Genomic DNA, 57,671 nt, shown 5'->3' with positions numbered 1-57,671 from the left:
ATCTGGAGTCGCTATGCGAGTGGTTATCCTCGGAAGTGGGGTAGTGGGCGTGGCCAGCGCCTGGTATTTGCGTCAGGCTGGACATGATGTGACCGTCATCGATCGGGAGCCGGGCCCGGCGCTGGAAACCAGTGCCGCCAACGCCGGACAAATTTCCCCCGGTTACGCCGCGCCGTGGGCCGCGCCAGGCGTGCCGCTGAAGGCGATTAAATGGATGTTCCAGCGCCACGCGCCGTTGGCTATCAGCCTCGACGGCACATCGACCCAGCTGAAATGGATGTGGCAGATGCTGCGCAACTGCGACACCCGCCACTACATGGAAAACAAAGGCCGCATGGTGCGGCTGGCGGAATACAGCCGCGACTGCCTGATGGCGCTGCGCGACAGCACGGGCATCGAATACGAAGGCCGTCAGGGCGGCACGCTGCAACTTTTCCGCACCGAACAGCAGTATGAAAACGCTACCCGCGACATCGCCGTGCTACAGGATGCTGGCGTGCCATATCAACTGCTGGAAGCCAACCGTCTGGCGGACGTGGAGCCTGCACTGGCAGAAGTGGCGCATAAACTTACCGGTGGCCTGCGCTTGCCGAATGACGAAACCGGCGACTGCCAGCTTTTCACCCAGCGTCTGGCGAAAATGGCGGAAGAGGCGGGCGTGGTGTTCCGCTACAACACGCCAGTTGACCGACTGCTGTCGGAAGGCGACCAGATTTACGGCGTGAAGTGCGGCGATGAAGTCATCAAGGCCGATGCATACGTGATGGCGTTTGGGTCGTATTCCACCTCCATGCTGAAAGGCATCGTCGATATTCCGGTTTATCCGCTGAAAGGCTACTCGCTGACTATTCCGGTCAAAGAGGATGATGGCGCCCCGGTATCGACTATTCTTGATGAAACATACAAAATTGCGATAACACGATTCGATAACCGGATCCGTGTCGGCGGCATGGCAGAGATTGTCGGCTTCAACACCGAACTGCTGCGTGCCCGGCGTGAGACGCTGGAAATGGTCGTCCGTGACCTGTTCCCGCGCGGGGGGCACGTTGAACAGGCCACCTTCTGGACCGGGCTGCGACCCATGACGCCGGACGGAACGCCGATTGTGGGACGCACACCGTATAAAAATTTATGGCTGAACACCGGACACGGCACGCTGGGCTGGACCATGGCCTGCGGCTCCGGTCAGCTACTGAGCGATCTGCTTTCTGGGCGCACGCCTGCAATTGGGTACGAGGATTTGGGCGTGGCCCGCTATCAGTCAGGTTATACGCCTTCGCGCCCTCAGCATTTGCACGGCGCGCATAATTAAGGAGCCGTTATGTCACGTCCCGTTGTAGCCAGCCTCGATTTAAAGGCGCTGCGGCAGAACCTTGTAGTGGTGCGATCTGCGGCACCGGAGTCCCGCGTCTGGTCGGTGGTGAAAGCTAACGGCTACGGTCATGGAGTTGAACGAATCTGGAGTGCGTTAAACGATACGGATGGTTTTGCGCTACTCAATCTGGAAGAGGCTGTCCTGCTGCGCGAACGCGGCTGGAAAGGGCCGATTCTGATGCTGGAAGGCTTTTTCCACGCTGACGATTTACCGCTGTATGACCAATACCGACTCACTACAACCGTGCACAGCAACTGGCAGCTGAAAGCGCTGCAAAACGCAAAGCTGAACGCACCGCTGGATGTCTACGTCAAAGTGAACAGCGGCATGAACCGCCTCGGGTTTACGCCTGATAAGGTGCACACCGTCTGGCAGCAGCTGCGTGCGATGAGCAATATCAGCGACATGACGCTGATGTCTCACTTTGCCGATGCGGAAAATCCCGACGGCATCATCGAGGCAATGGAAAAGATAGAACAGGCTGCAGAAGGGCTCGAGTGTCCACGTTCGCTTGCCAACTCTGCTGCCACGCTGTGGCACCCGGAGGCGCATTTCGACTGGGTTCGTCCGGGAATTGTGCTTTACGGCGCGTCACCTTCCGGGAAATGGCAGGACATTGCCAACAGTGGACTGAAACCGGTGATGACCCTGAGTAGCGAGATTATTGCGGTGCAGAATCTTAAAGCGGGCGACACCGTGGGCTATGGGCGTTTGTACAAAGCCCGACAAGAGCAGCGTATCGGCATTGTGGCCTGTGGCTATGCCGATGGGTATCCGCGTAATGCGCCAGACGGCACGCCGGTGCTGGTGGACGGTGTTCGCACCACAACGGTAGGTCGGGTATCGATGGATATGCTGGCGGTGGATTTAACGCCGTGCCCGCAGGCCGGGATTGGCACACCGGTCGAACTGTGGGGTAAAGAGATTAAAATCGACGACGTGGCGAGCTGTTGCGACACCGTGGGCTACGAGTTGATGTGTGCGCTGGCGCTTCGCGTACCGGTTGTGATTGAGTGAGATTTTTTTGCCCGGCGGCGTACGCTTGCCGGGTCTACAAAATCCTGGCACGTCGGCCCGGTCGCACCATTGTATAAACAACAAAATCCTGCCACGTAGGTCCGGAAAACGAAGTGCCACCGGGCACCAGACCGCACTTACTCCACTTCTTCTTCCGCCACTCGAACACCCACTTTCAGCACCGCGTTGTCTTCTTTCTCTGCCACGGTCCAGACCATCCCGGCAAACTCCACCTGGTCACCGACCACCGGTGCCGCGCCTAACAGGTGCTGCACAATCTCGCCCAACGACTGCTGGTTATTGCGGTATTCTTCCCCGCCGTCGAGTCCGTAAACCATCGCCACGTCGGCAAACTTCGCGCTGGCCTCAAGAATAAAGTCACCGAAGAAACGCTGATCCAACGCCACCGGCGGCGACTGGCTGAACAGTTTGCCCAGCAACGGTAAATCCCGCTCGCGGCCAATCACGCACAGCACATCGCCTTCATGCAAACGGGTACTGCCCGTCGGGTGCAGCAGCACATTGTCCCGGAACAGCGCGGCAATACGGGTATCGCGCGGCATATGCAAATCCCGAAGCGCAGCACCAACGCACCATTTATCGGCGCTGAGCTGATAAACAAACTGCTCCCATGGATTTTCCGGGTGAATATCTAACCCTACACGCGACACCGGCCAGCCGACCGGAGGCACCACCACTTTGGCTTTTCTGGCCGCCCAGGAGAGCGATGTCCCCTGCAACAACAGCGAAATCAGCACCACGAAGAAGGCTACGTTAAAGAACAATCGCGCGTTTTCCAGCCCGGCCATCATCGGGAAAACCGCGAGGATGATGGGTACCGCACCGCGCAGACCGACCCAGCTGATAAACACGCGCTCGCGCAAATTAAAACCGCGAAACGGCAGCAGGCCAATAAACACCGATAACGGACGTGCGAAGAAAATCATCCCGGCAGAGAGCAGCAGCGCCGGAATCGCGATAGGCAGCAGGTCGGACGGCGTCACCAGCAGGCCGAGCACCAGGAACATGCCAATTTGTGCCAGCCACGCCAGACCATCAAAGTTCTGCAAAATTGCGTAACGGTTGCGAATCGGACGGTTGCCGAGCAGAAAACCACACAGGTACACCGCCAGAATGCCGCTGCCGTCGAGCGTTGTCGTTACCGCGAAAATCATGATCCCGCCGCTCAACGCCAACAGCGGATAAAGCCCGGCAGGCAGGGAAATGCGGTTGATCATCTGCAGCACAAGGTAGCCGCCGCCGAGGCCAATCAGAATACCCAGCCCAAACTGCTGAATGATGTGCACCGCGAACATCCAGCTCAGCCCGGTTTCGTGCTGCTGGATCATTTCAATCAGGGTGATGGTGAGGAACACCGCCATCGGGTCATTGCTGCCGGATTCAATTTCCAGCGTCGAGCCGACACGTTCGTTCAGCCCTTTACCGCCAAGCAGAGAGAACACCGCTGCCGCATCCGTCGAGCCAACAATGGCGCCAATCAGCATGCCTTCAATCAAATCGAGGTGAAACAGCCACGCGGCCATCAGTCCGGTGAGTCCGGAGGTGATAAGCACGCCGACCGTCGCCAGTGACAGCGCCGGGCCGAGTGCTACGCGAAACGAACTCGCCTGAGTGCGCATCCCGCCATCAAGCAGGATAACCGCCAGTGCGAGGTTACTGATCATGTACGCGAAGGGGTAATTATCAAACGGAATGCCGCCAATGCCATCGATACCGGCAAGCATGCCGATAGCAAGGAAGATCACCAGAATCGGGATACCGAGTCGTGAAGAAAAGGAACTGAGTAAAATACTGAAGGTGACCAGCACCGACCCCAGAATAAACAGACTGATTATTGCCCCGGCATCCAACGTTCACGTACTCCCTATATCGCGTGACTTAATGGTAAAACGTTATCATACATGCACGTAAATCGATGGATTTATAAGAGCTATGAATGCTTTTTTTCTCCACTGATGACCGGATGACCCGTCATCGACAGCGTGGTTGACTTCGCGTTATGCACCAGACGTGCCTGCGATCCGAGCGGCAGCGTCACCGTGCGCTGCTCGTGACCAAAATCAAGCCCGCTGATAACCGGGATAGCTAACCGCGATTGCAGATAATCGATCATCACCGGCAAATCGTAACCCGCATCGTAGTCGTTTGGTTCCGCGCCGCTAAAGCTGCCGAGCACAATTGCCCGCTGACGGCCTAAAATACCCGCATGGAACAGTTGCAGGAGCATACGCTCCACGCGGAACGGGTGTTCGTTAATGTCTTCCAGCACCAGAATGCCGTCGTCAATTTGCGGCATCCACGGGGTGCCGATGAGCGACACCAGCATCGCCAGATTACCGCCCCACAGCGTGCCGTTCACGTCGCAGGCCCGGCCATTACCCTGCCATTCCACAGAGAATGCGCCGTTTCGCAGCGCGCGCCAGTAGTGCTCGAGGGTAAATTCATTGAGCGTTTCAGCGCCGAAATTACCCGCCAGCATGGGCCCGCTGAAGGTGATAACGCCTTCGCACAGCAGCGCCATCTGAATGGCGGTGAAATCGCTATGGCCACAAATCAGCAGCGGATCATTTTGCTGGCGTAATGCGATGGCTTTCCAGTCAATCATGTCCAGTAAACGGTTCGCGCCATAGCCGCCGCGCACCGCTAAAACGAGGTTATCGCGACCAGAAAGTGTCGCCAGCGCATTGATATCGCCCGCGCGTTCCGCTTCCGTACCGGCAAAACGCTGCTGGCGACGCGTGAGAATGCGCTGATTATTGACCTGGTATCCAGCCTCCTCCAGGCGCGCAATCCCGCGGGTGGCGGCCTGTTGGTTAATGCAATAGCCCGAGGGAGCAATCAGATGAAACAGAGTCATGGCAATTCCTTGCAGAGAATGAAACAGTTATCATGCCGCCTGAACATCGCGTTGTCATTAGCGCAGCACACTTCATTGAAAAGGATAGAAGCGTGAAATTGAGATGGTTTGTTGTTTTGTTTGTCTTGCTTGCCGGATGTAGTTCAAAACCGAAAAACGATTACCGCAATCCGCCGTACAACCCGACGGTACCCGTTCAGCGGGCGATGCAGTGGATGCCAATCAGCCAGAAGGCCGGTGCGGCGTGGGGACTCGACCCTAAATTCATCACTGCCATTATCGCGGTTGAATCAGGCGGTAATCCGAATGTGGTCAGTAAATCTGGCGCAGTGGGGCTGATGCAGCTCAAACCTTCCACCGCCGGGCGTGAAGTGTATCGCTATATGGGCTGGAAGGGTGATCCGTCGGTCAGCGAGCTGAAAAACCCAGAACGTAACATCTCGATGGGTACCGCGTACTTCAGCATCCTGGAGCACGGTGTGCTGGCGGGCATTGAGGATCCGCAAGTGATGCAGTATGCGCTGGTTACCTCCTACGTTAACGGCGCGGGCGCGCTGCTGCGAACCTTCTCCTCGGACCGTAAAACGGCGATCAGGAAAATTAACGGCATGGATAAGGATGAGTTCTTCGATTATATCGTCGAGAATCACCCTTCATCCCAAGCGCCGCGCTATATCTGGAAAGTGCAGAAAGCGATGGACGCGATAGACTAACGCACTTTATTCGCGCGTTCGCGAGCCTCACGCTCCAGAGAGAAGATAATTCGCTGGAGCGTGCGCTCAATCGCCGGACTGACGTTGAGAAAACGAAAGCTCAGGCGCGGTGTGCTGATCGTCTCATTCTTGCCGTCCACCACCTTGCGCTCGCTCAGTGAAAGCAGCTGCGCGTCGAAATGAAATTTCCCCCATTCCCCCATATCCAGCTCCATCTGCGGGAGCATCACCCCAGATTTCAGGGCTGCAGGCGGTGCGCCATCCAGCAATGCGCCCATTCCGCCGAGTGACAAATCACACAAACGAAAACGCACTTCGCTGTTATCCGGCAGTTTCGCCTTGCAGTAATACACCGGATGAAGCGGGGCGGTAATGCGGAAAAATTCGCGACGCTGCACAAACCACAGCGACGGCGGCACGGGCATCGTAAAGGCGGGTAAATCGAGGAACTGGCCGGGCGTTATCTTCGGCACCGTAAATTCGATTTTCGCCCCTTGAGTTTCGGCGGAGAGAGTAATGTTTTCCGCACGCTGAACGGCACGGTTTTCATATTCCTGACTGCCGTAATCGATAATCAGCGCCTGAGATGAGATATCGAGAATACGGGTAATAAATTGCGACGTACCCCACGAGACACGCAAGGGTACATGGTCGCGGTGTAAATCGCGAAGAACGTTTAACACTGCCAGTGGATTTTGTTTAAGGAATTGCTCATTGTAATGACTCACGCCTGGTAGCTCCTTATCGACAGAGATTCGATAAACTATCGGCAGCGCGAAACATAACTTAATACAAACGGGTGAAAATTTTTTAACAGATAAAATTTTTAGTTGAATCCCTTCTTTTTGGGAATGTTTACCTATACTTAATGGAACCAAAGCACACAATAGTCGTGTTTAAATTGTGGATATTTTGCTTATTTTGGAGGATGGTTAAAATGGGTATTCTGACCTGGATTATTTTTGGACTGATTGCGGGTGTTATTGCGAAACTGATTATGCCGGGTCGTGACGGCGGCGGTTTTATTCTCACCTGTATTCTGGGGATCGTCGGTGCCGTGGTTGGCGGCTGGCTGGCTACCATGTTTGGTATCGGCAGTGTTTCCGGCTTTAATATGCACAGTTTCCTGGTGGCGGTTGTGGGTGCCATCGTGGTGCTGGTGGTATTCAGATTACTGCGTCGCAACGCATAAATATGACTGCCCGGCGGCGCACGCTTGCCGGGCCTGTTTTTAAACGATAGGCCCGGTCAGCGAAGCGCCACCGGGCGTTTTTCTAACTACGTATCAGAAATCATACCCGACGGTCGCAATCACTGAACGCTCAGCGCCCCAGTAGCAGTTGTTGGTGCCGTAGCAGCCAGAAACATACTCTCTGTCGGTCAGGTTATTCGCATTAACCTGCAAATACGCGCCTTTCAGCGCTGATGTCCAGGCCCCCAGATCCGCACGGATCATCGCATCCAGCAGCGTCGTCGACGGCAGACGTTCGGTATTCGCGTCATCGGCCCACTGTTTGCCGATATAACGTACGCCCGCGCCCGCGCTAATCCCGTAATCAAACTTATAGTGTGCCCAGAACGATGCCATCTGATCCGGCGTCAACTGCGGCGTATTGTCGTCGGTGCCGTCTCTGGTATCAGCAAAGCGCAGGCGGTTCCATGTGTACCCGGCGATGGTGCTCAGGCGCGGCGTCAGCTGATTGCGTGCTTCCAGTTCAACCCCCTGCGAATGCACTTTCCCGGCGGGAAGGAAGGTGGCAGTGGCGATATTGGTATCACGCGTGGCCACGTCTTTTTGCGTCAGATCGTACATCGCGATGCTGTACATGTCCGCCGTGCCCGGTGGCTGGAATTTCAGCCCGGCTTCGTACTGCTCGGCGGTAGTCGGTTTCAGCAACTGACCGTCCGGGCCTGCCAGCATGGCAGGGGTAATCGCCTGGCTGTAGCTGATGTACGGCGACAGACCGTTTTCAAAGGCGTACAGCAAGGACGCGCGGCTGCTGATGTGGTCATCGGAACGACGCGAAGAGGTGCCAAATGTATCGCTCACCTGCTCGGAAACAATGCGGTCATAGCGCGCGGAGAGATCCGCATGCCAGCGGTTCCACACCATTTCATCCTGCAAATACAGGCCGGCCTGATAATAGCGGCGATTGTTATAGTCGCTGTAGGTCAGGGTATGTCCGTTTTGCGCGGTATAGCCACTCCATGGGTCGAGCGGAGACGCACCGCCTGCGAGGCTCCACAGGTCATTGCGGAAGCGGTGATATTCACCGCCCAACACCACGGTGTGCGACACGTCGCCGGTGTTGAAATCCGCCTTAATGCGGTTATCGGTCGACCAGCCATCGAGCGAACCGGTTGAACCGCTATAGCCGCGGGCCAGCATATCGCTGTCGCCAACCCAACCCACCTGATAAACCTGGTCGAGGTTTACGTCGGAATGGGTATAGCTGCCGCTTGAATATACGGACCAAATATCATTGAACTGGTGATTAAATTCGTAGCTGTAAATCTGCTCGCGGCGCTGGTAGCCGTCGCTCGGATCACCTTCATTGGTGTGGTTGCTGAGTTTGCGACCATTGTGCTCATAGCGGGTGCCATCCAGCGGCAGCGAGCCGTGATAGCCACCCGACGGATCTTTTTGCAGATACGCGCGCAGCAACAGGCTGGTGTCAGAATCTGGCTGCCAAAGCAGCGACGGGGAAATCGCGTAACGCTCTTCGCGGGTGTTATCGACCTGGGTATCGGTGTTACGGGTGATACCAATCACGCGATACGCCCACTGATCGTTAATTGCGTCGGTGTAATCGAACGCGGCGCCTTTAGTGCCCTGGGTGCCGCCGAACGCCTGAATGTGGCCTTCGGAGGCAAACTGTGGACGCTTGGAGGTCAGATTAACCAACCCGCCGGGTACGCTTTGGCCGTAGAGCGCGGAAGAGGGGCCTTTGATCACATCAATACGGTCGAGGAACCACGGGTCAATTTGAATGACGTTGTGACTGCCGCCGTCGCTCATCAGGCGCATGCCGTCGAGGAAGATGTTGTCCACGTCACCGCCGTGGTATCCACGCAGGGAAATGGCGTCGAAGCGCGTTGCCGAGCCACCAAAGGTGCTGTACACGCCCGGCGTATAACTCAGCGCCTGGCTGACGTTGGTCGCACCCTGATCTTCCATCTGCTGACGGGTTACAACGGACACCGACTGGGCGGTCGTGATCAACGGCTGATCGGTTTTGGTGGCACCGGTTGAGGATTTAACCGTATAGCCCTGGGTCGGTGCGGACGCGGATTCAGCTGGCTGAGCGGTAACTACCACCGTTTCTTCCGCGAAAGAGGTGCAGGGAAACGCCAGCGCCAGGGCGCAAAGTGCTGACGAGCGTTTGAGGCGCAGTGTGTTATTCATCGCATAATCCTAAAAAACCCGGCCTGGCACTCCTGTGCGCCACCGTGTCAAAACGTGCGAAAATGTCATTTTTCGTAAAAAGAATACGAATTATTATTGTTTGCGTTAATTGAGGCAAGCGAAGAAATGTCAAAGCCGCTGCCGGAAATCCACGGCTTTATTACGGTTACCAACTGGAAAGCAGAGCGGGAAGGGGGTTGCGGATGATGCGAGAAAAAAGCCTGCTACCAAAACGGGTAGCAGGTTGACGGGCGATTATTGCGTTTTTTCAGCCGGAGCGGCTGGGGGTGGGTTTGTCGCAGGTGCGGTAGACGCCGACGGCGTGGTCGATTTCACCGGTGCCACGACGGGCGCTGTCGCTGCGGGCCGTGTTGTTGGCACGTTGTCGCACGGTTTTTCTTTCGGGCAGATCAAATCGAGCATTTTCAACGTCACGCCGTTACTCCAGCCGAAACCATCCTGCAGTGGATATTCCCCCCCGCCGCCGCCCGTGCCGGTGGACGTGATGTCATATTTCTCCACCAGCTTTTGCTGACGGTCGTAGGTGTGCTGCACGTTGGTCAGGAATCGCCAGGAAACGTCCATCGCGATTTTGTCCTTGCCGTAGTTTTGTAGCCCTTCGGTGGCAACCCATTGCAGCGGTGCCCAGCCATTCGGGGAATCCCACTGCTGACCACTGTTGACGGTGGTGGTCGCAATGCCGCCTGCTTTCAGCAACCGCGATTCCGTTGCCGTCGCCATTTTTGCCGCTCTGTCGTTTGAGGCGGCGTTAACGTACAGCGGGAACAGCGCGGCGGCGGTCAGCTGATTACGCACTTTGTGTGTTTTCAGGTCGTAATCGGCGTACCAGCCCTCTTTGTCGTTCCACAGATAATGCTCCATCGCCTTCTGGCGGTCACTTGCCAGCGTATCGTAACGGGTGGCTTTGGCGTCATCCCCCGCAGCCTTACTGGCGCTCGCGATGATTTTCTCCATCTTGAACATCAATGCGTTAAGGTCGACCGGCACAATGCTGGTGGTACGAATGGTGCTGAGTTTTTGCGGGTCATCCATCCAGCGTGAGCTGAAATCCCACCCGGACGCGGCGGCAGAACGCAGGTCGCGGTAAATTTCCGTCGCCGGGCGATTCGGATTACTTTTGGCGGTATTCACATCGTCGAGCCACGATTCCGGGCGCGGCGTGTCTTTGTCATCCCAATAGCGGTTGAGCAGCGCGCCGTCACTGAGTTTGACCACGCGTTTATTGGCCTCGCCGTTTTGCAGCGCGTCCTGACCGTCCATCCAGTAGGCGTGCTCTTTCTCCATCTGCGGCAGGTATTTTTTCAGCGCGTCGCTGTCGTGTTTCGCCAGCAGTTCCACCATCAGCGAGAAGAACGGTGGCTGCGAACGGCTCAGATAATAGGTTCGGTTGCCGTTAGGAATATGGCCCCAGGTGTCAATTTCATAGGCGAAGTTGGCGACCATATCCTCGATTTTGTCCCAGTGACCGCTCTCCGCCAGGCCCAGCATCGTGAAATAGCTGTCCCAGTAATACACTTCGCGAAAGCGACCGCCGGGCACGACATACGGTTTCGGCAATGGCAGCAGGGAATCCCACTTCGCGGCGCTGTCAGTGGTACGCGTCAGCACCGGCCACAGGCCGTCGATATGCTCACGCAGGCTCTGGCCCGCAGGCGGCACGTATTTATCTTGTTCCTTCGGCAGAGAGAAATTCACTTCTACAAAATGGCGCAGGTCAAAGCTCGACTGATTGCGCTGCATCCGGTAGTCCGCAAGGATCATCAGCGGGTCACCCTTAGGTACCGCATCGGCAAACGTTTTTTGATCCGGGAACAGCTTCGCGCTTTGCACATCATTAAACAGCGGACCCAATAAAATATCTGGCGGCTGTGGTGTGGCGGCGAGGGCGTCATCCGCCTGGGCCGAGGTCAGACTCAGCGAGAGTAGGGCGCCACCGAGGGCGAGTTGCAGGGCGAGGTAAAGCGTATCAGGGCGGCGCAAAGCGGGTTTTCTCATCGTTGATTCTCCTTTTAGTTGCGCAAATTCCGCTGTTTACAACCATAGACGAATATAGGGCCCGGCGTGTGTCAGGGTTAACGTTTAGTGCATTTCCGGAAAAATTACCGTTGCGTCAGGGGATATTTTTTTTATGCAATGTGTGAGATGACATACCCCGAATCCCCTCTGGCTGACAGTCCGCTTGATGCTCTGGCACTCTCAAGAAGGTCATTGTTTGCTCATTTTTTATACTCCCCTGACGTGTCTACTCACGCTCGAACGTAAAGGGATGACAGAATATGACCGCATATGTACAACGGGGAGATGAAGCCACACCCGGGTTATCAAAAATTGTTTTTGGCATGCCCATTAAACTTTTTTGGGGGTATATCGCCATTGCCATATTTATGACTGGCGATGGCGTCGAGTTAGCGTTCTTATCGAAATACATTATTGATATCGGCTTTACAGTTTCACAAAGCGCAATGATATTCACGGTGTATGCCGTGACGGCGGCAATCGCAAGCTGGTTGTCGGGGGGGATCAGTGAAATATACGGGCCACGTAAAATCATGGCGCTCGGCGTGGTCTGGTGGGTGGTATTTCATATCCTGTTTATACATTTTGGCCTTGCCGCAAAAAACTATCCGCTTATTCTGCTGTTCTACGCACTGCGCGGCTTCGCCTATCCCTTATTCTTCTATGCGTTTTATGTGCTGGTGGTGCAAAGAACGCCCTCACATCGGCTGGCGTCGGCGACCGGCTGGATATGGTCAATGTTCACTATCGGCTACGGAATTATTGCTTCCTTTCTGCCGAGTGTGACTATTCCCCTGATTGGCTTTATCGCGACCTTATGGATGTCGCTGGGGTGGGTGATTATTGGCGGTGCGCTGGCGATTTTCACCTTAAAAGATCTTGGGGCTGAAAACAAAGCTGCGATTCCGATGGCGGATAAACTGCTCGAAATCAGCCGGGGCATCACCCTGATTTTTGAGGACAGAAGTATCTTCCTGGCGCTGGTGATTCGAATATTATGCAACCTGGCGCTGTTTGGTTTTCCGATATTTATGCCGCTGCATTATACCTCTCAGGCGGTGGGTTTTACGCCGGAACAATGGATGCGAATATGGGGGATTTTCTTCCTCGTTCAGCCAGTGACTAACGTGCTGTGGGGGATTATTGGCGACCGGATTGGCTGGTTATTCCAGATGCGCTGGGTCGGTTTCTTTGGCTGTACCGTCACCACGTTGTTGTTTTATTTCATGCCACTCTGGTTCCCGGGCAATATCGGTGTCGCGATATTCTTCGCCTTACTACTGGCCTTCACTATCACCTCCTTTGTGCCAATGGGGGCGATTTTCCCGATGCTGGCGCCTAACCACAAAGGGGCTGCCATCTCGGTACAAAATCTCGGCGGCGGCATTGGCAATTTCATCGGGCCCGCGATTGCCACGGTGCTGTTCAGCGCCTCATTCGATTTTAAAACCGTCGTTATCTGTTATTCCGCACTCTATTTCCTGGGCGGGGTGCTGACCTGGTTTATTCGCAACCCACAGCCGGAATCGGTTCCGGCAGGGACTAAGCAACACATCGTTTCACACTCTATGGAGGAGTAAAATGGACATCAATACATTCTTTGGCCTGAAAGGGAAAACCGCTCTGGTGACCGGAGCATCCGCAGGCATTGGCCTGGCAATTTGCGAATTACTGCATCAGCTCGGGGCTACGGTGGTGATGGTGGATAAAGACCCACAGGTGGGTTCCCAGGCGAGTCGGCTGCCCGGAAAGCATCTCGGCATTGTCGCCGATCTGTCAGATATCGCTGCGTTACCCGGGCTGGTACAGCAGGTGGTCGACCATTATGGGCGAATCGATATTCTGGTGAACAATGCCGGGATCGGGATCCTTGAAGCCGCCGCCGAGGTGAAAAAAGAGAGCTGGGATGCGACGTTACTCGTCAACCTGACGGCCCCGTATTTCCTCTCGCAGGCTGCAGGGGAATATATGGCCAGGCAAGGTTACGGGCGCATTGTGAATATCGCCTCGCAGGCCAGCGTGATTGCCCTGGAAAACCATGCCGCGTATTGCACCAGTAAAGCAGGCCTGGTGATTGCCTCGAAAGTGCTGGCCGCCGAATGGGGTAAATTCGGCATCACGGTAAACACGATTTCTCCGACGGTGGTGGAAACGGAGTTAGGTAAGCGCTACTGGCAAGGCGACCGCGCCACGGAGATGAAGGCCAAAATTCCCGCCGGGCGTTTCGCCATGCCAGACGAAATCGCGGCAGCCGTGGCCTGGCTGGTCAGTGAAAAAGCCGGAATGGTGACCGGGGAGAATCTGATCGTCGATGGCGGGTATACCATCGTTTAACCGCCAGGGAGCGGGCAAAAAAACGGAAGCCCATTTCAAGGGCTTCCGCACAGGTCACGTCAAATAGCGCAGATCACTCGAAAGTTCCCCGGACGCAGGCTTTGCCGTCCCGGACCATCTGTTTTCCTTTTGCCCATACCGCGCGGATCTGCAACTGGTCGTCGAGCAGCAACAGGTCAGCATCACAACCGGGCGCCAGACGGCCTTTATGCGCCAGGCCCAGGAATGTCGCCACGTTGTGGGTCAGCGGGCAGAGTGCTTGCTCAAGCGGCAGCTGATGGTCTTGCACCAGTGCCCGCAAGGTTTCCGCTAATGAGTCAAACCCTGCGACGCCAATCCCGGTCAGATTTCCCTGGTCATCAAATATTGGCTGGCTGCCGTTTCCGTCTGAGCTGAGGGTGAGGTGGGCCAGCGGCACGTTCGCTTGCAGCGCTCTCATGATCGCCTTCGCGGGATCGATGGGTGTCTCAATGCTGCTGGTAATGTCGATAAACCCGCCATCGCGGGCAAACTGTAATGCCGCGATAAACAGCGATTCGGCCCGGTTGATGTGGGTCGGAAGTAATTTGCTTATCGGCACATCGGCATGGCGCAGGATCTCCCGCAGCGGCTCAAGCTCGCGCGGGCTGTTACCCATATGGAACACGCTTATCCCGGCTTTGGCACCCAGTAAGCCTCCCACCCGCGCCTGCGCCGCCATTTGCGCCAGTTGTTCAATGGCAGGGGCCGATGAGCGATGATCGGAAACCGCGCATTTGACGCCAATCACTTTGTCAATCAGCGCCACGTCTCTGTCGACCGAACCAGTAATTGTCGGTGAGGGGAGCGAGTAGGCCCCGGTCAACATCCACGCGCTGATCCCTTCATTTTCCAGCGCCCGGGTTTTCGCCAGCAGCGACTCCGGGTGACGGGTAATGCCATCCGTCCCCAATAGCCCGACGACCGACGTGACCCCGGCTTCCACCAGCCGGGACAGCCGCACCTCCGGGGTGCGGGTATGCGGGCCTGCTTCGCCCCCACCGCCAATCAGATGTACGTGCTGGTCAATGAAGCCCGGACACAGGGAGCCGCCGTCGAGGTCGATGACCTCACAGCCCGGCAGAAGGGTTGCCGCGATGTGCGGGGCAATCGCCACGATTTTACCGCCCGCGACCAGCAGATCCTGACGGCCCAGGTTTTCCGGGGCATAAAGCTGCGCCTGTTTGAACAGCGTCAAACCGTAATCAGTGAAATCCATTTTTTACCTCAGACAATCAGTTGCATGACCCAGATAGAGAGCAGGGCACTCACAACACAGATAGTGATAATGTGCGGATAATATTTCGGTAATACGCCCGCGGTTCCCAGACAACGCCCGACGTTCTGCACCGGATTGCCCATCAGATAGATAGCGGGCAGCAGCACGGTGGCATCGTGACCATTTAAGGTGCCAGCCATGATCAGGCTGGCGCACACCCCAACGCCGCCGCCCATGCTCATGACGGAGGCCAGCAGCACGGTTGCCGCTTCGCCGGGTAAGCCCCAGAGAGCCATGATCGGTTCGCAGACCTTACCGACTACCTCCAGCAATCCGGTGACTTTCAGGGCCTGGATTATCACGAACGCCATCACCACATTGGGTAACAGACTGGTGGTGGCGATAGTGAAGCCTCTTCTGGCCCCGTCCGTAAACAGGTCCATGACATTTTTATGCGTTTGCGTTGTCATTATCTGATCCTTTTAATGCACGATTTTCAATATATGCAATCCACAGACGCAGCATATTTGCGCCGACAAATTTAAACACCAGCACCACCGCCAGCGGCATGATGACGGGGACCGAAAGAAATGCAAAAAGGGCGGCCCCGGATGAGAAATAATTCGTCAGCAATGCGCTACCGCTGGTCTGGAACATGGCAAACACCGCGCGTTCCTGCTCATTAATTACGCCCTCAGCGGCCAGCTCTTTAGTCATCCCGGCGGCAGCATCGGTGTTTTGTAAGTTGGCAATCAGTGCCAGAGAGCATATCCCGGGGATCCCGAGCAGCGGGCGAAGAATTGGCGTCATCAGTTGCTGTGCGGCGCGCAATCCCCCTAATCCTTCGGTAATAGAGATAATCCCTAAAGAAAGGATCACCGACGGGGCTAATTCCAGGGCAAACAGAAAGCCATCTTTTGCCCCGGTACCACCGGTCCCGCGAAATGACACTACCGTGTCGCCGGCGGTATTAACCTGACCAAATGATCCATTCAGTACGGTGAAATCAAAAACGCGCCACCATTCGGTACTTTTGCCAAACAAACCTGAAAAGAAAATAATCGTAATGAAAAAAGATAAATAACCAACCCATGTCACTTTGGGTTGTATAGGGGAAGTATGACCCATCATTGACCTCCTGTTGTCATTGTCGTGTGCAGAAATTATGGTTTCCCGGGCTCTCGAACATAAAACGAAATTTAAACAAAAGACAAGTGTTTATGGGGATATTTAAATTATAACTTTGGTTTATATTATTGATGCCGGATATTGCTCGGGGTGGATTATTTTCGATGATAGATCCTGATAAGTGTTCGGCTTTCCAGACACGATTAGTCTGCGAGCAGAAGGCTTCATACCCGGTTGCACTCTGCGAAGGCACTAAAACCGGACGGCTTATCCGGAGTAACCCCTTTCAGATCACATAAAGCAAAAAACATAAGAAACTAGCTAAAAAACATAATGGACCACCTTTCACTGGCTGTGCAAAAAATAGTGCCACATAAGAAACCGGTTACACAACGTAATACTGAAGGGGAGTTTTATCGTGGCAGGTGAAAAGTTATCCGTCAGAGAAAAAGTCGGCTATAGCCTCGGTGATGCCGCCAGTCATATCGTTTTCGATTCATCGGTCGCTATTCTTGCCTGGTATTATACCGATATTTATGGATTACCACCGGCAGTCATGGGCACCATGTTTTTATTAGTTAGAATATTAGATGCGATTACCGACCCGATAATGGGGGCCATTGCTGATGCGACCGCCACCCGCTGGGGACGCTTCAGGCCATGGCTGTTGGCTATCTGCATTCCCTTCGCCGTGAGCTGTGTACTGGTTTATTCTATTCCGAGTTTTTCAGACAGCGGAAAAGTCGTCTATGCGGTCGCGGCCTATATATTTATGACTTTGATGTACACCGCAATTAATATTCCCTACTGCTCATTAGGCGCAGCACTGACCACCGACCCGCAGGAAAGTCTGTCCCTGCAATCCTGGCGTTTTGCCATTACGCCAATAGGCGGCGCATTAGGCACCGCGTTAATTTTACCGCTGGCGGATTACCTTTATCCAGGCGACAGAGCGACCGGTGTTCAGGTGGCCATGGCGATATTTGGCGTCATTGGTTGCCTGATGTTCATCGTCTGTTTCATTACCACCAAAGAGCGTGTTCAGCCGATTAAAGAAGAGAATCTGAATATTGCCCGTGATGTGAAAATACTGTTCCGCAACGATCAGTGGCGGATACTGTCGGTATATAACTTCACGATGCTGGTGGCGGTGGTTATTCGCGGCGGGGCGGTGGTCTATTTCGTGAATAGTGTGCTGCGCGAAGGGGCGGATATCATCAGCTGGTTTATGCTCGGGGGCATGTTCGCCTCGATGTTTGGCTCGGTGTTAGCCAAACCGTTTGGCACCCGCTTCTGTAAAGTAAAACTCTCGTTCTGGATAAACCTTATCAATGCGGCATTGGGCGTGGTGTGCTTCATGCTGCCGATGAATTACTGGGTCATTCCGCTTTTCGCTCATATTCTCATTCAGCTGGTCCAGGGTGGGAATGCAGCCATTCAGTGGTCAATGATAACCGACGCCAACAACTACGGTGAATGGAAAACCCAACGCCGTATTACTGGCATGAACGTGGCAGCTAATATCTTTGTTATCAAGCTTGGCGTCGCGGTCGGCGGGGCGATTCTCGGTTGGGTGCTGGCGTATTATGGCTATGCTTCAAGCAGCCGGGTACAGTCGGCTGAAGCCCTGTACGGCATCGTTCTGCTGTTCTCAGTCATCCCATCGGTGTTCTATCTGTTGACCGCCATTGCCATCAGATACTACGGCCTCACTGAATCAAGGATGAACGCAATTGTGACTGACCTGAATCACGGCGTGTTTGCTGAGTCAGAGCGCGCAACAGAGACCTCTTCCGTCACGCCATAAGCCGTGATGTTCATCTGTTTAGCGTTTTTCTGTCATTAAAGCGTCATGCGCAGCGTTGTTAATAACCCACGGCGAAAACAAGCAACGTGGAACTCTTATGAACAACGCTCGCGCACTCTTTTCCCTGAACGATTATCCCGTTCAACCGCAGATTATTCACGCCCCACAGCGCAAAGTGCTGAGCGTGAAAAACGTATGCAAGTCGTACAACGCCCAGCAAAAGGTGCTGAACGACATCAATTTTGATCTTCATGCGGGTGAAATGGTGGGGATCGTCGGGCGTTCAGGCGCGGGGAAATCCACGCTACTGCACGTCCTCAACGGCACTCACTCGGCAACCTCGGGCGAACTGCTCAGCTATCCGGAAGTCGGTCTCCCGCGTGATGTTTCCGGCATCAGCGGACGCGCCCTCAATGAATGGCGCAGCGAATGCGGCATGATTTTCCAGGACTTCTGCCTGGTCCCGCGTCTCGATGTGCTGACCAACGTCTTGCTTGGTCGTCTGAGCCAGACCTCAACGTTCAAATCCCTGTTTAAAGTGTTCTCGGACGACGACCGCGCTCGTGCTATCGCGCTGCTCGAATGGATGAACATGCTGCCTCATGCGCTACAGCGCGCAGAAAATCTTTCCGGCGGCCAGATGCAGCGCGTGGCGATTTGCCGGGCGCTTATCCAGAATCCGTCGATTCTGCTGGCCGACGAGCCGGTGGCCTCGCTCGACCCGAAAAACACCCAGCGCATTATGACTGCCCTGCGTGAAGTCAGCGAGCAGGGCATCAGCGTGATGGTCAACCTGCACTCCATTGAACTGGTGAAAAATTACTGCACCCGCGTGATAGGCATCGCGCAGGGGCAAATCGTGTTTGACGGTCATCCGGACGACTTAAACCCGGATGTCCTGCAGCAACTTTATGGCGACGAAATCAGCCAGCTCCATTAATCCTCAACTCAAGACAACACGGGCAATGATAATGAATAAGCACATGACGAGCGCATTACGTTTTTCCGCGATGATGGCAGGGCTGCTGGTGGCATGGCAGGCCACGGCGGAGCAACCGAAAGAGCTGAATCTGGGTATTCTGGGCGGCCAAAACGCCACCCAGCAGATTGGCGATAACCAGTGCGTGAAGGATTTTCTCGACAAGGAACTGAGCGTCGATACCAAGCTGCGTAATTCCTCTGACTATTCTGGCGTTATCCAGGGCCTGTTGGGCGGTAAAGTGGACGTAGTGCTAAGCATGTCGCCATCGTCCTACGCCTCGATATACATCAACAACCCGAAAGCGGTCGATATCGTCGGTATCGCGGTGGACGATAAAGACCAGTCTCGCGGTTACCACTCGGTGGTTATCGTCAAGGCCGACAGCCCGTACAAAACCCTTGATGACCTGAAAGGCAAATCTTTCGGTATGGCTGACCCGGATTCAACCTCCGGTTTCCTGATCCCGAACCAGGCTTTCAAGAAGAAATTCGGCGGCACCACGGATGATAAATACAACAACTTCTTCTCGAGCGTCACCTTCTCAGGCGGCCACGAGCAGGACATTCTCGGCGTGCTGAACGGCCAGTTCGCAGGCGCAGTGACCTGGGCGTCGATGGTCGGTGACTACAACGACGGCTACACTGCCGGCGCGTTCAACCGCCTGATCCGCATGGATCACCCGGACCTGATGAAAGACATTCGCATCATCTGGCAGTCGCCGCTGATCCCCAATGGCCCAATCCTGGTAAGCAATAGTCTTCCGCCAGAATTCAAAACCAAAGTCGTCGAGGCGGTGAAGAAACTGGATAAAGAAGATCATGCATGCTTCATCAAAGCGATGGGCGGCACCCAGCACATCGGCCCGGCGACCGTGGCTGATTTCCAGCAGATTATCGACATGAAACGCGAACTGGTTAACGCCCGTTAACCAGACCTTTTCACTCCCCCGCGCAGCCTACGGGGGAGAGTCCATTGCGCGAGTGAACATGCAGAATACTGAATTTGAACGTTACTACCAGCAGGTGAAAATGCGTCAGACGCGCGACACGTTCACCTGGTCGGCGCTGCTGCTGGTGCTCTACATCGCGGCAGGACAAGCCGCCGAATTTAATCTCCTCACCATCTGGCACTCGCTGCCGAATTTCCTCGATTACATGCTCGAAACTGTACCGACGCTGCACGGCGGCGTGCTGTTTGGCGATGTGCACACCAAAGGGTCGCTGGCCTACTGGGGCTACCGCTTGCCGATTCAGCTGCCGCTAATCTGGGAAACACTACAGCTGGCGCTAGCTTCCACGCTGGTGGCGGTGGCGATAGCGACGATCCTCGCGTTTTTGGCGGCGCGAAATGCCTGGGCACCAGCAGGTTTACGCTTTGGCATCCGCGCGCTGGTGGCGTTTCTGCGCACGATGCCGGAGCTGGCGTGGGCGGTGATTTTCGTAATGGCCTTTGGGATTGGCGCGATTCCGGGCTTTCTGGCACTGACACTGCACACCATCGGCAGCCTGACCAAGCTGTTCTACGAAGCGATTGAAAGCGCGCAGGACAAACCGGTGCGCGGCCTGACCGCCTGTGGTGCCACGCCGATACAGCGGATGCGTTTCGCGCTGTGGCCGCAGGTTAAACCGATATTTCTTTCATACGGCTTCATGCGTCTTGAAATTAACTTCCGCTCGTCGACCATTCTTGGGCTGGTCGGCGCGGGCGGGATTGGTCAGGAGCTGATGACCAACATCAAACTCGACCGCTACGACCAGGTGAGCATGACCCTGCTACTGATTGTCATCGTGGTCTCGCTGCTGGATACATTGTCTGGCCGCCTGCGTCAGCGGGTGCTGGAGGGGGAAAAATGAACAATGGGCAAGCGGTGACCGACACCGAACATTACCGCGAAGCGCACCCGGCGCTATTTCGCGCCCAGGGTCGCTACCTGCTCCATCTGGCGATTGTGGCGCTGGCGGTAGGGCTGTATTACATCTGGTTCTTCATTCAGTTTGGTATCAGCTACGAACAGCTCACCACCGGGATGCAGCAGCTTGGGCGCTACTTCTTCCGCATGTTCGTCTGGCATGATTTTCTCAACTGGCCGTTTGGCTACTACTTCCGTCAGATTGGCATCACGCTGGCGATTGTCTTTTCCGGCACCATCACCGCCACGGTGATTGCGCTGCTGCTGTCGTTTCTTGCCGCGCGTAACGTCATGCGTGGCCCGGTAACAAGGTTTGTGGCGATGTTTATGCGTCGGCTGTTTGACCTGCTGCGCGGGATCGACATGGCTATCTGGGGCTTGATTTTCGTGCGCGCTGTCGGTCTTGGCCCGCTTGCCGGGGTACTGGCGATAATCATGCAGGACACCGGATTGCTTGGGCGTTTATATGCCGAAGGGCACGAGGCCGTGGAGCGTTCGCCGGGCCGCGGTCTGACGGCGGTTGGCGCCAACGGGCTGCAAAAACACCGCTTTGGCATCTTCACTCAATCGTTCCCAACGTTCCTCGCACTAAGCCTCTATCAGCTGGAATCCAACACCCGATCGGCGGCCGTACTAGGCTTCGTCGGCGCGGGCGGTATCGGACTGATTTACGCTGAAAACATGCGCCTGTGGAACTGGGACGTAGTGATGTTTATTACTCTGCTGTTGGTGGCAGTCGTGATGACCATGGATGCGCTGTCATCGTGGCTGCGCCGCCGTTATATTACTGGCGCGGTTATTCCGCTTTATAAAGCAGAGTGATCGTCGTTAAGCGCCGGGTGAACGCATAACGAATACATTTGCGCGGCCACATTTGAACACTTAATCCGCTGCCTGAAACGCCAGCCAGAATGGATCGCCTACGCGTTTTCCGACCTGGCTGGCGGCATCTCTTACGGCGATCCCTAGCCTGGCTATCAGGCTTTCGTTGAGTTCATCTCGTGGAATGGCGAGGCCGAAGCCATAACCCTGCCCGGTGGCAGGGTCGACGACCGCCGCCGAAATCCCCGCGGTATCCGAAATGTACTCCCCCCGCGATAGCGACCACCCGTACGATTTAATCTCTTCAATGCGAGCGGATAATTCGCTCAGCGAACGAGGGGCGTGGCCTCTGGCATCGTCAAAATGGTCCGGCAGAATAGCCAATAGTTCACTGCTTTTAAGTCCGGCCATGAGTGCACGGCCTGCGGCGCTGGACCATGCCGGGGCGCGGCTGCCAGGAGGCGTGTAAACCTGTAGCGACCGGGAGCCCGTACGCATATGGATAACCAGTGCGTCGGTATTATCCAGTACATTGATATAACCGGTATAACCCGACTGCCGCACCAGGCCCGCCAACGACTCCTCGAGCAGGGAAGAGGTTGAGTGTGCGGCCCGAAACTGCCATGACGCCTCCATTACCACATGCCCGGGTCGGTAGGCCCGGGTCATCACATCGCGTTCCAGAAAGCCATATTCCGCCATCATGCTCAAGGTTCTTGAAACAGAACTTTTGGGCAAATTCAGCTCGGTAGCGACATCCGTTACCGTCACATCGCGCTGCAAACGGGCAATTAGCAGTAAGACATCTCGCGCGTTGGCAAGTGTGCTCATTCTTTCATCCCTTAAAGGCGGGCAGTATCAACTGACATTCATGGTGCCCTGTGCTTGACAATTTAACAAGGGGGCAACATATTGGTGTTCTAAATATTACAACACAGTTCCATATTATGGAACAAATGTAAAAACAACAACAAAAACAAAGCCTGGCGATGTTCACCAGCAGGAGCCGCATCATGACCCATTCATCCTCCTCGATTGGGGGGCCCGTAGGCGTGGAAAATCCTCCCTACACGCATCCTAAAGCGCTTGCCCCTGCGAATTTTCTGCTGGTCAGTCTGTTAAGTCTCATTGGGGCGATTATTGGTATTCAGATGCTGGCAAGTCTGGGGATCACGCCCAGTACCTCGCTGATTGGTGCGCTTGCGGCCATGGCACTCTCTCGGATCCCACTCCCGGGGTTTCGCGGTTTCCGCTCGATACACGCGCAGAACCTGGCGCAGACCAGTATTTCGTCAGCGACCTTTGGTGCCGCAAACAGCCTGTTTCTGCCGATAGGCATCCCCTGGTTATTTGGGCTTCCGGAAATGGTGACGCCGATGTTAATCGGCGTCAGCCTGGCAATGCTGCTGGATGCCTGGCTGTTGTACCGCATGTTTGATACGCCGGTGTTCCCCGCAAGTCACCCCTGGCCGCCGGGGGTGGCAGCGGCTGAAGCAATCAAAGCAGGGGATAAAGGCGGGAAACAGGCCTGGACGTTACTGGGCGGATTATGCACCGGGGCAATCGGGGCGCTGCTGCATCTGCCAATGTCAGCATTTGGTGTGGCGCTGATTGGCGGTTTCGCTGCCATGGCGGCATTTGGCACGGGTCTGCTGGTCCGTGGCTACGCTCAGATCCTGACCGGAATTGATATCAACGCGCTGTACTTGCCGCATGGGATGATGATCGGTGCCGGGTTAATGGCGTTATTACAGGTTTCGCGGATTATTTACCGTCAGGGCGGACGCCAAACGGAGAAGCTGCCTGGCCGTCGTCTCGGGCAGGCATTCCGCGTCGGTGGACTGGGCTATCTGGCGATCATGCTGCTGCTGACGCTGGGTACCGGCCTGTATAGCCACATGTCGCCGCTAATGCTGGTGTGCTTCGTGCTGTATGGCGCTTTTGTTGCCTTCGTCCATGAAATTATCGTTGGCATCGCGGCCATGCACTCGGGCTGGTTTCCTGCCTTTGCCGTGGCGCTGATCACCTTGCTGATTGGCATGCTGCTCGGCTTTCCCCCGGAAGCTCTGGTAGTGCTTTCTGGCTTTTCCACGGCAACGGGACCGGCCTTTGCGGACATGGGTTTCGATTTAAAAGCCGGTTATCTGTTGCGGAAAGGGGAAAATGCGTCGCCTGAATTTGAACTGCAGGGCCGCCGCGAACAGCTAATTGCGGGCATGATCGGGTTTGTCGCCGCCATTATCGTGGTCGCGGTCAGCCATCGTTTCTATTTTTCAGCGCAGCAGTTTGCCCCCATCAATGCGGCCTATGTCGCCGCCATCAAAGCCGGGATCTCTGTCGATGCAGCACAAAATTTGGCGCTATGGGCCATCCCGGGAGCACTGCTTCAACTGCTGGGTGGGGCTAAGCGTCAGCTCGGCGTGCTGTTTGCCACAGGGTTATTGATAAGCAGCCCCGCAGCGGGCTGGATGGTTGCCGCTGGTGTGGTATTCCGCATCGTGGTGTCACGTCTGGCGGGTACCCGTTTACGCGAACAGATTGAAGTCTTCGCCGGGGGCGTGATTGCCGGGGATGCACTCCTGAATTTCTTTAGCGGCGCGATCGGCGCATTACGTAAATAACCTTTTCAGCACAGGGAACAGAACAATGAAACGTAAACTAACAACAGATGACATCCAGGCGGCTATTTGGGGCGGAGCTATTCTCGGCGGGGGTGGCGGTGGGCTGCTGGCGGCGGGAGAAAAGGCCGCGCAGCTGGCGCTCAGCGTGGGCGATGTCAATTTGTGGAGTGCGGATGAGTTTAACGCCGACGATTTGACCGCCACAGTGGCGCTGGTGGGGGCGCCAGCCGCGCCTGACCCTTGTCTTAAACCCGCTCATCTTATGCGCAGCATTGAATTACTGCGGAACGCGCTTCCGTCAGGGCAAACGCTGGTGGCACTCAATACCAATGAAAACGGTGCAGAAGCCACGGTTAATGGCTGGTTCCATGCGGCGATGTGCGGCCTGCCGCTGATCGACCTCGCCTGCAATGGGCGCGCACATCCCACCGGAACCATGGGGTCACTGGGGCTGCACGCCGACGCGAATTTCCGTTCGTATCAGGCGTGGGCTGGCGGTGCGGCAGAGCGCTACGTCGAAGGGGTATCACAAGGAGGGCTGGAACAGGTGGCCGGGATTGTCCGTCGGGCGTCCGTCGAAGCGGGAGGAATCGTCGCCGTGGCCCGTAACCCTGTCCCCGTGAGTTATGCCTGTCAGCACGGTGCGCCAGGGGCGATTAGCCAGGCCATCCGCGTGGGGCGCGCCTGGCTGGATCACGGCGTGGATGGCGTGCTGTCGCTACTGCAAGGGCGGGAAGTGGCGCGCGGGACGGTTTCCCGCTATCAGTGCGAGCAGCAAGGGGGGCTGGATGTGGGCTTCATAACGCTCAATGATGGGATGGAAACCACGCTGCGCTTTATTAATGAATACATGCTGATTGAGCAAAACAATCAACTCGGCGCGCGTTTCCCTGATTTGCTGATGACCTTCGATGGCGAGGGCAAGCCGGTCGTTTCTGCGCATGTTCGTGAAGGCATGGCCCTTCAGGTGGTCCGTATTCCTGCTGATCAGCTGTTACTGTCGCGCACGATGTTTATGCCAGAGCTGTATCGCCCGCTTGAAGCCCTGCTCAACTGCGAATTTGCACCTGCCAGCTAACTCAGTTCAATAGCGCAGAAGAGATAACCTCCCCGGGCGGGAAGCTGTCATTTCCCGTCCGAAAAACTCCCGCCGTGCCCCCCAGCAATGATATGATTACGCCCCTGTACGTCAGCCGCAGGCTGATACCGATATCTTTACCGGAATAATGACCGTGACCTCTTTTGCTGAATTAAACGCGCTTCCTGCAGAACAACTCGAGAATCTCAATGAGCTGGGCTATCTGACCATGACCCCGGTGCAGGCGGCAGCGTTACCGGCCATTCTTGCGGGGAAAGACGTCCGCGCTCAGGCAAAAACCGGCAGCGGAAAAACGGCGGCGTTTGGCCTGGGTCTGCTGCAACACATTGATGCCAGCCAGTTTATTACTCAGTCGCTGGTGCTGTGCCCAACGCGCGAGCTGGCCGACCAGGTCGCCAAAGAACTGCGTCGTCTGGCGCGCTACATGCCGAATATCAAAGTCCTGACCCTGTGCGGCGGCCTGCCGTTCAGCGTTCAGCGTGACTCCCTGATCCACGCCCCACATATCATTGTGGCTACGCCTGGCCGTCTGCTCGATCACCTGAAAAAAGAGACCGTCAGCCTCGAAGCCCTGCAAACGCTGGTGCTGGATGAAGCTGACCGCATGCTGGATATGGGCTTCGCCGAGGCTATCGACGACGTCATCAGTCACGCGCCGGCTAAGCGACAGACGCTGCTGTTCTCCGCCACCTGGCCGAGCGCGATTGCCGCCATCAGTACCCGTATTCAGCACGAGCCGCTGACGGTGGAAATTGGCACCGTCGACGAGCTGCCCGCCGTCGAACAGCAGTTCTACGAAGTGTCGCGCAACGGCAAAATCAGCCTGCTGCAAAAGCTGTTGAGCAAACATCAGCCTGCGTCTTGCGTGGTGTTCTGTAACACCAAAAAAGATTGCCAGGCGGTGTGCGACGCATTAAGCGAAAGCAACCAGAGCGTGCTGGCCCTGCACGGCGACATGGAACAGCGCGACCGCGATCAGACGCTGGTGCGTTTTGCCAACGGCAGCAGCCGTGTGCTGGTAGCGACTGACGTCGCCGCTCGCGGGCTGGACATCAAGGCGCTGGAAATGGTGATTAACTTTGAGCTGGCGTGGGACCCGGAAGTGCACGTGCACCGCATCGGTCGTACCGCGCGTGCCGGGCAGAGCGGGCTGGCGATCAGCTTCTGTGCGCCGGATGAAGGCCAGCGTGCCGCCGCGCTGGAAGAGATGCTGAATATGAAGGTGCACTGGCAACAGGCACCGACCAGCGTCACCATCACCCCGCTGGAAGCCACCATGGCGACGCTGTGCATCGATGGCGGTAAAAAAGCCAAAATGCGGCCGGGCGATATTCTTGGGGCATTGACCGGGGATATGGGTCTCGACGGTGCGGATATCGGCAAAATCGATATTCACCCGATCCACGCCTTTGTAGCAGTGAAACAGAGCGTGGCCCGCCATGCCTGGAAACAACTCCAGCAGGGCAAAATCAAAGGCAAGTCCGTGAAGGTACGGTTGCTGAAATAATTCGCGGTTCTGCTAAATCTTGTATTTATGTTTACCGGGCCTGGACAATTGCTTTGATTCCAGGCCCGGCGAACTTCTTCTATGACGCTGCATTTCGCAGAGCAGGAAGGTGACCTCTACAACGCTCACTCCCCACTCACGATTATTGGCTTTTCACAGCCTGAAATGTAATGGCATTATGCTTCGATCGGGGCACGCCAGTCATCTGCACCGGAAGTTCCCGCCGTGGTGTGCTCCCAGTTAATCTTACGGTAAGCCAGAGAGACGCGAACCAACTGCGTAAACTCCGCCTTGGTGGCGTCCTGGCAATGCGGCATTTTACAGTCGATATCGATAATAGTCGCATCTTCCAGTTTGGTGGTGAAGAAGTGCTCCTGCTTACCTTCAATGGAGGTGCGGTACCACTTCAGTTCTACCGTTGGCAGCATTTCACCTGATGCTAATGCGTTGTACAGCAACGGTACGGCTTTATTATACGCCACGGTAAAACGGAAAGGTTTATGGGCACGCTGGCCTGCGGGCTGACCCGATTGCGGGTCGGTTGGCACGGTGACAATATGCTCGAATTCCTGAACCAGCATTTCGTCTTCATGGCCTTGCACATAGATATTACCTACAGATTCAGCCGTAAATGCGCTGGCGGTAATATTACCCTGAGTTTTTCCTGTGATGGAAATATACGCGGGAGTTGGCATATTAGGTATCCTTCCTTTTAAGCTTTGTTTGATATGGAGCAATTTATGCGGACAAGTATCTTGCTCCGTTTGCTCTGCAGTCAGACCTGAAATCTGATAATGCCGGGGCACTATAAAGCGTTTTCTTAAGGTGTCCAAGTTACACGGAAAACATGAATATCCTTTTTTTGTACTTACGGTTTTTAAAATTATAATATCTGCAAAAATAGATTTTTATTCTGGAGTTTGGGACCACATCACAAGCTAAGGTTTCATCAATACATTATTGAGTTATTAAGTGATCTTCTAACTGTGTGTTTTTGAATGGTTAATTTGAATGGTGGTGATTTATTTTCGTGATCGCTGAAAAATGACTACCCGACCATGAAAAGAAGGTTCCCAATGTTTACGCAAAATAGGCGCGCTGGACTCTAATTCAGAAGTTTGTGAGGGTATGTTAACTGGCATTACTGTTGGGATAAGAATGCCTTCGTGCGGTGATGGTCCGGAATCGGATAGTATTGTGGCGTTATTCATTTATTATTAGGGGTTGAAGTAAAACTTCACGTTATCTGAAAGCGTATTCTTGTATCTGATACAGGAATGCTAATGCCAATCCCTTATTGATACAAAAAAGGACGACTTATGAGTAAGAGTAATCAGAGTAGTGTTGCTCCGAAAGAAAGGATAAATATCAAATATGTACCCAATACTGGCGACCAGGTCGCAGAAATTGAATTACCTCTAAATTTATTGGTAGTGGGCGATCTTAAAGGCGTTCGAGAAGATACCCCTATTGAAGAGCGTCAGGTTGTATCCATTAATAAAAGCAATTTCAACGCTGTGATGAACGAAGCCAATATCAGCCTGGCGTTCAATGTCTCTAACCACCTGGACGGCGACGGCAAAGAAGAGATGCCCATCACTCTAGCCGTTAATTCTCTTGATGACTTTTCCCCGGATAACGTGGCGAAGAAAGTGCCAGAACTAAAAAAAATCCTCGAACTGCGCGAAGCGTTGGTGGCCCTGAAAGGGCCGCTGGGCAATATTCCTGCGTTCCGTTCGCGTCTGCAGGATTTGTTAGGTAATGAAGCGTTGCGTGAGCAGTTGCTCAAAGAGTTGGACATGCTTAATCAAAAATAATTGTGCGTGATAAAGGGAATTCAACGTATGTCTTTACAAGAAGATTCAATTTTCGTTCAGGGGCAGGCCAGCCCAACGTATCTCCTCGACGAGATAATGTCTCAAACCCGTCTGATGCCGGGCAACGACGGTTACGACGTGGCGAAGCAGGGCGTTGCGGCCTTTATTGCCAGCATTCTTGATACTGGCGTCAACGAAGAGCCCATCAATAAGATTCTGGTTGACCGAATGATCGTTGAGCTGGACAAAAAGCTCAGCGTGCAGATGGATGAAATCCTTCACGCGCCGATCTTCCGTGAAATCGAATCATCATGGCGCTCGCTGAAGCTGCTGGTTGAGCGCACAGATTTCCGTGAAAACATCAAAATTAACATCATGCACGCGACGAAAGCCGAGCTGCTGGAAGACTTTGAATTTTCACCTGAAATCATCCAGTCCGGCTTCTACAAGCACGTTTACTCCTCCGGTTACGGCCAGTTTGGTGGCGAGCCAACGGCGGCCATCATTGGGAATTACGCCTTTAGCAATACCTCACCGGACATGAAGCTATTGCAGTATGTCAGCGCAGTCGGGGCCATGGCGCATTCACCGTTCCTGTCCAGCGTTGCACCCGATTTCTTCGGCATTGAGAGCTTTACCGAGCTCCCAGCTATCAAGGATATGCGCTCGGTTTTTGAAGGCCCGGTGCACACTAAGTGGCGAGCTTTGCGTGAGTCAGAAGACTCCCGTTACCTGGGGTTAACCACGCCGCGCTTCCTGCTGCGGTTACCGTATTCCACGGTTGAAAACCCGATCAAAAATTTCAATTATTACGAAGATGTCAGCAAAAACCATGAGCATTTCTTGTGGGGCAACACCGCCTTCTTGCTTGCTTCGTGCTTGACAGACAGCTTCGCCAAATACCGCTGGTGCCCGAATATCATCGGTCCGCAAAGTGGCGGCGCGGTGCACGATCTGCCGGTCCATCTCTATGAAGCAATGGGACAGATTCAGGCCAAAATCCCCACGGAAGTGCTGATCACCGACCGCCGCGAGTTTGAACTCGCCGAAGAGGGATTTATCACGTTGACGATGCGCAAAGGCAGTGACAACGCGGCATTCTTCTCGGCCAACTCAGTGCAGAAACCTAAGGTCTTTCCCAATACCCGAGAAGGGAAAATGGCGGAAACCAACTACAAGCTGGGCACCCAGTTGCCGTATATGTTCATCATCAACCGCCTGGCACACTACATCAAAGTATTGCAGCGTGAGCAGATTGGCTCCTGGAAAGAGCGTCAGGATCTGGAACGTGAGTTGAACAACTGGCTGAAGCAATACATCGCCGACCAGGAAAACCCGCCGACAGATGTTCGCAGCCGTCGTCCTTTACGCTCCGCGCAAATTCAGGTGCTGGAAGTTGAAGGGGATCCGGGGTGGTATCAAGTGGCGATGCAGGTTCGTCCACACTTCAAATACATGGGGGCGAGCTTCGAGTTGTCATTGGTTGGCCGCCTGGATAAGGAATAACAAGGTATGGCTGCGCTACTTAACTGGGCGAGAGGGAGTTCTGCCAGCTTGTTTGAGCGCATACAGGGGGAGGGACGACCTTCCTCCCGTAGCCGCCTTTCCGGGTTGATAGGCTCTATCCAGCAGCATTTAAATGAAGTTCTGAACTCGCGGCCCGGAGGGTGCCAGAGCGCTATCGGTCTTGGCGTAGTTGATTTCAACGATGCGACGGCAACCACCTCCGATTTCAGAACCAGCATTGAACGGGCTATTAAAGAGTGCATTGAGGGTTTTGAACCGCGCATTTCCGCCGTTACGGTTGAGTCGTTAATCAGCGATGCGGACCCGCTACTGCTCAGCTTCCATATCAGCGCCTGCGTCGATTTCGACAATATTGGTGATGTGGTCGAATTTAATATCCAGTTGGACAACAACCGTCGTTACTGCTTTAGCCAGGATGTCTAATGTCGTTCGAAAAATATTTCAGGGATGAGCTGGATTACCTCCGGCAACTAGGGCGTGATGCAGCCATCGAGCGGCCTCATCTCGCCGCTTTTTTATCTGAGCAGGGTTCAGATCCGGACGTTGAGCGTCTGCTGGAAGGCTTTGCTTTTTTAACGGGCAACCTGCGTGAGAAAATTGATGACCAGTTCCCGGAACTAACCCACGGCTTATTAAACATGCTGTGGCCAAACTATTTACGGCCCATTCCCAGCATGACGATTATCGAATATACGCCGGACGACAACGTGGTTACCCAGGCCACGCTGATAAACCGTGGTATTAAGGTGCTGAGCGTGCCGGTCGTTCCACACGAAGATACGGATGTTCACGGGCCGCAGTGTACCTTCAGGCTGTGCCGCGATCTCTGGCTGTTCCCGATGGCTATCAGGAATATTTCGGCCAACAACAGCAATGAGCATGGAATACTGCGCGTCGATTTTGCCTCGAAAGCTGAACTGAATATGCAGGAGCTGCAGTTGGGCAAACTGCGCTTTTATTTGAGCGAAGATTATTACACCAGCACCCAGCTTTATTTCTGGATCAGCCATTACTTCGAACGAGCAGAATTAGTCGTGAATGGCGCCATTATCCCAATGCCCGACTTTGATTTTACGCCCGTGGGTTTTGCGCGTGAAGACGCGCTATTGCCCTACACCAAAAACGCCTATATGGGCTATCGCATCCTTCAGGAGTATTTTTGCTTTCCGGAAGGCTTCCTCTTCTTTGATGTGACGGGTGTCGTTGATTTACCACCACAGCTTAATGCCAGTGAATTTACGCTGAATTTCTATTTCTCGCAGGCGCTGCCGCCTGAGATAAAAGTCCGTTCGACCACGCTACGCCTGAACTGCACGCCTGCGGTGAACCTCTTCGAGCATGACAGTGAAGCCATTATGCTGGACGGAACCCAAGCAGAATACCCACTGCGCGTCAGTTATCTCAATGCGGATCACTTCGATATTTTCTCCGTGGATAGCGTAGACAGCTGGCTGGATGAAACCGGCGGCATGCCGGGGCTCTCACGCGGGCGAGGGAGGTCATTTACCTCTTTTGAAAGTTTCCATCATCAGGTTGAACATACCCAGTCACGGGACGCGCTCTACTATCGATTGAGGGTCAAGAACGCATTGTTCCATAAAGGATTTGATCACTTTATTTCCTTCGTACGCAGCGACGAATCCAGAGTGATGATGAAGGGCGAAAACATCTCTATTGGTCTGACGTGTACCAACCGTGAATTGCCTTTGCTGCTTCGGGTGGGGGATATCAACCAAATAACAAAAGGCAGCCCATCGTTTGCTACTTTTCGCAATATTACCCGGCCCTCGGTGCCGCTCTACCCAGTGGTGGACGGCAGCCTGCACTGGTCGCTGCTCTCCAATATGTCTCTGAATTACATGTCGTTGCTGGATAAAGATGCCCTGAAGCAGATTTTGCATACTTATGACTTTCCGAGTATGCACAACCGGCAGTCTGCCAGGGCTTCACAACGGAGGCTGGACGCCATTAAGCGCATCGAAACACAACCCATTGACCGCCTGTTCCGTGGTCTGCCCGTCAGGGGATTACAGACCACGTTGTGGCTGGAGCAAAGTGCATTCAACTCGGAGGGGGAACTTTATCTCTTCAGCACAGTGTTGGCACATTTCTTCTCACTCTACGCCAGCGTCAATGCGTTCCATCTCTTAAAAGTTACCAATCTTGATAATCAGGAAAGTTACGAATGGCCAGTACAAACGGGGCAGCATGCACTGATGTAGGGCTGGAGCAGGGGACTCCGCTCGCCGCGGGGCTGGATGTAACACGTTACAACTTCTTTCAGTTGGTCGAGCTTCTCCACCAATTGGCGGTAGCGTGGGAAAAACCCTCCCATGCTCAAGACCCGGGGCAGGAGGCGATTCGTTTTAAATCCTCCGCGAGCCTGGCTTTCCCCACTCGCGACATCATTGCGTTGCACACCTCGGCGCGTAACCAGTTTGAGTTGGAGGTCTCGTTCCTTGGGCTGCATGGCAGCCAGTCGCCGCTGCCGGGATATTACCTGGACTCGCTGGCCTGGGAGGATGCGCAAAACGAAAACCGGCTGACGGATTTCATGAACGTATTCAACCACCGCCTGCTGACGCTGCTGCATCAGATCTGGCGCAAGTACCGCTACTACATTTGCTTCGACAATGGAAACGACCCCTTCTCCCAGCGGATGTTTGCCTTGGTGGGGTTGGGTAGCACGGCAATCCGCAACAAGTTGCAAATTAACCACGAAAAAATGCTCGCCTATGCTGGCCTGTTGGCAAGCCCGGGACGCGCTCCGGAGGTGATTTGCAGTCTGGTTTCCCACTGCTTCAACCTCGAGGATGTCACGCTTCACAGCTGGCAGTTGCGCAAGGTCAGCATTGCCCCGGAACAGCAGAACCGGTTGGGTAGCAGGGTGCGGGTGCGTGGTAATAAGTATCAGGAAAAGTCGGTGATGGGCGTCAATTTCTCTATCGGTGCCAGGGTGGCAGACCGTAGCGGCAAGTTCCTACTGTGCATTAACAAACTGACCCGCGAGCAGTTTTTATCGTTTTTACCTGATGGAGCCAACTATGCGCCGTTGGTGATGTTCGTGGCTTTCATTATGCGTGACCAGTTTGCGTGGGATTTACGTCTGGGGCTGGCAGAAAAGCAGGTGAGCGGCATGGTGCTGGGCACAGAGCAGAACAACCTGCTGGGATGGACCAGTTTTCTGGGACAGCCCGAAGCGAAGCCGCACGTCACCATTAGCGTGATGGAATAACAATAAGGATTCAGTAACTCATGGATAAACAGCAGCCAACGCTGTCATTACGGGTCATCAACAGCGACAAACTGGAAAGCGGTAAGCAGGCAAGCCATTTGTTTCACTTACAGGGCGGCACGGTTGGGAGCGACGTCAGCCATCCCTGGTCGATTCAGGATCAGAGCGGCAGCGTCCATGCCTCGGCGTTCGCCATAGAATGGCGCGACGGCGCTTTCTGCCTGCGGGTATTAAACGATGCGATCACCATTAACCAGTCCGTGCTGACGGTGAAATCAGGTTTTGTGCTACTGCAACAGGGAGATGAAATCGCCCTTAGCACCCTAACGTTCAAATGTCATATCGCGTATTCAGACGCCGGGGCGGTCGACCCGCTCACCGTATCGCCGGAGTCTCTGGTATCCAACTATAACAACCCACTGGAAGCGATGATGGAAGGCGGGGAGTCGCGTGTCGTCGGCAGCCAGCAGGAAGCCCGTCTGGCTTCTACCGTGGTTAACGGATTCAGCAGCGACCCCCTGAGGGTGCTGGAAACCGAAAGCCTGACCACCCAGAACAACTTCACGGCGAGTTCGGATATCGACCAACTCCTGCATCAGGATCGGTACGCTCTATTAAGGACGATGAAGCATGAGTGAACTTACCGGGAACATCATTATTCAGACAGGCCCAGATCCCCGGGACTGGCCTGAATTCGCGGCGATCCGTGAAGAGATCAATAAAATCAACCATCCGGCCCGGCCTGAGGTGAGCTGGAGCCTAATCGAATCGCTGTCGCTGTCGCTGTTTCGCAGCAACGGTGTGGATTTGCAGACTGCCGCCTATTACACCCTGGCCCGTACCCACAAACAGGGACTGGCCGGGTTTACCGAAGGTTGCGAACTGCTGGCGGCGATGGTGGTTAACCAGTGGGATCAACTGTGGCCGCAGCAGGGGCAAGCGCGCACGGAAATCCTTGAGTGGTTCAACGCCCGGGTGGGAAGCCAGTTGCGTCAGCACAGCTTTGAAAGCCGGGACCTGCCGATGATCTTCCGGGCGGAGCGGGCGTTGCAACTGCTGTCCGACAAACTGCAGCAGGTCGAGCTGAGCCGGGTACCCCGCATCGAAAATCTGCTGTACCTGATGCAGAACACGGCGAAGCGGCTGGAAGCCCCGACCATCAAACCCCCTGCGCCCGCCGCACAGCCGAAGCAGACGCTGGTGTATTTGTCCGTACCGCAATATGAGCCTGAACCGCCTGTGGTTCCGGTGCATCAGCCGGAGACCCCGGCACGACAGGGTGTGGAAGTGCGTTTTTCGACACCCGCGGCAAAACGCTCACCGGTCATCCTCGGTTTTGCGGCTGGTGTGTTTTTCAGCGCAATGGCGGCGGTGGTTGTTTACATGACCCAGGTTAGGCCGCTGCAACAGCAACTGAACGCGCTGGCGAAGATGCCCGATACGGCGGTAGTGCTATGGCTGAGCAAACCGACACTCCCCGCTTACCCAGAACAGATTAGCGTGCTGGAGGATCTTTCGCCTCTTGCCGCACTGCAAACGGCAGACCGCGTGGTGGCAAAGGCCAGCAGCCTGTGGCCGAAGGATCCTCTGCAAATCGCCCAGACACAGCGCTGGCAGCAACTGCAGAAAGCCAGGGCCGACAACGCCGAAGAGGACAGCTATTTTCAGCTCCGCCTGCAACTGAAGGCGCTTTCAGACAAGCTGGTCGAACAGGAAAAGGCCCACGGCAGCCTGACCATCTCGTATCTCAAAACCGCCGTTTACCAGATGCAGAATGAACTTAACCGCGCCACGCCGCTGGAAGAGTTGTTGCGTCAGATGCAGGGGAGGTGATCGAACTGACCTGTGGCCAAAGCTCAATCAAGATGAACAAAGATGGCAAAGTGACCATCACCGGCACCGAGTTTGTTTTTGCGGCCAGTGGGCAGGTCAATATCATCGGCAAAGATGTCGACTTGAACTGAGGACACGGAAATGGAATTTCGCAATCTGACACCTTTTGCAGCCATGCAGTACGCGATGCTGGATGCCAGTGACGAAGAAAAGCATGTTGTGGTAATGAAAGTCGGCTACCAACTTCAACCTACCGGGCGGGGAGGCTATCAGCTTCGGGTGCGGGATGATGATGCTGTCCCGCTTTGCCTGGAGGATGAGTTTAGCAAAAAAGTGAATGCCTCATCGGTGTTGCAGGAAAGCGATCTCGCACCTTTTAAACCGGTTTGTGATGTCATTATTAATGCCACTGCGTGGTCTGCACAGCGTCACCCCTGTACCGAAATACCGGTCAGCATAGTGATAAAAAATGCAGAAGGTTCATCGTTACTGAGCAGAAAACTGATGGTCACGGGTGAGCGCTATTTTGAGCAACATGTGTTAACTCAGCAATGGTCGCTAAGCCCGCCGGAACGCTTTGTCTCTTATCCTCTGCGCTGGGAAGGGACGTTTGGTGGTGAGAATCGCATTGAAAAACACGAAAAAATAACGGGTGAAATAGCCGGGTCTGCGCTTTTGACGGCGGAACAACAAGCCCAGCATCCACAGGCACCGGATACCCCCCCAATCCCATATCCGGTGATTGCCCGTCTGGGCAGTGCTGTCCAGGAAGTTCCCTCAGTAAAAGCCAATGCGTGTCCGGTTGTGGTGATGAATCAGAGCTTTATTCCGTCCACCATCGGGGACCAGCCCGGAGTAGCTAAAGGCATAAAGAGCGGTACGGTCGGAGGAAAGTGCTATCCGCTGGAGCACAGTACAACCGTAAGGGCAGGGAAGCGGGCGGTCCTGCGCCATGGCGATAAATTCTGGATGAACGGGAAATAATTGTTATGACTAACGATGATATCACCGTCAGCACCAGTGGCCCGACGGCGGCTCAGGAAGATGCTTATTACAACGCCATTGCCTCCAGCACGGTTCAGGGAACGAAGGCTGATGATTATGTTTCGGTGATTACCCACTATAACAATGGTGCACCAGACGATGTGGACTCATGGACACCCCAGGGGTACGAGCAATTCAGACAGGACCATCCCCGGCTTAATTTACCCGAACTGGCTGACGGGCCCCGCACGGAGCCTCTGACATCAGGGCCGGTCACTACCGGCACCGGTAACACCCTCGGCAAAATCACGCAGATGCCGAAAGCCCGTAATATTGTGGCGAAAGAGGCTAACCCGGCAGTGGTCCCTGAAACCCCGGCAGAGCAGGGCATCTGGTCAGAATTCACGGACTGGGTGGGAGAGGGGATGGACGGCATTCCTGATGCCATCGAACACCCGGAGATGGCCGCGCTGGGGGCAGGGAAAAGCGTGTGGAATATGGCGCTTGATATTGGAGGTCTTTTTGCTCAGGGGGCGACCCTGCAGGCATCGGGTGAAATGATGCAGCAAGCCGCCCTCACCGGTGCCCTCGGCAACCCCGGCCAGGCAGCGGAGATGATGCAGACCGCACAAGGCATGCAGGACAATGTTGCTGATGTGAACTTTGACAGCGCCAGGGCGACGCTGAATACCCCGGCCGAACATACCGGGGATGTGGCCATCCAGCTGGGGATGGGCATCGCCGATGGTGTGGGCCTTGTTAAAGGCCTCACCGGTATGCTCAGTAAAATCGCCGCCAGAGAGACGGCGGCAGCAGCGGCAACGGGCATGGCGAAAGGCGCGGAAAAAGGAGCGGCACATGCCGCTGAGCCCGGGGCCACGGTGCTTCCCCGGAAAACAGAGGCTGAGGGCAAAACGGCAGCAGATGAAAACGCCAGCCCGTCGACGTCGGATAAGAAAGACGGGGATAACGATATTGAGACCGGGACCTGTGCCAGTGACCCGGTGGATGTCGCCAGTGGCGATTTACTGCAGGTGTTACCGGTGCTTGACCTGCCGGGCACCCTCCCCCTGACGCTGACGCGTGTCTACCGCTCCCGTTCGTCACAGAGCGGTTTGTTTGGTGATAAATGGAGCGATAACTGGTCGCAGTCTTTATTGCTTACTGAAGATGAAATTCAGTTCACCAATCATGAGGGCACCCGGCTGAGCTATTACACCCGCGGTGAGGCGGTGGATGCGCTGAATCTGCAGCAGGCCCATTACCGTCTGTACGGCACCCGCCACGGCGCGCTGTATGTTTTTGACCGCAGAAGCCAGTTTACGCTCTGTTTTGAGTCACAACCCCGGGCCCGCCGCCGGCTTTCCAGCCTGCATGACGCAGCCGGGAACCGGATTGTGTTTTGCTATGAAGGGGAACGTCTGGTGCGCCTGACGCACAGTGACGGCTATGACATCGTGCTGGAGTACCGGCACAACCGGCTGAGCGGTATTACCCGGGTCGAGGGCGCGCAACAGCAGTGGCTGGCAGAGAGCCATTACGATGACAGTGGCCGGCTGGCGGAGTGCCGCACGTTCCAGTTTACCCATCTGTGGCATGAATACGATGCGCAGGGATACATGCTACGCTGGCACGATACCGACAAAAGCGATGTGCGCTACCGCTATGACGCCAAAGGCCGGGTGACAGCCGTGCGCGGTGAAGGCGGCTATTTCTGTGACCGTTTTATTTATGACGAACGCAACCGGCGAACCACGTATCTCGACGGCGAAGGCGGTCGTTCGGTGTACGAATACAATCCGGCAGGGCGAGTAACCCGGGTCACTGATCCGCTGGGCCGTGTCACGCAGACGCTGTGGGACCATGGCAATAAAGTGCGTGAGACCGACGCACTGGGGCGCAACACCGACTACCGCTACAACGCTTATGGACAGGTGATACAGGTCAGTAACGCCGCGGGCGACACGGTGCGTTATGACTACAACGACGCCGGTCAGGTGGTGAAGCTCACGCAGCCCGACGGACAATGCTGGCAGTTTACGTGGAATGACCAGGGGCGACAGGTCAGCCGGACCGACCCGCAGGGGCTGGTGACCGTCAGGGACTATAACGCGCAGGGTCAGTGCCTGAGTGAGTATCAGCCCGACGGTGCCGCGTGGCATTACGGCTACAATGCCCGATATCAGCTGACCACCCTGACCGCTCCCGACAAGGCCGTTACCCGGCTTGAACAGGACCTGTTCGGACGGGTCCTGAGCGCCACTGACCCGCTGGGGCATCTCACCCGGTATACCCATTCGGAGGCGCATGCTGGCATAGAGGGCAGCCTGACGCAGGTTAATCTGCCGGACGGCGTAACGCAGCGACTTGGCTACGATAGTGAAAAACGCCGGGCGAGTTTCACGGACGGCGAGGGCAAAACTACCCGCTACCTGTACGGGGAGTTTGATCTGCTGATGGGGCTGACCCGCCCGGACGGGAAGACGCTGCGCTTTGAGTATGATTCGCTGACGCGGCTGAAGCAGGTGACCAGCGCGGGCGGTGAAATCTATAAGCTTGAGCGGGATGCGGCCGGGCAGCTTGTCCGTGAGACGGATTTTACCGGGCGCAGCGTGCAGTATGAGTACGACGCCGCGGGGCGGCGCACGGGGGCGCGGCATGCGGACGACCGGATTGTCCGCTGGCACTATTCCCTGCGCGATGAACTGATACGCCAGGAGGTGTGGCAGGGCGGCGATACGCAGTCCACGCTGCTTGCCGTCACGCAGTACGGGTATGACCGGCAGGGGCGGATGATACGGGCGCAGAACGACGATGCGCGGGTGGAGTTTGAGTATGACGCGGCCGGGCGTCAGGTGTGTGAATGGCTCAACGGGCAGGTGGTCACGCATCAGTGGGATGACCGGACACAGCGCGCCCTGTCGCGGACATACGGCGGGCTGACGTCAGGTTATGAATACGATACGGGGGGACGGATAAGCGCCCTGCAGGTAGGGAATTTCAGTCCGCTGTCACTGAGCTACGACGCGGCAGGCCGGGAACATCTGCGCCATAGCCGGGCGGGTTTTATTCAGGCGCAGGGTTATACCCCGACGGGGATGCTGCAGGTGCAGGCGGCCGGACGAGACTCGGTGCAGTTCAGGCATCTGCTGGGCGGGGACGGAAGTGAGATGACCGGCAGCGTGGTAAACCGGCGCTGGGCGTATGACGGGGCGTATAATGTACGGCGCATTGAGGATGGCCTGTGGGGTAACGCGCAGTACAGTTGCGACCAGAACGATCAGATAACCCGGGTGATGCCGGACGGGGCGGGGTCCGCGGGAGAGCGGTTTGAGTACGACGCGAACCTGAATATCAGGGCGGTACTGGCGGCGGAACAACGCATCAGTCAGCAACAGCAGGCCGGGCGGGTGGTGAGTCGGGGGGACTGTGAATACCGGTACGACGCCGCCGGACGACTGACAGAGAAGCGGTTGTGCCGGGATGGCTGGCGGCCACAGCTGTGGCGTTACCGGTGGAATGCGCACAGCCAGCTGAGCGAGTTTATCACCCCGGGCGGTGAGCGGTGGCGTTATGCGTATGACCCGTTCGGGCGGCGTATCCGCAAGGAAAAGCGGTCAGACATCGCTACCGGGACAAGGCCGGTGGGGTGCGAATACCAGTGGAGCGGTGACCAGCTGATAGCGGAGACGCCGTTGTACGCGGATGGCCGTGCGGCATATGAGGAGAGCATCCACTGGCTGTATGCGCCGGGAGGACTGACGCCGGTCGCACGACAGGAAAAGGGCAAGCTGCATTATGTGGTGAGTGACCACATGGGAACGCCACGGGAGCTGCTGACGGAGCAGGGGAAAAGGGCGTGGGCAGGCCGGCTGAGCCTGTGGGGCAGGGGCAGTCAGTGGGCGGTGGCGGCGAATGATGCGGATAAGCTGAGCTGTAACCTGCGTTTTGCGGGGCAGTACGCAGATGAAGAATCGGGGTTGCACTACAACCGGTTCCGTTACTATGATACGGAGACGGGGCAGTACCTGACGCCGGACCCGATAGGGCTGCTGGGCGGGGTAAATCCTTACGGGTATGTGCATAATCCGCTGGGGTGGATTGATCCGCTGGGGCTGGCTAGCTGGCAAATAGATGGGGATCGGACGACTGAAATTCTTCAAGGTGGTCCCTTTAAAGAAAAATATTATAAAGATGGTAAAACAGGGCTTTGGTGGTCAAAAGATACTACTGGCCATGGAGGTTCTGCTTATAAAGTATATAGAGAAACATCTACTTCTTTAGAATGGGTTGCCGATGCTGATGAAAATGGCCAATTTATGCCTGATAAACATAAAGGTAATACAGGAAAAAGTATACCTAAAAAATGTTGTAAAGGAGTTTCCGTAAAATGAATAATATCAATTCTGCTGAAGAGTTTCTTGAGTTAATAAGTAGTGATAACCCTACAGATCGGATGAGAGCTGGTACTGAAAGTGCATCATTATTAGTATGGTTCAATGTTATTGATAAATATCCTGAATTTAAGGTGTGGGTAGCTAGAAATAGAACGGTGCCAAAAGAAGTAATAGATCTGCTTTGTGTGGATTCTGACCCAATGATTAGGCATGCAATCTCTACAAAATATCCGTTAGATATTGAATTATATTCTAAACTGGCTAAGGACAAAGATGAAAGTATTCGCTCCAGCTTGGCATATAATAGAGGGCTTCCGCTTTCTTTACTAAAAGAAATGGCAAAAAGCGATCCCAGTGATTTTGTAAAAAAAAGCGCATCGGAAATGTATAAAAAACGTACCCATGAAAAATAAGTAGCTTTAAAAACGGCCGGAGTGATCACCAGAATTCTTCCGGCTATTTATATTTAATCGTTATTAATAATCTTAAATTGGCATTCCCTGCGGCACCGATATAACATTCAAGTTAGCCTGCTAAGAAAGCCCAAGATTGGCTCAAAGATCATGGCTGGGCACCACCGGAATAAAAGGGAGTATTAATGAAAATTTATGGTTATGAATCTGATGATAGTGATTTAGTATCACTTAGTGAACTTACACTTCAACTAACAGTAAAAGAGCTTAATGAGCTTATTGGCTTTCTGCAAAACACCGCAGAATTAATGAAGACTCATGGCAATAATTTTGGACATAAACATCTTAATGATTTCCTTAAAAATAATGGCAGGCCGGACATAATTATTATTGGGGAATAAGTTGCAAAAGCCGAGAAATACTCCTCATGCACTTCCCGGCTTATATTTTCCTGCTGCTTTCAGCACATTACCGAATGGTGATGATATTTATCATGATCATGTAAGATCGTGGAATGATCTACATATTGACCAACAAAATGTGTTGAAAAATACTGGCAGAGTAAATAAGAAAGGAAAATGTTATGGGTAATTATGGCTTTGTTGAGTAAATCGAACTTTTGCTGAGTTAAAGGATCAGATCACACATCATCCGGCGATGATTTCCCGCCAGTCAGTGGACATCCCGGCGCTGTTTGACCCGAAAAGCCGCTACGGTTACTGGAATTTTGTAGGCCCGGCAAGCTTGCGCCGCCGGGCGTTGCAAAGGAAGGAATTACGCCTGTGGGTTTAACAACCACGTGCCGGGTTTATCGACAGTGATGCTGGCGCTGCGGGACTGTTTAGCGTTACGCAACGTAATCACGTACTGGCCGGATGAAAGCTGTACCGAGGCATAGCCATTCACCGGGTTCGGCGTTTTCTGCGCCTTACCGTTCACTTCCAACTGGTCACCTTCATCCACACGAATATACACCCGGGCGAGAGCAGTACCGGCTGCGACCGGTTTTGCCGTAGATTCGGCGGTCACGGTGCCTGTCATCGGCGCTTTAGAGGCGACTTCCGTCGACCCGTGTTGCCCAAACAACAGACCGCCGGCAATCAAACCGACCACCACGCCACCAGCAATATGCAATGGCGTACGATACGACTTCCACCACGGTTGCGCGGCGGTGTCGGCCTGCGGCTCCTGCTCAATCGCCATCAGCATTGAGCCGGTCTGGCTTTTTGCTGGCAGATTGTGAGTCTCATTCAGGCTAATGCCCGCCAGTGCGGTAAATTCGGCGATGGTCTGCGGGCGATCTTCCGGGCGCAGCGCCAGGGTGCTGTCGATAGCCTCTAACAGCTCAGGCGAATAGCCTTCTGGGCGACTTTCCGCCAGCGGTACGCAGTTGTCCTGAATGCTGCGCGTGACGCTGGCTGGCGGCCGATTGCCGGTGACCAGCGTATACAGAATCGCACCCAATGAATAAATATCGGTCCACGGCCCGGACGGGTTATCAACATCGTCAGAATACTGTTCCAGCGGTGTAAAGCCCGGATGCAGCAGGGTTTTATTCACCTCACCATTTTCCGCGCCGTTCTGGCGCAGGGCGCCAAATTCCAGTAGCAGCGGCAGGCCGTTGTCCTGAATCAGAATGCTGTTCAGCGACAGGCGGCAGTGGATATAGCCTTTCTCATGCAGCGCAGCCAGCGCCCCGCACAGCATCGGCAGCATCTGGCGGATCCACACTTCGTTAATACGTTCCGGATGATGCTGGCAAAGCTCGGCCAGGGTCATGCCGCTGTACACCGGGGTCGCGGCATAGGCCGTTTCGTTGTAGGTCCAGAAACGCAGAATTTGCACCACGTTCGGGTGATTCAGACGCGCCAACTGACGCGCTTCCTGAATAAAACCGTCGAGGCCGACGCTAAACGCCGACTGGTCCTGTTTGCTGCGCGGCACCAGGCGCTGCGTTTCACTACGAACCGTCAGGGTACGCGGCAGAAATTCGCGAATGGCGACCTGGCGTTCAAGCTGATGATCGAGGGCGCGATAAACGATGTTGTCGTTACTGGCGTCAATGACATCCTGAATTTCAAACTCATCAAAGCGATAACCGGACGGCAAAGCGTCAGGCGGGCGCTGTGTGTAATCGTTATCTGTCATGCTACGGATCTCTGCTCAAAAAGTGACAAGATCAATTCTGTGTGCGCCATGCACCCACCGCCGGGTCACGCAGCTGCGTTTGCAGGGAGTCAATCAACAGCAGGGTGACCGGGCTATCAGGCGCCAGCCAGCTGGCCCAGGCTTTGCGCACCTGATTGAGCTGTTTTTGCAGATTGGCTTCATCCATCGCCATTTCACGCGGCACTTTAACTGCAATGGTGCCGCTGGCCGCCCACGCGTTAAGCTCTGGTTTGTACGGCAGGATCATCCAGCTTTGCGGTGCCTGTTCATTGCTGACCACCATGCGCTCGTTGTTCAGGGTAGTTATCAGCAGGTTGTCGGCATCAATGCCGTCACGCAGGCCGCTCACCGGGAAACCGTGCACGAAGGTCATTGGCAGGCGTTTTTCGCCCGCGTTGCCGCTCTGAATCACGTCGCTGCGACCGCTTAACCAGCCGCCTTTTTCGCACTGGCCTTCAGGAATAAACAGCGCAGACGCGCCTGCGTCAGCAGCCCAGAAGGTGCGAAGACGACAGCCATCCTGCAGGGTAAATTCCTGCCACGGCGTGCGGTCTGCCGGGGTCGATTTATCCTCAGGTTGCGTCGCGATGACCGGACTGTCGATCATCACCGGCGTCACTTTCACGTCCCAGTCGTTCGCGCGATCGGCGATACCAAAGGCCAGTGCCACACCTTGTGGATCTTCGAGTCGCCAGTGCACGCGTTGCAGGGTGGAGCACTGACTTTCCAGCAGCGTGCCGAGACGTGGCATAAAACCGGTCAGGATCGACGGGGATTTATCGCCGTTGGCGACAATGCGCAGTGGAAGCTCTTTCGCACACCAGTTCTGCGGCGAATTGCTCTTGATGTTATCGATCCAGATATCCAGCTTCTGCGAAGGTGACTGCACAAAACGGTAGTTCTCTGCCCATACGGTCGAAGATGCCAGCAGCAACGCCACACCTGAAAGCCAGAGTTTCATAGATTTCCTTTATGCGTCTCAAAAACGGGTAAACCCAAGCGAGGGAACAGGATAAAGATTAGTTAATTATCCAGGTTCCGCTGTTCGCGTTCTGACAAGCTTTGCTGTTGCTGTCCACGTTAACGCAAGTGGCTTTTTTGTTGCTCGACTTGCGGGCGCGTGGCCGGTCTTTTTTCAGGGTCTGTGCATACAGCTCGCTTTTGACCAGCGCGCGCGGCGGAACGTAGCCAATCAGCTCCGGTTGGTCTTCCTCGGCAATCGCCAGCCAGTCGTTCTGGACGCTGCCGAGCACGGTATAGGTTTTACCGTTTTCCAGTTCGCTCAGAACCTTGCCGCCAAAATCAGGCGTATTCATGACAGAACCGGCGTACAGCGCGCGATAGCTGGCATTAACAGGGGTAAATTCTGTCGGGACGGTAACGATATAACGGTGAGTCAGCGTGACGCCATTGACCTGGCTTGTGACCAGCGTGTCGTCGGTCATGGCGGGTGCAGGGGCTTTACAGCCGACCAGCACGGTCACTATCAACAGAGGCAAGAGATTTCGCAATTTCATTCAGACGTTCCCTGCAAATCGGGGTTAGGCCCAATGGTCATGGTGCTGCCTGCGGAGCAGGGATGACTCATGGCGTAGACGACGCACAGAGATAGTCACCGAGCAAACAACATTCTGACCCGGGATTCCACTAAATATTTAACAAGTGTTTAGCACGGATTGTCTGATTTTACATAGCCTGTTTAACAATACAATGCTGATAACACGGATATTTTTAGCACATCGGATTGATTTATAAGCAAAGGCACGCGTTCGCAGCGAATTTTGTGGGGATTAAACGAAACGGGGACTGCAACGGAACTGACCCCCGGTTACCCGGGAGTCGGGGTGAAGCAGATTAACGTTCTTGCTGCGCCATCAGCAGGGCAAGGTCGACCAGGCGATTGGAGAAGCCCCATTCGTTGTCATACCAGGCGAGGATTTTCACCATATTGCCGCCAATCACCAGCGTCGAAAGGCCATCAATAATTGACGAGCGCGGGTCACCCTGGTAATCGCTGGACACTAACGGCTCATCGCTATAGCCGAGGATGCCTTTTAGCGGGCCGGAAGCCGCCGCCTGACGGAACGCGTCATTCACTTCTTGCGCCGTAACATCGCGCTCAAGGGTAACGGTCAGGTCGACAATCGACACCACCGGGACCGGGACGCGCAGCGAATAGCCGGTCAAACGCCCGTCAAGTTCAGGGATAACTTTGCCGAGCGCTTTCGCCGCGCCGCTGGAGTAGGGCACGATAGAGAGCGCTGCGGCTCGCGCCCCGCGCAGGTCTTTCTCCGGCTGGTCGTGCAGAACCTGGCTGTTGGTGTAGGCGTGTGTGGTGTTCATCAAGCCATGCCGAATGCCGAAATGCTGGTGCAGCACCTGCGCCGCCGGGGCGAGACCGTTGGTGGTGCAGCTGCCGTTACTCACCACGCTGTGTTTTTGCGGATCGTACAGCTGATGGTTGACGCCCATTACCACCGTTAAATCGTCATTTTTGCCAGGTGCGGAGATGATGACGCGCTTTGCGCCGCCGCTGTGGATGTGCACCGCCGCTTTTTCGCGATCGGTGAAGAAACCGGTGGCTTCAATCACGATATCCACCTCAACGTCGCGCCACGGAATGTTCGCCGGGTCGCGTTCACTGAACACGGTAATCGTCTGACCATCGACTCGCAGCCCGCCCTCGACGGCTTCAACGCTGGCGGAGAACGTGCCGAGCAACGAATCGTATTTCAACAAATGCGCCAGCGTTTTGCTGTCCGTTAAATCATTGATCGCCACAATCTGTAAATTGGGGTTGCCGAACGCCGCGCGTAAAACGTTGCGACCAATCCTGCCGAAACCATTAATACCGACCTTAACCATGATCAACTCCTTCTCTGTTGTCTATGGTCTCACTGTAGGTGGGCAGGGTTTTGGCGTAAATGACAAAAAAGGATCACATTACGCCATTTTGCGACAGTGGAAGCGCTGGCGATACTCACCCGGCGTCAGGTGCAATTGTTTTTCAAACAGACGACGCAGATTGATGCTGCTGCCAAACCCGGTCTGTTCGGCAATGCGCTCGAGCGGGTCATTAGTTTGTTCCAGACGCTCACGGGCCGCGGCCAGACGTGCTTCGGCCACGTAGCGGGCCGGAGACGCCCCGGTTTCACGGGTAAACACGCGGGTAAAGTTTCGCGGGCTCATGGCGGCTTTTTCTGCCAGCTTTTCCACGCACAGGTCGGCGGTGATGTTGTCGAGGATCCACGCCAACAGCTCGTTCAACGGGCCGTGGCCGTCGGACTGCTTCAGGTTATAGCGGCTGAACTGGAGCTGACCACCTGGGCGACGCAGGTACATCACCATGTCCTGGGCGATGTCGCGGGCGAGAGTGAAACCATAGTCTTCTTCAACCAGCGCCAGCGTGAGGTCGAAGCCGGTACTGACGCCGCCCGAAGTCCAGACGTGGCAATCCTGAACGTACAGCGGCCCGGCTTCGACGTTGATCTGCGGGTATTCGGCTTTCAGCGTGTCGAGCAATTTCCAGTGGGTGGTGGCCCGTTTGCCTTCCAGCAACCCGGCCTGCGCCAGTAAAAGTGCGCCGCCGCACACGGAGGCCACGCGTCGGGCGTGGGGGGCCGCGAGATGCAGCCAGTCGACTACCGCGATGGATTCCAGCGGGTCCTGGCCGCGACCGGTGATGATAATGGTATCCAGTGGTTCTCGCGGGTCCAGCTCGTGCAAACGGTGATCGGCCAGCAGATTTAACCCTGACTGGCCGTGAATAACCTGATGCGGCTGGGTGGTCGCGAGTGCCACGTGATAACGCGGCTGCGCCGGACCTTCCGGATGCAGGCGGTTGGCCTGCATCAGAATGTCGGCAATACCGGCGGACTCAAACAACATGCCACCGTCGGGGACGATAATCAGGATTTTCTTCATGTCCTGAAAAGTACACCTCGTACATATTAAGTCAAGTCGGTAAGGACGCTGCTTCTTTGCGCGGGACCGCTTTTTTCATCGGGATCACGGCAATGATTATCGCCCCCAGCACCAGGAATCCGGCGACCATAAAGATCCCGGCGTTGAAGTTGCCGGTGACATCTTTCATCCAGCCCATTAGCAGCGGCCCGAGCGCCGCGCCGGTCATCCCGGTGGCGTTGATCACCGCAATGCCCACCGCGCGAGTGCGCAGGGAAATGTAGCGGTCCGGCGTGGTCCAGAAAATAACCATCGCCGCAAATGCCCCTACCGACGCCATCACAATACCGCTGAACTGCCATAGCGGATTGGTGCTGGAAGCGGTCAGCATCCACCCTGCTGCGGCAAACAGATACGGCAGCAGAGTGTGGAATTTACGTTCGTTCATTCGGTCCGAACGCTTGCTCCACCACACCATCCCCACGATGGTGCACACCTGCGGAATGGCGCTCAGCAGGCCGATGGTCACGTTGCTGCTGGTTTCGTTAAAGCTGCGCAGGATAAGCGGAGTCCAGACGCTCAGTGCGCTCAGCGTATTGGTCAGGCAGAAATAGGCCAGCGTGTAGAGAATGATCACCGGGGTGAACAGTTCGCGCGCCATGCTGCGCGGCGGCAACAGCGACGCACTGGCGGCCAGCTGCGTTTTTTGCAGCGCGATTTTGTCGGCTTCCAGCATCTCGTTCAGGCAGGCCTTGTCGTCTTCGGTCAGCCATTTCGCCTTCGACGGACTGTCATCCAGCCAGAACCACACCACCAGACCCAACAGCACCGACGGGAAACCTTCCAGCAGGAACAGCCACTGCCAGCCTTTCAGATTCAGCAGGCCGTCCATGTTCAGAATGTACCCCGAGGCCAGCGACCCGAGCGCCATGGTGACCGGCATCGCAATCATAAACAGGGCGTTGGCGCGGGCGCGATACTGCGCCGGGAACCAGTAGGTTAAATACAGCAGCAGCCCCGGCAGGAAACCGGCTTCTGCAATCCCGACCAGCATCCGCAACACGTACAGGCTGTTCGGCCCGGTGGCGAACATGGTGGCGGTCGACGCAATACCCCAGATGACCATCAGCATCGCAATCCAACGGCGTGCGCCGACGATGCTCAGCATGATATTGCTCGGAATGCCGCAGATAACGTACATCACATAAAACAGGGTGGTGGCGAGGCCAAACATGGTGCTGGTCAGGCCGAGATCTTTGCCCATCGTCAGCCCGGCAAAACCAATGTTGATGCGGTCGAGATAGGAGAACACGAACAGGATAAATAAAAACACGATCAGGCGACGGAACAGCTTCTTGATAACGGCCTGCTGGCGCGGGTCCAGCGGCGGGTCCAGAGGTAATGGTGCAGACGTATCAGTCATGAAAACTCCACATTGCGATTATTAGTATGAGTGTGCAGGTCGGCTAAACGTATAGAAAATAGCCACTGGAAACGTCAATGTAATACGCAAAAAATGATACGTAATTGCAGGTGATATATCATTTATGAATCATAATGCGACGGCGATCGCGCCTTTTTCTTATGACGCAGTTCAAACCCGCAACCGGCGGCGCATTGACGCTATAGCCGCCACGGATTCGCAGGTATAATCGCGTTATCTGCTGCTTTTTTCTGGTAAGGAAACGCATGAGTAACATAAAAAAAACCGCTGAGGATACTGCCGCCGATCCCGGCTTCCATCGCGAAGAATTTCCGTTCTACTGGATTGTGAATGTTTACGCGCGCTACACGCAAATCATGGAAATCACACTGAAAAAAGCGCAGCTCGATGTTTCTGGCTTCCGGGTGTTGATGGTGACGCACCAGTACGGCAAGGCCAGCATTTCGCAGATTGCGGAATACGCGATGGCCAAAATGCCGACGGTGACTAAAATCGTTGGGCGCCTGCGCGAAGACGGTCTGGTGACCACCGCCAGCAGCGAAAGTGACGCGCGCGTAACCGAAGTGATGCTCACCGAACTCGGGCGGCAAAAAGTGGAAGAAGCGTACGCCCAGGCCAGCAAAGTATTTGAGAAAGGGTTCAAGGGTATGACCAGCAGCCAGGTCGCAAAAATGAATCTGTCACTGGCAAAAGTGCTCGATAACCTCAACGAACTTTGATCCTGAACCGCGTAATGACAAATTTGTGACACGCTTAGAAATTTCTCATAACCTTCTGTAATTACACACCTTTTAAAGCAATGCCGTTATCAGTCCGCATGACGGCTTTCTGCCCCAACCCCACCATTTTTGTTTTATTTTTCATCAGCCTGATGCAATAGCCTTTCATTCTCAAAGGTTAATGAATTGTTTCTTGTTGGTGAAAATAACGTGAAAGATTACTTGAATTTTCATCTAAATCTTCCATGATTGACCTAACGTTAGTCAGGACAAAAGGTCGCGTTGACGACTCACCTGAATATGATTCGTTTTTTCTGGTCAAGGTGTTAATCATGAAGCCAGTTTCTGTGAGCAAAGGTTTTGTAGAGCAATTTGTCCTCGGTGAGGGCGATCTTCGTTTTGCAGTCAAAGACACGCTGGCCGTGGCAGGTTTCCCGACCCGGGCAGGCTGTCGGGCGCTGGAAAACGCCCCGGATGCAGAACACCATGCCAGCGTGGTGACCACGCTGCTGGGTAAAAATTGCGTACTGACCGGCAAAACAACGCTGCATGAGCTGGCGTTTGGCGTGACGGGCATCAATGCCTGGGGCGGCACTCCGCTCAACACGCGCTTCCCTGATGTGATCCCCGGCGGCTCGTCCAGCGGTTCGGCGGCGGTGGTGGCCTCAGGCGAAGTCGATTTTTCCCTCGGCACCGATACCGGCGGCTCGGTGCGAATGCCTGCGGCCTGCTGTGGGGTTATCGGCCTCAAGCCCGGTTACGGCGTTTTGAGCCGCCAGGGCGTCATGCCTGAGGAGAGCTCGCTGGACTGCGTTGGCGTATTCACCCGTGATGCCGCGGTGCTGCGCCAGACGATGACCCGACTTGGCGTGACCGTCGACGAACCCTTGTCCGCGCTGCCGGCGATGTCGTTCCTCTCCGTTGCTACCCCAGAAATTGATGCCTGCCTGCGGGCTTTCCTCGAACAACATTCCGTGCAGCCACGCGACGCAAGGTTACCTCTGTTTGCTGACGCGCACCGTGCCGGGCTGACGATCATCAGCCGAGAAAACTGGCTGGCGCTGAATCCGCTGCTTGAAAGCGGGGAGGTCTCCGCCGACGTGGCGTCCCGCATTCGCTCAGGGGCTGACGTCAGCCCGGAAGCACTTGACGCCGCCGAACAGATTCGCCGCGATTTCAGTGCGCAGCTCGATGTCTTACTGGCGCAAACCCCCTTGCTGGCGTTGGCGACCTTGCCGGAACTGCCGCCGACGCTGAGCGAGGCGCAGGACCCGCTGAGTGTGGTCAACCTCACACGGCTGGTGCGGCCGTTCAACCTGAGCGGGCACCCGGCGCTGTCGCTGCCGGTGGGTGAACGCCATGGCCGCCCGGTGGCGCTCCAGCTGGTGGCGGCCAAAGGCCACGACGGTTTGCTGGTGCAGGCCGCCGAATGGCTGACCCAGCGACGACGTCACTAACCCCTTAATTTCGCTTTTCTTTTCCTTGATGACTCAGTGAGTACGACTCATTGCGGCCTCGTGCGTCCTGAACGCGCCGCAAATAACAAAAACCGGAGGAAGCTATGTCTGCCGTACCGATTCGTGAAGCGCTGGTTCCGCTGTTGAGTGACGTTGCCACTCGCAGCGCTGATTTCGAGCATCAGCGCCATATTTCTGAGGATGTGATCGCCCGCTTCAAACAGGTCGGCGTTTACCGCGCGCTGGTGCCGAAAATGTACGGCGGCGACGAATGCTCCCCGGCTGAGTTCTGCGAACTGGTCGAGCAAATCGCCACCGCAGACGGGTCGGCTGGCTGGGTCGCCAGCTTCGGCATGAGCCCGTTTTATCTCGGCGCATTGCCGCCGGACACCCTGAAAGAACTCTATCGCGACGGCCCGGACGTGGTGTTTGCCGGGGGCATCTTCCCGACGCAAAAAGCGCAGCAGGCTGACGGCGGCTATCGCGTCAGCGGACGCTGGAGCTTTGCCAGCGGCAGCATGGGCGCTTCGGTATTAGGCGTCGGCATTCTGCCCGACGGCGAACAAGCTTTGCCGCGTATGGCGGTGTTGCCGCGTGAAAATGTACATATCGACCCGGTGTGGGACACCGTGGGCCTCGCCGGAACCGGCAGCCATGATCTGGTGGTCAACGACGCTTTTGTGCCACACGAATGGACCTTTATTCGCGGCGGTGCGCTGAATCTGGAAGGGCCGCTGTACCGCTATCCGGTGCTGTCGCTGGCGACACAGGTGCTGTCCGTCGTCGCCCTTGGCGTGGCCCGGGCAGCACTGAATGAAATTTACGCCATCGCCCATCGTCAGCAGTCCGTCACCGGCGCCCCGCGTCTGGCCGACAGACCGCAGGCGCAGATGCAAATCGCCCACTGCGAAGCTGAATTGCGCTCCGCCCGGGCCTGGTTTTACGACGCCATCGACGACGTCTGGCAAAAACTGCTGGCGGGGGAAGATGCGAGCTGCGAACAGATTAACGCGCTGCGTCTTTCATCGACGCACGTCACCCGCGTTTCCGCCGAGGTGGCACGCCAGGCGCTGGCCCTCAACGGCATGGGCGGCGTGACCATGACCAGCCCGCTGCAACGCTACGTGCGCGATACGATGGTGATTACCCAACATGCCTTTATGGGCGACCTCTCGTACCTCAATGCCGGTACGGTCTTCTTTGGTGGCAAACCGCTGCCGGGTTACTTGTGATTTTTGAAAGGAGCAACAGATGAGCCAGTCAACAACCTTACGCGTGCTGTTTTGCATCGGCGTGAACCAGAACTTTTTCGATGCCAGTCCGGCGGAAGCCAAACAAGTGTGGGGCGCATTCGGTGTGATGATGAAAGGCATTGATGAAACGCCGGGCATCACCGTCATCGGCAATATGGACGACGACCAACTGATGGTTGGCCCGTCCACCACCGCACCGTGGACCACCTACGTGTTAGCCGACGCCGAGCGTCTGGAAAACGTCGCTGCCGTCTGCAACCTGTTCCGCACCACCCCGGTGGGCGATGGCGGTAGCAAGCTGTGGAAGTACTGCAAAATCGAGGCCCGCGTAGGCCGCGAACTGATCATCCAGAACTGACGGAGCTGACGATGAACGCCCAGGATGCGCTGCGGTTGCAGCAGCTCGAAGACTATCAGGCGGCGCGGGTCTGCATCAGCGATTACATGCGTTTATGCGACCAGCTCGATACCCCGGAAACGGTGCAGGCGATTGGCGCGCTGTTCAGCGTGGATGCCTGCTGGGAGGGCGTTGGTGAACCCTACGCCACGCGCCTCGGGCGGCATTTTGGGCGCGACGCCGTCGTGAAAATGATGGCGGGCTACGTGCGGCAACCGGCGCATTTTGCGATGAACGCGCACTTCCTCTGTTCCGAAGCGCTGTGGCATGAACCGAACGGCACACTGCGCGGCCGCTGGCTGATGCTGCAAACTTCGGCATTTACCGCAGGCGGTGCGCATCTCAACGCCGCAGAGCTCAATGTCAATTTTGTGCGCGAGGCGGGCGAGATGGTGATGCGCCATTTCACCACCCGCAACCTGTTCAGCCGCCCGGTAGACCACTGGCACGCGGCGGATGCCTTACCGGTTCCTGATAAAAACAAAGATGTGCAGGAGAATGGACATGCAATGTGATCACATCATCAATGTGAAGAATATCGATCCCGCAACGCCACCGACGCTGACGAGCGCGGAGATTGCGGCGTTGGTGAAATCCGACCGGGTACACACTTCGCTTTACACCTCAGAAGAACTGTTCCAGCTCGAACTGGACCGCATCTTCAGCAAAACCTGGGTATGGGTGGCGCACGCCAGCGAAATCCCGGACACCGGCAGCTTTAAAACCACGGAAATCGGCACTCAGCCGGTGATTGTGGTCCGCGATCGCAAAGGCACGGTGCACACCTTACTCAACCGCTGCCGCCACCGCGCTGCCACGGTGTGCGAACACCGCAGTGGCAAAACCAACAGTTTTGTCTGCCCGTATCACGGTTGGGGTTACGCGCTGGACGGCAGCCTGCGCGGCGTGCCGCATCCGGAAAGCTACGCTGACCAGCTGGAAAAAGGCGAACTGGGACTGGTATCGCTACGCACCGAACAGTACGCCGGAATGATTTTCGCCACCTTTAATGAGCAGATTGAACCGCTGGAAGACTTCCTCGGGGTTGCCAAAAAGTGGATGGACCTGTTCATGAAGCAGGGAGCGGGGTATCCGATTAAAACCGGGCCTGCGCACCGTTTTCGCTTCCCCGGCAACTGGAAGATTCAGCTCGAAAACACCACCGACGGCTATCACTTCCCGGTGGTTCACCGTTCGTTTTTAAGCTCGGTCGATAAGCAAACCGAAGAAATGCTCAACTTTGTCGATGGCAGCGGCTACGTCGAAGATTTGGGCAACGGCCACAGCGTGATGGTGATGATCCCGGAACTGGTGGATTTAGATGCCAATCTCGACGCGCCAATCCCTGAACGCTTCACTGAACTGGCCGACGCACTACGCGCCGATCACGACGAAGAGCAGGTCAGACGCATTGTGCGTGCCGTCGGCGGCTCCGGGTTTAACCTCAACATTTTCCCGAATATCGCCTGTTCGATGGCCTTCTTCCGCGTACTGCAACCGGTATCGGTGCAGGAAACTGAAATTCACCATGCGGTGATAACCATGGACGGCGGGCCGGACATTGCCAACCAGGCGCGGTTGCGCCTGCATGAACATTTCCAGGGGCCGATGGGCTTCGGCACGCCGGATGACTCCGAGGCGTGGGAGCGCGTACAGCGCGGGGCCACCGCGGGTGATGACCTGTGGATCATGCTCAACCGCGGGCTGGCGGGGGAATACCGTTCCGACGACGGACTGCGCAGCGACGTCAGCGCCGAAACCGGGATGCGTGCGGCCTACCAGCAGTGGAAAAAATTGATGACGGAGACGGAACAATGATGACCCCAGATTCTGCCCTGTTTACCGCGATGGCGGTGGTCAATCTTGAAGGCGATTTGCTCGACCAGGGCGAATTCAATACCTGGCTGTCGCTGTGGCAGCCGGACGGCCTGTACGTGGTGCCGATTGACCCGCAGGAAACCGATTTTAAAAATACCCTGAACTACGCCTGCGACGATCACCACATGCGCGAAAAACGGGTGAAGCGCCTCTACAGCGGGGAGTCCATTTCCACCACGCCACGCGCCAGAACCCTGCGCACGCTGTCGCGCTTTCGGGTGCTGGAAGCGACCGACGACCAGATTGTGGTGCGCGGGGCGCAATCCCTGTGGGAGCACCGCAAAGGCCACAGTCGCCATTACGCGGCGGACATCACCTGGCAGCTGCAACGCCACGGCCAAAGCTGGCTGATTGAGCAGAAGGTTATCCGTCTGGTGAACAGCGATGATGTGCTGCACTGCATCGGCTACATCCTTTAAGGAGCGCGTTATGACCCAAACCGTATTAGTCACCGGCGCCGCCGCCGGACTGGGCAACGTCATTGCCACGCATTTGCTGGCGCAAGGTTTCCAGGTGGTGATGACCGACGTTGATGCCGCCCGCGTGCAGCAGGCCGCTGACCGGATCGATAACGGGCAGGGCAAGGTGCTGGCGCTGGCGCTGGACATTCGTCAGCCGCAGGATTTTGCGCAGGCGCTGAAGGCGACGATCGACCGCTTTGGCAGCCTCGAGGTGCTGGTCAACAACGCTGCGCTGACTCTGGCGACGCCGGTGATGGACATTGAAGTCGACGAGTTCGACCGGGTGATGACCACCAATCTGCGCGGCACGTTTGTCGGCTGTCAGACTCTGGGCCGCTACTTCGCCAGCCGTGGCTACGGGCGAATCATCAATCTGGCCTCGCTCGCTGGACAAAACGGCGGCACCGCTTCGGGCGCGCATTACGCGGCGTCGAAGGGCGGCATTCTGACCCTGACCAAAATTTTCGCCCGCGAGCTGAGCAAATCCGGCGTGACGGTGAACGCCATCGCGCCGGGTCCGATGGATTCCCCGGCGGTACACGCCATCGTCCCGGAAGAGAAAATGGCGGGGCTGTTGCAGATGATCCCGGTGGGCACCCTCGGCGATGCGGAGTTTGTCGCGCAGGCCGTGGCGTTGCTGGCTTCACCGCAGGCGTCGTTTGTCACCGGGGCAACCTGGGACATCAACGGCGGCCTGTTCATGCGTTGAGGAGCAAAACATGCTGACACTTCAGATTATCCGGCGAGAGTTGCAGGGCGAGGTGGTTCTGCTGACGCTGGCCCATGCGGACGGAATCGCGCTGCCCGCGTTCAGCGCGGGGGCGCATATCGACCTGCATCTGACCGGGGATCTCATTCGGCCTTACTCGCTGTGCGGTGACCCCCAGGACCGCCAGCATTATCAGCTCGGCATTCTCAAAGACGGCAATTCACAGGGCGGTTCGCTGGCGGTGCATGCCCTGCGCGAAGGCGACACGATAACCGTCAGCGAACCGCGCAATCTGTTCACCCTTGATGAAAGCGCCGGGCACAGCCTGTTGATCGGCGGTGGGATTGGCATCACGCCGATGCTGGCGATGGCTGCCGAACTGCACGCCGCCGGACGCTCGTTCACGCTGCACTACTGCGCCCGGTCGCGCGACCAGGCAGCGTTTGTAGCGCAGCTGGAAAGCGCCCGCTACGCCGGACGGGTGCATCTGCATTTTAGCGACCAGCAGCGCCTGAACCTGGACGCGGTGCTGAGTGATGTGCCGCCGAATACGCATGTCTACGTTTGCGGCCCGACGCGGCTGATGGACGCGGTCAACGACGGGGCGAAACGCCAGGGCTATGCGGCAGAAAACGTCCATCAGGAGTGTTTCAGCGCCGAGGTGCAAACTGGCGGTGCGGCGTTTGACGTGGTGGCGGCTACCAGCGGGATAACCGTTCAGGTGCTGGAAGACCAGACCATCGTGGAAGCGCTGGCGCAGGCGGGGCTGAAGGTGAATGTCTCCTGCAAACAGGGCATTTGCGGCAGCTGCCTGACCGATGTGTTGGAGGGCGAGCCGGACCATCGCGACAGCTATCTCACCGACGAAGAAAAGGCCGACGGCGACCAGATTTTGTTGTGCTGTTCCCGGTCGAAGTGCGGCCGCCTGGTTATCGACTTGTAAGGAATATCCCATGACTCTGCAAACTGAATTTCGTAACGCAATGGCTCAGTTGGGGAGCGCGGTGTCGGTTATCACCACCGACGGCCCGGCGGGTAAATTTGGCTTCACGGCGTCTGCCGTGTGTAGCGTGACCGACCAGCCGCCAACCCTGCTGGTGTGCATGAACCGCAACTCCTTCGCTCATGAGCATTTCAAACGCAATGGCACGCTGTGCGTGAACGTGTTATCGAGCGAGCACCAGGCGCTATCGGGTGTGTTTGCTAATGCCAGCCTGCGCTCGGAGGAACGTTTTGGGCATGACAACTGGCAGGTGTTGAGCAGCGGCGCGCCGGTGCTGAGTTCAGCGGTGGCCTGCTTCGACTGCCTGATTGCCGACTGTCACGAAGTGGGCAGCCACTCGGTCTTTTACTGTCAGGTGCAGGCGATCCGCACCAGCGAGCAGCCGCGCGGACTGGTCTGGTTCAATCGTCGTTACCATGCCATCGGGCACGACGTCGAGGCGTAAACCCACTCCTTCCGATAAAAAGGGCAACGCGTGATGAGCAATGTGGCAACCGAAAATAACGTAACCGCCGGGGCCGTACCCCAGGATGCGCAGCAGATGCGCAAACTGGTGCTGGCCTCGGTGTTGGGCAATGCGCTCGAATGGTATGACTTTTTCCTGTACGGCACCGCGGCGGCGCTGGTGTTTGGCCCGCTGTTCTTCCCGGTCGACGGCGATCCGTTGCAGGGCACGCTGCTGGCGTTTTCCGGCTTTGCGGTCGGCTTTCTGGCCCGTCCGCTGGGCGGGATCGCTTTTGGTCATATCGGTGATCGCTACAGCCGCAAAATGACCCTGATCATGACCTTAACGCTGATGGGCGCGACGACGTTCGTGATTGGCCTGCTGCCGGTCTATTCGCAGGTTGGCATCTGGGCACCCATTTCGCTGATTACGCTGCGCTTCTTGCAGGGCGTGGCCTCGGGCGGTGAGTGGGGCGGCGGGGTGTTGATGCTCAGCGAAAGCGCGCCCGCGTCACGCCGTGGTTTTTATACCGCCTGGAGTCAGATGGGCGTCTCCGGTGGTTTCGTGCTGTCGGCCTTCGCCTTTTATCTGGTGCAACAACTGCCGGAAGCGGATTTTATGCGCTGGGGCTGGCGCGTGCCGTTCTTGCTGAGCATCGTCATCTTTTTAGTTGGCGTGTATATCCGCAAAAACATCCGTGAGAGCAAAGCCTTTGCGCAGGCCAAACCGGAAGACAAACACGAAAAAATCCCGCT

Annotated in this window: 53 protein-coding genes and 1 pseudogene (1 of these 54 only partly in view); 38 read left to right on the top strand and 16 right to left on the bottom strand. The window is 55.8% G+C overall.

The window, feature by feature from the left end:
• Positions 1–13: 13 nt before the first annotated feature.
• The 3 genes from MUU51_RS04470 to MUU51_RS22240 all read left to right on the top strand — a co-directional run bounded on the left by MUU51_RS04470 (position 14) and on the right by MUU51_RS22240 (position 2,655).
• A complete protein-coding gene (locus MUU51_RS04470; protein WP_159776046.1) occupies positions 14–1,312 on the top strand; it encodes a D-amino acid dehydrogenase in 1,299 nt (432 codons plus the stop codon).
• A 9-nt stretch (positions 1,313–1,321) separates the two neighbouring features.
• Positions 1,322–2,392, top strand: a complete 1,071-nt coding sequence (gene dadX / locus MUU51_RS04465; RefSeq protein WP_258967204.1) for a catabolic alanine racemase DadX — start codon at positions 1,322–1,324, stop codon at positions 2,390–2,392.
• A 113-nt stretch (positions 2,393–2,505) separates the two neighbouring features.
• Positions 2,506–2,655 (top strand): hypothetical protein, encoded by a 150-nt coding sequence (locus tag MUU51_RS22240; protein ID WP_445326609.1) that lies wholly within the window; start codon positions 2,506–2,508, stop codon positions 2,653–2,655.
• Here MUU51_RS22240 and MUU51_RS04460 read toward each other — a convergent pair.
• Together MUU51_RS04460 and ldcA are read right to left on the bottom strand one after the other, a co-directional pair.
• Positions 2,596–4,263: pseudogene (locus MUU51_RS04460) on the bottom strand (potassium/proton antiporter); the annotation flags it as partial. The gene MUU51_RS22240 and the pseudogene MUU51_RS04460 overlap by 60 nt on opposite strands.
• Before the next feature lie 80 nt (positions 4,264–4,343).
• Positions 4,344–5,270, bottom strand: a complete 927-nt coding sequence (ldcA, locus tag MUU51_RS04455; protein WP_258967202.1) for a muramoyltetrapeptide carboxypeptidase — start codon at positions 5,268–5,270, stop codon at positions 4,344–4,346.
• A 92-nt stretch (positions 5,271–5,362) separates the two neighbouring features.
• Here ldcA and emtA point away from each other — a divergent pair, with 92 nt between their 5' ends.
• Entirely contained in the window at positions 5,363–5,983 is a 621-nt protein-coding gene (gene emtA / locus MUU51_RS04450; RefSeq protein WP_159776037.1) for a membrane-bound lytic murein transglycosylase EmtA, read from the top strand.
• On the opposite strand, the gene ycgR is transcribed toward emtA, so the two are convergent.
• Positions 5,980–6,711 carry a flagellar brake protein YcgR gene (ycgR, locus tag MUU51_RS04445; protein ID WP_258967201.1) on the bottom strand — a complete coding sequence of 244 codons (732 nt, stop codon included), beginning with the start codon at positions 6,709–6,711 and terminating at the stop codon, positions 5,980–5,982. The genes emtA and ycgR overlap by 4 nt on opposite strands.
• 209 nt (positions 6,712–6,920) lie before the next feature.
• On the opposite strand from ycgR, the gene MUU51_RS04440 reads away from it, so the two are divergent.
• Positions 6,921–7,175: a GlsB/YeaQ/YmgE family stress response membrane protein gene (locus MUU51_RS04440; protein WP_159776033.1), complete on the top strand. Its 255-nt coding sequence runs from the start codon at positions 6,921–6,923 to the stop codon at positions 7,173–7,175.
• 93 nt (positions 7,176–7,268) lie between these two features.
• On the opposite strand, the gene MUU51_RS04435 is transcribed toward MUU51_RS04440, so the two are convergent.
• Both MUU51_RS04435 and MUU51_RS04430 read right to left on the bottom strand, forming a co-directional pair.
• Positions 7,269–9,389, bottom strand: coding sequence for a TonB-dependent siderophore receptor (locus MUU51_RS04435; RefSeq protein WP_258967200.1), 2,121 nt, complete (start codon positions 9,387–9,389; stop codon positions 7,269–7,271).
• A gap of 255 nt (positions 9,390–9,644) precedes the next feature.
• Positions 9,645–11,405, bottom strand: coding sequence for an alpha,alpha-trehalase (locus MUU51_RS04430; protein WP_258967199.1), 1,761 nt, complete (start codon positions 11,403–11,405; stop codon positions 9,645–9,647).
• 344 nt (positions 11,406–11,749) lie between these two features.
• On the opposite strand from MUU51_RS04430, the gene MUU51_RS04425 reads away from it, so the two are divergent.
• Together MUU51_RS04425 and MUU51_RS04420 are read left to right on the top strand one after the other, a co-directional pair.
• Positions 11,750–13,006 (top strand): MFS transporter, encoded by a 1,257-nt coding sequence (locus MUU51_RS04425; RefSeq protein ID WP_235033719.1) that lies wholly within the window; start codon positions 11,750–11,752, stop codon positions 13,004–13,006.
• Position 13,007: 1 nt separating this feature from the next.
• Positions 13,008–13,760, top strand: coding sequence for a GolD/DthD family dehydrogenase (locus MUU51_RS04420; protein WP_159776025.1), 753 nt, complete (start codon positions 13,008–13,010; stop codon positions 13,758–13,760).
• A gap of 73 nt (positions 13,761–13,833) precedes the next feature.
• On the opposite strand, the gene iadA is transcribed toward MUU51_RS04420, so the two are convergent.
• The 3 genes from iadA to MUU51_RS04405 are packed head-to-tail and all read right to left on the bottom strand — an operon-like array spanning position 13,834 to position 16,125.
• Complete coding sequence (iadA, locus tag MUU51_RS04415) at positions 13,834–14,997, bottom strand: beta-aspartyl-peptidase (protein ID WP_258967198.1); 1,164 nt, start codon at positions 14,995–14,997, stop codon at positions 13,834–13,836.
• Between the two features lie 8 nt (positions 14,998–15,005).
• Positions 15,006–15,467, bottom strand: a complete 462-nt coding sequence (locus MUU51_RS04410; RefSeq protein WP_258967197.1) for a YjiG family protein — start codon at positions 15,465–15,467, stop codon at positions 15,006–15,008.
• The gene (locus MUU51_RS04405) at positions 15,448–16,125 is read right to left on the bottom strand and encodes a nucleoside recognition domain-containing protein (protein WP_258967234.1); all 678 of its coding nucleotides are present in this window, start codon (positions 16,123–16,125) and stop codon (positions 15,448–15,450) included. Before MUU51_RS04405 ends, MUU51_RS04410 begins: the two co-directional genes overlap by 20 nt.
• A 415-nt stretch (positions 16,126–16,540) precedes the next feature.
• Between MUU51_RS04405 and MUU51_RS04400 the strand changes: the two genes are divergently transcribed.
• From MUU51_RS04400 to phnE (MUU51_RS04380), 5 genes are all read left to right on the top strand, one after another.
• Entirely contained in the window at positions 16,541–17,932 is a 1,392-nt protein-coding gene (locus MUU51_RS04400) for a glycoside-pentoside-hexuronide (GPH):cation symporter (RefSeq protein ID WP_159776194.1), read from the top strand.
• A 97-nt stretch (positions 17,933–18,029) separates the two neighbouring features.
• Positions 18,030–18,872 (top strand): phosphonate ABC transporter ATP-binding protein, encoded by an 843-nt coding sequence (phnC, locus tag MUU51_RS04395; protein ID WP_159776018.1) that lies wholly within the window; start codon positions 18,030–18,032, stop codon positions 18,870–18,872.
• Positions 18,873–18,903: 31 nt separating this feature from the next.
• Positions 18,904–19,842, top strand: coding sequence for a phosphonate ABC transporter substrate-binding protein (gene phnD / locus MUU51_RS04390; protein WP_159776016.1), 939 nt, complete (start codon positions 18,904–18,906; stop codon positions 19,840–19,842).
• A gap of 58 nt (positions 19,843–19,900) precedes the next feature.
• Positions 19,901–20,767 carry a phosphonate ABC transporter, permease protein PhnE gene (phnE, locus tag MUU51_RS04385; RefSeq protein WP_374684586.1) on the top strand — a complete coding sequence of 289 codons (867 nt, stop codon included), beginning with the start codon at positions 19,901–19,903 and terminating at the stop codon, positions 20,765–20,767.
• Positions 20,764–21,645 (top strand): phosphonate ABC transporter, permease protein PhnE, encoded by an 882-nt coding sequence (gene phnE / locus MUU51_RS04380; protein ID WP_159776012.1) that lies wholly within the window; start codon positions 20,764–20,766, stop codon positions 21,643–21,645. The genes phnE (MUU51_RS04385) and phnE (MUU51_RS04380) overlap by 4 nt, the downstream gene beginning before the upstream one ends.
• A 60-nt stretch (positions 21,646–21,705) precedes the next feature.
• On the opposite strand, the gene MUU51_RS04375 is transcribed toward phnE (MUU51_RS04380), so the two are convergent.
• Positions 21,706–22,476, bottom strand: a complete 771-nt coding sequence (locus tag MUU51_RS04375) for an IclR family transcriptional regulator (protein WP_159776010.1) — start codon at positions 22,474–22,476, stop codon at positions 21,706–21,708.
• A 182-nt stretch (positions 22,477–22,658) separates the two neighbouring features.
• On the opposite strand from MUU51_RS04375, the gene MUU51_RS04370 reads away from it, so the two are divergent.
• The 3 genes from MUU51_RS04370 to dbpA all read left to right on the top strand — a co-directional run bounded on the left by MUU51_RS04370 (position 22,659) and on the right by dbpA (position 26,872).
• Entirely contained in the window at positions 22,659–24,266 is a 1,608-nt protein-coding gene (locus MUU51_RS04370; protein WP_258967195.1) for an OPT/YSL family transporter, read from the top strand.
• A gap of 25 nt (positions 24,267–24,291) precedes the next feature.
• Positions 24,292–25,344 (top strand): S-methyl thiohydantoin desulfurase domain-containing protein, encoded by a 1,053-nt coding sequence (locus tag MUU51_RS04365; protein WP_258967194.1) that lies wholly within the window; start codon positions 24,292–24,294, stop codon positions 25,342–25,344.
• 154 nt (positions 25,345–25,498) lie between these two features.
• The gene (dbpA, locus tag MUU51_RS04360; RefSeq protein WP_258967233.1) at positions 25,499–26,872 is read left to right on the top strand and encodes an ATP-dependent RNA helicase DbpA; all 1,374 of its coding nucleotides are present in this window, start codon (positions 25,499–25,501) and stop codon (positions 26,870–26,872) included.
• A 176-nt stretch (positions 26,873–27,048) separates the two neighbouring features.
• Here the strand turns inward: dbpA and MUU51_RS04355 are convergent, their stop codons facing one another.
• Entirely contained in the window at positions 27,049–27,567 is a 519-nt protein-coding gene (locus tag MUU51_RS04355; RefSeq protein WP_159767453.1) for an Hcp family type VI secretion system effector, read from the bottom strand.
• Between the two features lie 624 nt (positions 27,568–28,191).
• Here MUU51_RS04355 and tssB point away from each other — a divergent pair.
• From tssB to MUU51_RS04295, 12 genes are all read left to right on the top strand, one after another.
• Positions 28,192–28,689 (top strand): type VI secretion system contractile sheath small subunit, encoded by a 498-nt coding sequence (tssB, locus tag MUU51_RS04350; protein WP_159767456.1) that lies wholly within the window; start codon positions 28,192–28,194, stop codon positions 28,687–28,689.
• A 27-nt stretch (positions 28,690–28,716) separates the two neighbouring features.
• Positions 28,717–30,195 carry a type VI secretion system contractile sheath large subunit gene (gene tssC / locus MUU51_RS04345; protein ID WP_258967193.1) on the top strand — a complete coding sequence of 493 codons (1,479 nt, stop codon included), beginning with the start codon at positions 28,717–28,719 and terminating at the stop codon, positions 30,193–30,195.
• Positions 30,196–30,201: 6 nt separating this feature from the next.
• The gene (gene tssE, locus MUU51_RS04340; protein ID WP_159767459.1) at positions 30,202–30,639 is read left to right on the top strand and encodes a type VI secretion system baseplate subunit TssE; all 438 of its coding nucleotides are present in this window, start codon (positions 30,202–30,204) and stop codon (positions 30,637–30,639) included.
• A complete protein-coding gene (gene tssF / locus MUU51_RS04335) occupies positions 30,639–32,438 on the top strand; it encodes a type VI secretion system baseplate subunit TssF (protein ID WP_258967192.1) in 1,800 nt (599 codons plus the stop codon). Before tssE ends, tssF begins: the two co-directional genes overlap by 1 nt.
• On the top strand, positions 32,402–33,451 hold the full coding sequence (gene tssG / locus MUU51_RS04330) for a type VI secretion system baseplate subunit TssG (RefSeq protein WP_258967191.1): 1,050 nt from the start codon (positions 32,402–32,404) through the stop codon (positions 33,449–33,451). Before tssF ends, tssG begins: the two co-directional genes overlap by 37 nt.
• 20 nt (positions 33,452–33,471) lie before the next feature.
• A complete protein-coding gene (locus tag MUU51_RS04325) occupies positions 33,472–34,089 on the top strand; it encodes a hypothetical protein (protein ID WP_258967190.1) in 618 nt (205 codons plus the stop codon).
• The gene (locus MUU51_RS04320; protein WP_258967189.1) at positions 34,082–35,284 is read left to right on the top strand and encodes a VasL domain-containing protein; all 1,203 of its coding nucleotides are present in this window, start codon (positions 34,082–34,084) and stop codon (positions 35,282–35,284) included. Before MUU51_RS04325 ends, MUU51_RS04320 begins: the two co-directional genes overlap by 8 nt.
• Positions 35,281–35,415 (top strand): hypothetical protein, encoded by a 135-nt coding sequence (locus MUU51_RS04315; protein WP_258967188.1) that lies wholly within the window; start codon positions 35,281–35,283, stop codon positions 35,413–35,415. The genes MUU51_RS04320 and MUU51_RS04315 overlap by 4 nt, the downstream gene beginning before the upstream one ends.
• Positions 35,416–35,425: 10 nt before the next feature.
• Complete coding sequence (locus MUU51_RS04310; RefSeq protein ID WP_258967187.1) at positions 35,426–36,268, top strand: DUF2169 domain-containing protein; 843 nt, start codon at positions 35,426–35,428, stop codon at positions 36,266–36,268.
• 5 nt (positions 36,269–36,273) lie between these two features.
• Entirely contained in the window at positions 36,274–40,662 is a 4,389-nt protein-coding gene (locus tag MUU51_RS04305; protein ID WP_258967186.1) for an RHS repeat-associated core domain-containing protein, read from the top strand.
• Positions 40,659–41,078, top strand: a complete 420-nt coding sequence (locus MUU51_RS04300; RefSeq protein WP_258967185.1) for a hypothetical protein — start codon at positions 40,659–40,661, stop codon at positions 41,076–41,078. The genes MUU51_RS04305 and MUU51_RS04300 overlap by 4 nt, the downstream gene beginning before the upstream one ends.
• A gap of 185 nt (positions 41,079–41,263) precedes the next feature.
• Positions 41,264–41,479 carry a hypothetical protein gene (locus MUU51_RS04295; protein WP_258967184.1) on the top strand — a complete coding sequence of 72 codons (216 nt, stop codon included), beginning with the start codon at positions 41,264–41,266 and terminating at the stop codon, positions 41,477–41,479.
• Between the two features lie 373 nt (positions 41,480–41,852).
• Here MUU51_RS04295 and MUU51_RS04290 read toward each other — a convergent pair whose 3' ends face one another.
• The 6 genes from MUU51_RS04290 to hpaX form a co-directional block, all read right to left on the bottom strand.
• The gene (locus MUU51_RS04290; RefSeq protein WP_159767469.1) at positions 41,853–43,226 is read right to left on the bottom strand and encodes a serine/threonine protein kinase; all 1,374 of its coding nucleotides are present in this window, start codon (positions 43,224–43,226) and stop codon (positions 41,853–41,855) included.
• 31 nt (positions 43,227–43,257) lie between these two features.
• Positions 43,258–44,208, bottom strand: coding sequence for a hypothetical protein (locus MUU51_RS04285; protein WP_258967183.1), 951 nt, complete (start codon positions 44,206–44,208; stop codon positions 43,258–43,260).
• 58 nt (positions 44,209–44,266) lie between these two features.
• Positions 44,267–44,764 carry an SH3 domain-containing protein gene (locus MUU51_RS04280; RefSeq protein WP_258967182.1) on the bottom strand — a complete coding sequence of 166 codons (498 nt, stop codon included), beginning with the start codon at positions 44,762–44,764 and terminating at the stop codon, positions 44,267–44,269.
• Positions 44,765–45,101: 337 nt separating this feature from the next.
• The gene (gap, locus tag MUU51_RS04275; RefSeq protein WP_159767475.1) at positions 45,102–46,112 is read right to left on the bottom strand and encodes a type I glyceraldehyde-3-phosphate dehydrogenase; all 1,011 of its coding nucleotides are present in this window, start codon (positions 46,110–46,112) and stop codon (positions 45,102–45,104) included.
• A gap of 78 nt (positions 46,113–46,190) precedes the next feature.
• Positions 46,191–47,171, bottom strand: a complete 981-nt coding sequence (locus MUU51_RS04270) for a GlxA family transcriptional regulator (protein WP_258967181.1) — start codon at positions 47,169–47,171, stop codon at positions 46,191–46,193.
• A 31-nt stretch (positions 47,172–47,202) separates the two neighbouring features.
• Positions 47,203–48,573, bottom strand: coding sequence for a 4-hydroxyphenylacetate permease (gene hpaX, locus MUU51_RS04265; protein ID WP_159767481.1), 1,371 nt, complete (start codon positions 48,571–48,573; stop codon positions 47,203–47,205).
• A 266-nt stretch (positions 48,574–48,839) separates the two neighbouring features.
• On the opposite strand from hpaX, the gene MUU51_RS04260 reads away from it, so the two are divergent.
• The 11 genes from MUU51_RS04260 to MUU51_RS04210 all read left to right on the top strand — a co-directional run.
• Positions 48,840–49,313 carry a MarR family winged helix-turn-helix transcriptional regulator gene (locus MUU51_RS04260; RefSeq protein ID WP_110508715.1) on the top strand — a complete coding sequence of 158 codons (474 nt, stop codon included), beginning with the start codon at positions 48,840–48,842 and terminating at the stop codon, positions 49,311–49,313.
• A gap of 332 nt (positions 49,314–49,645) precedes the next feature.
• Positions 49,646–50,770, top strand: coding sequence for an amidase (locus tag MUU51_RS04255; RefSeq protein WP_258967180.1), 1,125 nt, complete (start codon positions 49,646–49,648; stop codon positions 50,768–50,770).
• Between the two features lie 104 nt (positions 50,771–50,874).
• On the top strand, positions 50,875–52,002 hold the full coding sequence (locus MUU51_RS04250) for an acyl-CoA dehydrogenase family protein (protein WP_258967179.1): 1,128 nt from the start codon (positions 50,875–50,877) through the stop codon (positions 52,000–52,002).
• 19 nt (positions 52,003–52,021) lie between these two features.
• Positions 52,022–52,381, top strand: a complete 360-nt coding sequence (locus tag MUU51_RS04245) for an IacB protein (RefSeq protein ID WP_110508711.1) — start codon at positions 52,022–52,024, stop codon at positions 52,379–52,381.
• A gap of 11 nt (positions 52,382–52,392) precedes the next feature.
• The gene (locus MUU51_RS04240; RefSeq protein ID WP_258967178.1) at positions 52,393–52,935 is read left to right on the top strand and encodes a nuclear transport factor 2 family protein; all 543 of its coding nucleotides are present in this window, start codon (positions 52,393–52,395) and stop codon (positions 52,933–52,935) included.
• Entirely contained in the window at positions 52,925–54,238 is a 1,314-nt protein-coding gene (locus tag MUU51_RS04235) for an aromatic ring-hydroxylating oxygenase subunit alpha (protein ID WP_159767496.1), read from the top strand. Before MUU51_RS04240 ends, MUU51_RS04235 begins: the two co-directional genes overlap by 11 nt.
• The gene (locus MUU51_RS04230; RefSeq protein ID WP_309582914.1) at positions 54,238–54,717 is read left to right on the top strand and encodes an aromatic-ring-hydroxylating dioxygenase subunit beta; all 480 of its coding nucleotides are present in this window, start codon (positions 54,238–54,240) and stop codon (positions 54,715–54,717) included. Before MUU51_RS04235 ends, MUU51_RS04230 begins: the two co-directional genes overlap by 1 nt.
• Positions 54,718–54,727: 10 nt before the next feature.
• Complete coding sequence (locus MUU51_RS04225) at positions 54,728–55,468, top strand: SDR family NAD(P)-dependent oxidoreductase (RefSeq protein WP_258967176.1); 741 nt, start codon at positions 54,728–54,730, stop codon at positions 55,466–55,468.
• Positions 55,469–55,478: 10 nt separating this feature from the next.
• Complete coding sequence (locus tag MUU51_RS04220; protein ID WP_258967175.1) at positions 55,479–56,411, top strand: PDR/VanB family oxidoreductase; 933 nt, start codon at positions 55,479–55,481, stop codon at positions 56,409–56,411.
• A 10-nt stretch (positions 56,412–56,421) separates the two neighbouring features.
• The gene (locus MUU51_RS04215) at positions 56,422–56,916 is read left to right on the top strand and encodes a flavin reductase (protein WP_258967174.1); all 495 of its coding nucleotides are present in this window, start codon (positions 56,422–56,424) and stop codon (positions 56,914–56,916) included.
• A 96-nt stretch (positions 56,917–57,012) separates the two neighbouring features.
• Positions 57,013–57,671, top strand: the 5' portion of a protein-coding gene (locus MUU51_RS04210) for an MFS transporter (RefSeq protein WP_374684785.1). The gene runs 622 nt beyond the window's last position; 659 of the gene's 1,281 nt are visible here — the first part of the coding sequence; it begins with the start codon at positions 57,013–57,015; its stop codon lies beyond the right edge, outside the window.

It is taken from the genome of Scandinavium manionii (assembly GCF_024764775.1).
Taxonomy (GTDB): domain Bacteria; phylum Pseudomonadota; class Gammaproteobacteria; order Enterobacterales; family Enterobacteriaceae; genus Scandinavium; species Scandinavium manionii.
Note: the sequence above shows the minus strand (reverse complement) of the source record. Positions and strands in the feature narration are given on the sequence as shown.

What these genes read in the sequence shown, in the direction of transcription:
- MUU51_RS04370 (WP_258967195.1), top strand. Translation starts at nt 22,659, where the DNA reads ATGACCCATTCATCCTCCTCGATTGGGGGGCCCGTAGGCGTGGAAAAT.
- tssB (WP_159767456.1), top strand. Translation starts at nt 28,192, where the DNA reads ATGAGTAAGAGTAATCAGAGTAGTGTTGCTCCGAAAGAAAGGATAAAT.
- phnE (WP_159776012.1), top strand. Translation starts at nt 20,764, where the DNA reads ATGAACAATGGGCAAGCGGTGACCGACACCGAACATTACCGCGAAGCG.
- MUU51_RS04225 (WP_258967176.1), top strand. Translation starts at nt 54,728, where the DNA reads ATGACCCAAACCGTATTAGTCACCGGCGCCGCCGCCGGACTGGGCAAC.
- MUU51_RS04260 (WP_110508715.1), top strand. Translation starts at nt 48,840, where the DNA reads ATGAGTAACATAAAAAAAACCGCTGAGGATACTGCCGCCGATCCCGGC.
- MUU51_RS04235 (WP_159767496.1), top strand. Translation starts at nt 52,925, where the DNA reads ATGCAATGTGATCACATCATCAATGTGAAGAATATCGATCCCGCAACG.
- MUU51_RS04440 (WP_159776033.1), top strand. Translation starts at nt 6,921, where the DNA reads ATGGGTATTCTGACCTGGATTATTTTTGGACTGATTGCGGGTGTTATT.
- tssF (WP_258967192.1), top strand. Translation starts at nt 30,639, where the DNA reads ATGTCGTTCGAAAAATATTTCAGGGATGAGCTGGATTACCTCCGGCAA.
- iadA (WP_258967198.1), bottom strand. Translation starts at nt 14,997, where the DNA reads ATGGATTTCACTGATTACGGTTTGACGCTGTTCAAACAGGCGCAGCTT.
- phnE (WP_374684586.1), top strand. Translation starts at nt 19,901, where the DNA reads ATGCAGAATACTGAATTTGAACGTTACTACCAGCAGGTGAAAATGCGT.
- MUU51_RS04425 (WP_235033719.1), top strand. Translation starts at nt 11,750, where the DNA reads ATGCCCATTAAACTTTTTTGGGGGTATATCGCCATTGCCATATTTATG.
- MUU51_RS04285 (WP_258967183.1), bottom strand. Translation starts at nt 44,208, where the DNA reads ATGAAACTCTGGCTTTCAGGTGTGGCGTTGCTGCTGGCATCTTCGACC.
- MUU51_RS04435 (WP_258967200.1), bottom strand. Translation starts at nt 9,389, where the DNA reads ATGAATAACACACTGCGCCTCAAACGCTCGTCAGCACTTTGCGCCCTG.
- dadX (WP_258967204.1), top strand. Translation starts at nt 1,322, where the DNA reads ATGTCACGTCCCGTTGTAGCCAGCCTCGATTTAAAGGCGCTGCGGCAG.
- tssE (WP_159767459.1), top strand. Translation starts at nt 30,202, where the DNA reads ATGGCTGCGCTACTTAACTGGGCGAGAGGGAGTTCTGCCAGCTTGTTT.
- MUU51_RS04405 (WP_258967234.1), bottom strand. Translation starts at nt 16,125, where the DNA reads ATGGGTCATACTTCCCCTATACAACCCAAAGTGACATGGGTTGGTTAT.
- MUU51_RS04240 (WP_258967178.1), top strand. Translation starts at nt 52,393, where the DNA reads ATGAACGCCCAGGATGCGCTGCGGTTGCAGCAGCTCGAAGACTATCAG.
- MUU51_RS04320 (WP_258967189.1), top strand. Translation starts at nt 34,082, where the DNA reads ATGAGTGAACTTACCGGGAACATCATTATTCAGACAGGCCCAGATCCC.
- MUU51_RS04325 (WP_258967190.1), top strand. Translation starts at nt 33,472, where the DNA reads ATGGATAAACAGCAGCCAACGCTGTCATTACGGGTCATCAACAGCGAC.
- MUU51_RS04255 (WP_258967180.1), top strand. Translation starts at nt 49,646, where the DNA reads ATGAAGCCAGTTTCTGTGAGCAAAGGTTTTGTAGAGCAATTTGTCCTC.
- MUU51_RS04355 (WP_159767453.1), bottom strand. Translation starts at nt 27,567, where the DNA reads ATGCCAACTCCCGCGTATATTTCCATCACAGGAAAAACTCAGGGTAAT.
- MUU51_RS04305 (WP_258967186.1), top strand. Translation starts at nt 36,274, where the DNA reads ATGACTAACGATGATATCACCGTCAGCACCAGTGGCCCGACGGCGGCT.
- ldcA (WP_258967202.1), bottom strand. Translation starts at nt 5,270, where the DNA reads ATGACTCTGTTTCATCTGATTGCTCCCTCGGGCTATTGCATTAACCAA.
- MUU51_RS04430 (WP_258967199.1), bottom strand. Translation starts at nt 11,405, where the DNA reads ATGAGAAAACCCGCTTTGCGCCGCCCTGATACGCTTTACCTCGCCCTG.
- MUU51_RS04300 (WP_258967185.1), top strand. Translation starts at nt 40,659, where the DNA reads ATGAATAATATCAATTCTGCTGAAGAGTTTCTTGAGTTAATAAGTAGT.
- MUU51_RS04280 (WP_258967182.1), bottom strand. Translation starts at nt 44,764, where the DNA reads ATGAAATTGCGAAATCTCTTGCCTCTGTTGATAGTGACCGTGCTGGTC.
- MUU51_RS04470 (WP_159776046.1), top strand. Translation starts at nt 14, where the DNA reads ATGCGAGTGGTTATCCTCGGAAGTGGGGTAGTGGGCGTGGCCAGCGCC.
- MUU51_RS04365 (WP_258967194.1), top strand. Translation starts at nt 24,292, where the DNA reads ATGAAACGTAAACTAACAACAGATGACATCCAGGCGGCTATTTGGGGC.
- MUU51_RS04295 (WP_258967184.1), top strand. Translation starts at nt 41,264, where the DNA reads ATGAAAATTTATGGTTATGAATCTGATGATAGTGATTTAGTATCACTT.
- MUU51_RS04220 (WP_258967175.1), top strand. Translation starts at nt 55,479, where the DNA reads ATGCTGACACTTCAGATTATCCGGCGAGAGTTGCAGGGCGAGGTGGTT.
- MUU51_RS04290 (WP_159767469.1), bottom strand. Translation starts at nt 43,226, where the DNA reads ATGACAGATAACGATTACACACAGCGCCCGCCTGACGCTTTGCCGTCC.
- MUU51_RS04230 (WP_309582914.1), top strand. Translation starts at nt 54,238, where the DNA reads ATGACCCCAGATTCTGCCCTGTTTACCGCGATGGCGGTGGTCAATCTT.
- gap (WP_159767475.1), bottom strand. Translation starts at nt 46,112, where the DNA reads ATGGTTAAGGTCGGTATTAATGGTTTCGGCAGGATTGGTCGCAACGTT.
- tssC (WP_258967193.1), top strand. Translation starts at nt 28,717, where the DNA reads ATGTCTTTACAAGAAGATTCAATTTTCGTTCAGGGGCAGGCCAGCCCA.
- MUU51_RS04245 (WP_110508711.1), top strand. Translation starts at nt 52,022, where the DNA reads ATGAGCCAGTCAACAACCTTACGCGTGCTGTTTTGCATCGGCGTGAAC.
- phnC (WP_159776018.1), top strand. Translation starts at nt 18,030, where the DNA reads ATGAACAACGCTCGCGCACTCTTTTCCCTGAACGATTATCCCGTTCAA.
- phnD (WP_159776016.1), top strand. Translation starts at nt 18,904, where the DNA reads ATGAATAAGCACATGACGAGCGCATTACGTTTTTCCGCGATGATGGCA.
- tssG (WP_258967191.1), top strand. Translation starts at nt 32,402, where the DNA reads ATGGCCAGTACAAACGGGGCAGCATGCACTGATGTAGGGCTGGAGCAG.
- MUU51_RS04375 (WP_159776010.1), bottom strand. Translation starts at nt 22,476, where the DNA reads ATGAGCACACTTGCCAACGCGCGAGATGTCTTACTGCTAATTGCCCGT.
- MUU51_RS04420 (WP_159776025.1), top strand. Translation starts at nt 13,008, where the DNA reads ATGGACATCAATACATTCTTTGGCCTGAAAGGGAAAACCGCTCTGGTG.
- MUU51_RS04310 (WP_258967187.1), top strand. Translation starts at nt 35,426, where the DNA reads ATGGAATTTCGCAATCTGACACCTTTTGCAGCCATGCAGTACGCGATG.
- hpaX (WP_159767481.1), bottom strand. Translation starts at nt 48,573, where the DNA reads ATGACTGATACGTCTGCACCATTACCTCTGGACCCGCCGCTGGACCCG.
- MUU51_RS04215 (WP_258967174.1), top strand. Translation starts at nt 56,422, where the DNA reads ATGACTCTGCAAACTGAATTTCGTAACGCAATGGCTCAGTTGGGGAGC.
- MUU51_RS04250 (WP_258967179.1), top strand. Translation starts at nt 50,875, where the DNA reads ATGTCTGCCGTACCGATTCGTGAAGCGCTGGTTCCGCTGTTGAGTGAC.
- MUU51_RS04410 (WP_258967197.1), bottom strand. Translation starts at nt 15,467, where the DNA reads ATGACAACGCAAACGCATAAAAATGTCATGGACCTGTTTACGGACGGG.
- MUU51_RS04270 (WP_258967181.1), bottom strand. Translation starts at nt 47,171, where the DNA reads ATGAAGAAAATCCTGATTATCGTCCCCGACGGTGGCATGTTGTTTGAG.